At 34.4% G+C, this 57,671-nt stretch carries 50 protein-coding genes, 1 tRNA gene, 5 pseudogenes, 1 CRISPR repeat array, 1 riboswitch and 1 other annotated feature (2 of these 59 only partly in view); of the genes and pseudogenes, 45 read left to right on the top strand and 11 right to left on the bottom strand.

The features are described 5' to 3' along the window. The 3 genes from THEXY_RS12085 to cphA form a co-directional block, all read left to right on the top strand. Positions 1-252, top strand: partial view of a diacylglycerol/lipid kinase family protein gene (locus THEXY_RS12085; protein ID WP_013789115.1) — the 3' end only. The gene continues 621 nt to the left of window position 1, outside the view; 252 of the gene's 873 nt are visible here — the last part of the coding sequence; its start codon lies beyond the left edge, outside the window; its stop codon occupies positions 250-252. 85 nt (positions 253-337) lie between these two features. Next, positions 338-1,159 (top strand): cyanophycinase, encoded by an 822-nt coding sequence (locus THEXY_RS12080; RefSeq protein WP_013789114.1) that lies wholly within the window; start codon positions 338-340, stop codon positions 1,157-1,159. Beyond that, positions 1,159-3,786, top strand: coding sequence for a cyanophycin synthetase (gene cphA, locus THEXY_RS12075; RefSeq protein ID WP_013789113.1), 2,628 nt, complete (start codon positions 1,159-1,161; stop codon positions 3,784-3,786). The genes THEXY_RS12080 and cphA overlap by 1 nt, the downstream gene beginning before the upstream one ends. 1 nt (position 3,787) lies before the next feature. On the opposite strand, the gene yyaC is transcribed toward cphA, so the two are convergent. Then, complete coding sequence (gene yyaC / locus THEXY_RS12070; RefSeq protein WP_013789112.1) at positions 3,788-4,342, bottom strand: spore protease YyaC; 555 nt, start codon at positions 4,340-4,342, stop codon at positions 3,788-3,790. Positions 4,343-4,479: 137 nt separating this feature from the next. Here yyaC and THEXY_RS12065 point away from each other — a divergent pair, with 137 nt between their 5' ends. From THEXY_RS12065 to THEXY_RS11980, 18 genes are all read left to right on the top strand, one after another. Further along, complete coding sequence (locus THEXY_RS12065; protein ID WP_013789111.1) at positions 4,480-5,013, top strand: CvpA family protein; 534 nt, start codon at positions 4,480-4,482, stop codon at positions 5,011-5,013. Positions 5,014-5,030: 17 nt separating this feature from the next. Continuing rightward, positions 5,031-5,909 (top strand): mechanosensitive ion channel family protein, encoded by an 879-nt coding sequence (locus THEXY_RS12060; protein ID WP_013789110.1) that lies wholly within the window; start codon positions 5,031-5,033, stop codon positions 5,907-5,909. Next, a complete protein-coding gene (locus tag THEXY_RS12055) occupies positions 5,893-6,099 on the top strand; it encodes a DUF951 domain-containing protein (protein WP_013789109.1) in 207 nt (68 codons plus the stop codon). Before THEXY_RS12060 ends, THEXY_RS12055 begins: the two co-directional genes overlap by 17 nt. A gap of 65 nt (positions 6,100-6,164) precedes the next feature. Beyond that, positions 6,165-6,452 (top strand): 30S ribosomal protein S6, encoded by a 288-nt coding sequence (rpsF, locus tag THEXY_RS12050; RefSeq protein ID WP_013789108.1) that lies wholly within the window; start codon positions 6,165-6,167, stop codon positions 6,450-6,452. A 21-nt stretch (positions 6,453-6,473) separates the two neighbouring features. Next, entirely contained in the window at positions 6,474-6,920 is a 447-nt protein-coding gene (locus THEXY_RS12045) for a single-stranded DNA-binding protein (RefSeq protein WP_013789107.1), read from the top strand. A 12-nt stretch (positions 6,921-6,932) separates the two neighbouring features. Continuing rightward, positions 6,933-7,199, top strand: a complete 267-nt coding sequence (gene rpsR, locus THEXY_RS12040) for a 30S ribosomal protein S18 (protein ID WP_013789106.1) — start codon at positions 6,933-6,935, stop codon at positions 7,197-7,199. Between the two features lie 61 nt (positions 7,200-7,260). Next, positions 7,261-7,557 carry a MazG-like family protein gene (locus tag THEXY_RS12035; protein WP_013789105.1) on the top strand — a complete coding sequence of 99 codons (297 nt, stop codon included), beginning with the start codon at positions 7,261-7,263 and terminating at the stop codon, positions 7,555-7,557. A 21-nt stretch (positions 7,558-7,578) separates the two neighbouring features. Then, positions 7,579-8,478, top strand: a complete 900-nt coding sequence (locus tag THEXY_RS12030; protein ID WP_013789104.1) for a DUF2232 domain-containing protein — start codon at positions 7,579-7,581, stop codon at positions 8,476-8,478. A gap of 36 nt (positions 8,479-8,514) precedes the next feature. Continuing rightward, positions 8,515-10,482 carry a DHH family phosphoesterase gene (locus THEXY_RS12025; RefSeq protein WP_013789103.1) on the top strand — a complete coding sequence of 656 codons (1,968 nt, stop codon included), beginning with the start codon at positions 8,515-8,517 and terminating at the stop codon, positions 10,480-10,482. Further along, entirely contained in the window at positions 10,482-10,925 is a 444-nt protein-coding gene (rplI, locus tag THEXY_RS12020; protein ID WP_013789102.1) for a 50S ribosomal protein L9, read from the top strand. The genes THEXY_RS12025 and rplI overlap by 1 nt, the downstream gene beginning before the upstream one ends. A gap of 70 nt (positions 10,926-10,995) precedes the next feature. Next, positions 10,996-12,324 (top strand): replicative DNA helicase, encoded by a 1,329-nt coding sequence (gene dnaB / locus THEXY_RS12015; RefSeq protein WP_013789101.1) that lies wholly within the window; start codon positions 10,996-10,998, stop codon positions 12,322-12,324. Between the two features lie 16 nt (positions 12,325-12,340). Then, positions 12,341-13,018 (top strand): Crp/Fnr family transcriptional regulator, encoded by a 678-nt coding sequence (locus THEXY_RS12010; protein WP_013789100.1) that lies wholly within the window; start codon positions 12,341-12,343, stop codon positions 13,016-13,018. A gap of 47 nt (positions 13,019-13,065) precedes the next feature. Continuing rightward, positions 13,066-13,228: riboswitch (M-box (ykoK) riboswitch) on the top strand. A 169-nt stretch (positions 13,229-13,397) separates the two neighbouring features. After that, positions 13,398-14,648 (top strand): magnesium transporter, encoded by a 1,251-nt coding sequence (locus THEXY_RS12005; protein WP_013789099.1) that lies wholly within the window; start codon positions 13,398-13,400, stop codon positions 14,646-14,648. A gap of 6 nt (positions 14,649-14,654) precedes the next feature. Further along, on the top strand, positions 14,655-15,890 hold the full coding sequence (locus THEXY_RS12000) for an Nramp family divalent metal transporter (protein ID WP_013789098.1): 1,236 nt from the start codon (positions 14,655-14,657) through the stop codon (positions 15,888-15,890). A gap of 125 nt (positions 15,891-16,015) precedes the next feature. Next, entirely contained in the window at positions 16,016-16,690 is a 675-nt protein-coding gene (locus tag THEXY_RS11995; protein ID WP_013789097.1) for a response regulator transcription factor, read from the top strand. Next, complete coding sequence (locus THEXY_RS11990) at positions 16,690-18,060, top strand: sensor histidine kinase (protein ID WP_013789096.1); 1,371 nt, start codon at positions 16,690-16,692, stop codon at positions 18,058-18,060. The genes THEXY_RS11995 and THEXY_RS11990 overlap by 1 nt, the downstream gene beginning before the upstream one ends. Positions 18,061-18,135: 75 nt before the next feature. After that, positions 18,136-18,306 carry a XapX domain-containing protein gene (locus tag THEXY_RS11985; RefSeq protein WP_013789095.1) on the top strand — a complete coding sequence of 57 codons (171 nt, stop codon included), beginning with the start codon at positions 18,136-18,138 and terminating at the stop codon, positions 18,304-18,306. A gap of 52 nt (positions 18,307-18,358) precedes the next feature. Beyond that, a complete protein-coding gene (locus THEXY_RS11980; RefSeq protein WP_013789094.1) occupies positions 18,359-19,603 on the top strand; it encodes a methyl-accepting chemotaxis protein in 1,245 nt (414 codons plus the stop codon). Here THEXY_RS11980 and THEXY_RS11975 read toward each other — a convergent pair. After that, a complete protein-coding gene (locus THEXY_RS11975) occupies positions 19,590-20,006 on the bottom strand; it encodes a threonine/serine exporter family protein (protein ID WP_013789093.1) in 417 nt (138 codons plus the stop codon). The two genes, THEXY_RS11980 and THEXY_RS11975, sit on opposite strands and share 14 nt — an antisense overlap. Then, positions 20,003-20,770, bottom strand: coding sequence for a threonine/serine exporter family protein (locus tag THEXY_RS11970; RefSeq protein WP_013789092.1), 768 nt, complete (start codon positions 20,768-20,770; stop codon positions 20,003-20,005). Before THEXY_RS11970 ends, THEXY_RS11975 begins: the two co-directional genes overlap by 4 nt. Positions 20,771-21,043: 273 nt before the next feature. Between THEXY_RS11970 and THEXY_RS11965 the strand changes: the two genes are divergently transcribed. The 3 genes from THEXY_RS11965 (at position 21,044) to THEXY_RS11955 (ending at position 23,891) form a co-directional block, all read left to right on the top strand. After that, the gene (locus tag THEXY_RS11965) at positions 21,044-22,426 is read left to right on the top strand and encodes an NAD(P)/FAD-dependent oxidoreductase (RefSeq protein WP_013789091.1); all 1,383 of its coding nucleotides are present in this window, start codon (positions 21,044-21,046) and stop codon (positions 22,424-22,426) included. 16 nt (positions 22,427-22,442) lie between these two features. Then, entirely contained in the window at positions 22,443-23,729 is a 1,287-nt protein-coding gene (locus THEXY_RS11960; protein ID WP_013789090.1) for an adenylosuccinate synthase, read from the top strand. Between the two features lie 86 nt (positions 23,730-23,815). After that, a tRNA-Thr gene (locus tag THEXY_RS11955) sits at positions 23,816-23,891 on the top strand. A 279-nt stretch (positions 23,892-24,170) separates the two neighbouring features. On the opposite strand, the pseudogene THEXY_RS12595 reads toward THEXY_RS11955, so the two are convergent. Next, positions 24,171-24,387: pseudogene (locus tag THEXY_RS12595) on the bottom strand (ISLre2-like element ISTxy1 family transposase); the annotation flags it as partial. A 144-nt stretch (positions 24,388-24,531) separates the two neighbouring features. On the opposite strand from THEXY_RS12595, the gene THEXY_RS12875 reads away from it, so the two are divergent. Together THEXY_RS12875 and THEXY_RS12870 are read left to right on the top strand one after the other, a co-directional pair. Continuing rightward, positions 24,532-24,726, top strand: coding sequence for an ATP-binding protein (locus THEXY_RS12875; protein WP_049781470.1), 195 nt, complete (start codon positions 24,532-24,534; stop codon positions 24,724-24,726). Next, positions 24,683-24,937, top strand: coding sequence for an ATP-binding protein (locus tag THEXY_RS12870; RefSeq protein WP_349265812.1), 255 nt, complete (start codon positions 24,683-24,685; stop codon positions 24,935-24,937). Before THEXY_RS12875 ends, THEXY_RS12870 begins: the two co-directional genes overlap by 44 nt. 44 nt (positions 24,938-24,981) lie before the next feature. Here THEXY_RS12870 and THEXY_RS11945 read toward each other — a convergent pair whose 3' ends face one another. Then, positions 24,982-26,355: an IS4 family transposase gene (locus THEXY_RS11945; RefSeq protein WP_013787204.1), complete on the bottom strand. Its 1,374-nt coding sequence runs from the start codon at positions 26,353-26,355 to the stop codon at positions 24,982-24,984. Between the two features lie 503 nt (positions 26,356-26,858). On the opposite strand from THEXY_RS11945, the pseudogene THEXY_RS11940 reads away from it, so the two are divergent. The 3 genes and pseudogenes from THEXY_RS11940 (at position 26,859) to THEXY_RS11930 (ending at position 30,609) form a co-directional block, all read left to right on the top strand. Next, positions 26,859-28,132: pseudogene (locus THEXY_RS11940) on the top strand (IS110 family RNA-guided transposase). Positions 28,133-28,649: 517 nt separating this feature from the next. Beyond that, positions 28,650-29,786: pseudogene (locus tag THEXY_RS11935) on the top strand (DDE-type integrase/transposase/recombinase); the annotation flags it as partial. Positions 29,787-29,805: 19 nt separating this feature from the next. Beyond that, the gene (locus THEXY_RS11930) at positions 29,806-30,609 is read left to right on the top strand and encodes an ExeA family protein (protein ID WP_013789088.1); all 804 of its coding nucleotides are present in this window, start codon (positions 29,806-29,808) and stop codon (positions 30,607-30,609) included. 982 nt (positions 30,610-31,591) lie between these two features. On the opposite strand, the pseudogene THEXY_RS12470 reads toward THEXY_RS11930, so the two are convergent. Beyond that, a pseudogene (locus THEXY_RS12470) lies at positions 31,592-32,525 on the bottom strand (integrase core domain-containing protein). 280 nt (positions 32,526-32,805) lie between these two features. Continuing rightward, on the bottom strand, positions 32,806-33,945 hold the full coding sequence (locus THEXY_RS11920; protein WP_041592150.1) for an ATP-binding cassette domain-containing protein: 1,140 nt from the start codon (positions 33,943-33,945) through the stop codon (positions 32,806-32,808). A 756-nt stretch (positions 33,946-34,701) separates the two neighbouring features. On the opposite strand from THEXY_RS11920, the gene tnpA reads away from it, so the two are divergent. Then, positions 34,702-35,142 carry an IS200/IS605 family transposase gene (gene tnpA / locus THEXY_RS11915; RefSeq protein ID WP_013786953.1) on the top strand — a complete coding sequence of 147 codons (441 nt, stop codon included), beginning with the start codon at positions 34,702-34,704 and terminating at the stop codon, positions 35,140-35,142. A gap of 99 nt (positions 35,143-35,241) precedes the next feature. On the opposite strand, the gene THEXY_RS11910 is transcribed toward tnpA, so the two are convergent. The 3 genes and pseudogenes from THEXY_RS11910 to THEXY_RS11900 form a co-directional block, all read right to left on the bottom strand. Beyond that, entirely contained in the window at positions 35,242-35,883 is a 642-nt protein-coding gene (locus THEXY_RS11910) for a PQQ-binding-like beta-propeller repeat protein (RefSeq protein WP_013789084.1), read from the bottom strand. Between the two features lie 316 nt (positions 35,884-36,199). After that, entirely contained in the window at positions 36,200-37,021 is an 822-nt protein-coding gene (locus THEXY_RS11905) for a C39 family peptidase (protein WP_013789083.1), read from the bottom strand. A gap of 528 nt (positions 37,022-37,549) precedes the next feature. Continuing rightward, positions 37,550-38,772 (bottom strand): annotated as a pseudogene (locus tag THEXY_RS11900) (IS110 family RNA-guided transposase). A 143-nt stretch (positions 38,773-38,915) separates the two neighbouring features. Between THEXY_RS11900 and THEXY_RS11895 the strand changes: the two are divergent. The 7 genes from THEXY_RS11895 (at position 38,916) to THEXY_RS11875 (ending at position 41,975) form a co-directional block, all read left to right on the top strand. After that, positions 38,916-39,254 carry a UPF0236 family transposase-like protein gene (locus tag THEXY_RS11895; RefSeq protein ID WP_013789082.1) on the top strand — a complete coding sequence of 113 codons (339 nt, stop codon included), beginning with the start codon at positions 38,916-38,918 and terminating at the stop codon, positions 39,252-39,254. 68 nt (positions 39,255-39,322) lie between these two features. Then, positions 39,323-39,610 carry a transposase gene (locus tag THEXY_RS11890; protein ID WP_013789081.1) on the top strand — a complete coding sequence of 96 codons (288 nt, stop codon included), beginning with the start codon at positions 39,323-39,325 and terminating at the stop codon, positions 39,608-39,610. After that, complete coding sequence (locus tag THEXY_RS13075) at positions 39,607-40,107, top strand: IS3 family transposase (RefSeq protein WP_230197602.1); 501 nt, start codon at positions 39,607-39,609, stop codon at positions 40,105-40,107. The genes THEXY_RS11890 and THEXY_RS13075 overlap by 4 nt, the downstream gene beginning before the upstream one ends. Continuing rightward, complete coding sequence (locus tag THEXY_RS13070; protein WP_432416179.1) at positions 40,038-40,298, top strand: DDE-type integrase/transposase/recombinase; 261 nt, start codon at positions 40,038-40,040, stop codon at positions 40,296-40,298. The genes THEXY_RS13075 and THEXY_RS13070 overlap by 70 nt, the downstream gene beginning before the upstream one ends. Then, positions 40,225-40,506, top strand: coding sequence for an integrase core domain-containing protein (locus THEXY_RS13065; RefSeq protein WP_432416172.1), 282 nt, complete (start codon positions 40,225-40,227; stop codon positions 40,504-40,506). Before THEXY_RS13070 ends, THEXY_RS13065 begins: the two co-directional genes overlap by 74 nt. Positions 40,507-41,013: 507 nt before the next feature. Next, entirely contained in the window at positions 41,014-41,229 is a 216-nt protein-coding gene (locus THEXY_RS11880; protein WP_013789080.1) for a YgaP family membrane protein, read from the top strand. A 74-nt stretch (positions 41,230-41,303) separates the two neighbouring features. Continuing rightward, positions 41,304-41,975 carry a hypothetical protein gene (locus THEXY_RS11875; protein ID WP_013789079.1) on the top strand — a complete coding sequence of 224 codons (672 nt, stop codon included), beginning with the start codon at positions 41,304-41,306 and terminating at the stop codon, positions 41,973-41,975. A gap of 63 nt (positions 41,976-42,038) precedes the next feature. Here THEXY_RS11875 and THEXY_RS11870 read toward each other — a convergent pair whose 3' ends face one another. Then, positions 42,039-43,091 (bottom strand): DUF1646 family protein, encoded by a 1,053-nt coding sequence (locus THEXY_RS11870; protein ID WP_013789078.1) that lies wholly within the window; start codon positions 43,089-43,091, stop codon positions 42,039-42,041. Positions 43,092-43,160: 69 nt separating this feature from the next. Beyond that, positions 43,161-43,213 (bottom strand) — a sequence feature (sodium ion sensor (DUF1646 type); this cis-regulatory element may regulate processes involved in with the transportation of sodium ions). A gap of 205 nt (positions 43,214-43,418) precedes the next feature. On the opposite strand from THEXY_RS11870, the gene cas8a1 reads away from it, so the two are divergent. Genes cas8a1 through cas6 form a run of 8 tightly spaced genes read left to right on the top strand, consistent with a single transcriptional unit; the run spans position 43,419 to position 51,220 of the window. Next, entirely contained in the window at positions 43,419-44,798 is a 1,380-nt protein-coding gene (cas8a1, locus tag THEXY_RS11865) for a type I-B CRISPR-associated protein Cas8b1/Cst1 (RefSeq protein WP_013789077.1), read from the top strand. An 18-nt stretch (positions 44,799-44,816) separates the two neighbouring features. Beyond that, entirely contained in the window at positions 44,817-45,833 is a 1,017-nt protein-coding gene (gene cas7i / locus THEXY_RS11860) for a type I-B CRISPR-associated protein Cas7/Cst2/DevR (RefSeq protein ID WP_013789076.1), read from the top strand. 6 nt (positions 45,834-45,839) lie between these two features. Then, a complete protein-coding gene (gene cas5b, locus THEXY_RS11855) occupies positions 45,840-46,487 on the top strand; it encodes a type I-B CRISPR-associated protein Cas5b (RefSeq protein WP_013789075.1) in 648 nt (215 codons plus the stop codon). Continuing rightward, positions 46,459-48,675, top strand: a complete 2,217-nt coding sequence (locus tag THEXY_RS11850) for a CRISPR-associated helicase/endonuclease Cas3 (RefSeq protein WP_013789074.1) — start codon at positions 46,459-46,461, stop codon at positions 48,673-48,675. The genes cas5b and THEXY_RS11850 overlap by 29 nt, the downstream gene beginning before the upstream one ends. Before the next feature lie 18 nt (positions 48,676-48,693). Continuing rightward, complete coding sequence (cas4, locus tag THEXY_RS11845; RefSeq protein ID WP_013789073.1) at positions 48,694-49,185, top strand: CRISPR-associated protein Cas4; 492 nt, start codon at positions 48,694-48,696, stop codon at positions 49,183-49,185. 11 nt (positions 49,186-49,196) lie between these two features. Further along, on the top strand, positions 49,197-50,189 hold the full coding sequence (gene cas1b, locus THEXY_RS11840; protein ID WP_013789072.1) for a type I-B CRISPR-associated endonuclease Cas1b: 993 nt from the start codon (positions 49,197-49,199) through the stop codon (positions 50,187-50,189). Position 50,190: 1 nt separating this feature from the next. Further along, positions 50,191-50,454: a CRISPR-associated endonuclease Cas2 gene (cas2, locus tag THEXY_RS11835; RefSeq protein WP_013789071.1), complete on the top strand. Its 264-nt coding sequence runs from the start codon at positions 50,191-50,193 to the stop codon at positions 50,452-50,454. A 10-nt stretch (positions 50,455-50,464) separates the two neighbouring features. Then, positions 50,465-51,220 carry a CRISPR-associated endoribonuclease Cas6 gene (gene cas6 / locus THEXY_RS11830; protein WP_013789070.1) on the top strand — a complete coding sequence of 252 codons (756 nt, stop codon included), beginning with the start codon at positions 50,465-50,467 and terminating at the stop codon, positions 51,218-51,220. 238 nt (positions 51,221-51,458) lie between these two features. After that, positions 51,459-57,671: a CRISPR direct-repeat array (repeat unit 30 nt; unit sequence GATTTAATCTAACCATAGTGGAATTGAAAC); it runs 3,019 nt beyond the window's last position.

The raw sequence follows: 57,671 nt of genomic DNA, 5'->3' as shown, positions 1-57,671 counted from the left end.
GCTAATCCGGATGATGGATATTTAGACGTGATAATTGTAAATGAGATTAGCAAGTTTAAGCTGCTTTTCTTGCTTCCTATGGCTATCTTTGGAAAGCACACATCATTGAAATGCGTTGAGACTTATAAAGCAGAGAAAATACATATAGACGCTGAAAAAGAGTTGGCGCTTTGCGTTGACGGGGAAGTCATTTTATCAAATACTATAGTCCTTAACGTGAAAAGGAATTCTGTAAAAATTTGTACGAATTAAATAAAAAAGTATATTGTCAAAAAACTTCAGCCATACTATATATGGTTGAAGTTTTTTATTTTTTTACTTCTGTGGAGGCGTATAGATGGATGAAATAAAAACAGGAAAACTAATCATAATTGGTGGCGCGGAGGACAAAAAAGATAAATGTGTAATCTTAAGAGAAGTCATAAAGTTATCAGGTGGTGAAAATGGCAGGATTGTGGTGATGACTACGGCAACAGAAAAGCCGCAAGATGTAGGTAAAAATTATGTAGAAATTTTTAAAAGGTTAGGAGCTGGGATTGTAGAAACTGTAAATATAGATTCAAGAGATGATGCAAAAGATGAGATTGCTTTAGAAAAGCTTAAAAAAAGCACATGCATTTTCTTTACAGGTGGAGATCAATTAAGGATTACAAGTATACTTGGCGGAAGCGGTGTAGATAAACTATTGAATGAACTTAATAAGCGAAAAGGGACGGTTATAGTTGGCACAAGTGCTGGTGCTTCTGCTATGTCAGGGACAATGATAATAGGTGGAGATGACGAAGAAGCTCCGAGAAAATGTACCATAAACATGGCTTCTGGGTTGGGACTTTTGAATAATGTCATAATAGATCAACATTTTGCTCAAAGAGGCAGGATTGGAAGATTGCTTACGGCCATAGCTGAAAATCCCAACAATCTTGGAGTAGGAATAGATGAGGATACTGCCATTGTAGTCGATGGTGACAAGTTTAAAGTCATCGGCTCAAATGCAGTAACTGTTGTAGATGGAAGGACTCTAAAAAACACAAATGTATCAGAGTCAAGCCCTGATGAAATATTATCATTAACACATGTTACACTGCATATACTCCCGTCTGGATATGGTTTTGATATCATGTTGAGGGAGCCTTTTAAATATAATGAGGAGGATAAATAATGAATATAAAGGACATAAAGGTGTATCGAGGCAGAAACATATACTGTCATAGACCTGTTGTAAAGATGGTTGTAGATACAGGTGATCATGATATACCTACGAAAGACATACCTGGATTTAATGAGAGGCTTTTAAAGACAATTCCAGGTTTAAGTAAACACTGCTGCTCATACGGCTATGAAGGCGGATTTATAAAAAGGCTTGAGGAAGGAACATATCTTCCCCATGTGACCGAGCACATAATACTGGAGATACAAAATATGTTGGGCTATGATGTGAAATTTGGGAAAGCGCGACTTATTGATGGGCACATGTACAATGTCATTTTCGAGTACGAACTGGAAGAGTGTGCATTAAGATCTGCAAAGTTAGCAGTAAAAATGGTAAATAAATTTATAAACAGTGAGGATTTTGATTTTCAGCAGGAGTTGGAGCAGATTAGAAAAGTCGTCGTAGAAGTGGAATTAGGGCCCAGCACGATGGCTATAAAAAAAGCTGCTGAAGAAGCATCAATACCTGTGACGCGAGTAGGAAATGGCAGCATATTGAGGCTTGGGTATGGCCGCTATCAAAAGATGATAGAAGGTACCATAACGCAAAATACCAGTTGCATTGCCGTAGACATAGCATGCGATAAAATTCTTACGAAAAAAATAATCAAAGAATATGGATTGCCAGTTCCTGAAGGAGATGTGGCGTACAATGAAAATGATGCTATTGCCATAGCTGAGGAAATTGGATATCCAGTTGTAGTTAAGCCTTACAACGGCAATCAAGGAAAAGGCGTCTTTTTAAACCTTTCTAACAAGGAGGAACTTATTGTTGCTTACAGAAATGCTAAAAATATAAGCGATATTGTCATAGTGGAAAAGCACATCAAAGGTAAAAATTATAGAGTTTTAGTCGTAGGCGACAGAGTGGTGGCAGTGGCTGAGAGAATACCTGCAAGAGTATTAGGGGATGGCGTACATACGATAAGAGAGCTGGTGGAGATAGAAAATGAAAATCCTTTAAGAGGTATTGGACACGAAAAACCTCTTACGAAGATAAATATAGACAACATTTCTCAATTCGTCTTAAAAAAGCAGGGTTACAACATAGATGATATTCCCCAAAAAGGCGTGTACGTTTATTTTAGAGAAAGTGCTAATTTAAGCACCGGTGGAACGGCAGTAGACAGGACAAAAGAAATACATCCAGATAATATTGAAATAGCTGTAAGAGCAGCTAAAGCCATAGGACTCGATATTGCAGGAATTGATATCACTATGGAAAATATATCGCTGCCTTTAAATAGGGAGAATGGTGCAATAATTGAAGTCAATGCAGCGCCTGGAATAAGGATGCACCACTATCCGTCACAAGGGAAACCAAGAGATGTAGCTAAGGCAATAATAGATATGCTTTATCCTAAGGGAAGCAAAGCTACAATACCAATCATATCAGTGACGGGGACAAATGGAAAGACTACCACTGTGAGGATGATATCACATATACTTAAGATATACGGTTATACGGTAGGCATGACTTCAACTGACGGTATCTACGTAGATGATGTGTGCATATACAAAGGCGACAATTCAGGGCCGAAAAGCGCTAGAACATGCCTTGCAGACAAAAATATCGATGCAGCAGTTTTGGAAACTGCCAGAGGTGGCATAGTGAGAGAAGGCTTAGGATATGATTTAGCTGATATTGGCATAATCACTAATATATCAGAAGATCACCTTGGGATAGATGGCATTGAAACATTAGAAGATCTGGCTTTTGTAAAATCACTGGTTGTTGAGGCAGTAAAAAAGGATGGCTATTCTGTACTAAATGCAGATGATCCTATGACACCATACATAGCGAAAAGAGCAAAGGGAAAGATCATATATTTTTCGATGCACGAAAACAACCTGACGATAAAAAGGCATCTTGAGAATGGTGGAATATCTGTATATTTAAAGGACGATACTATAGTCATAGCAAATGGCGAAATCATACCTATTGTGAAGGTCGATGAGATTCCAGCTACGCTAAACGGCAAAGTCTTGTACAATGTGGAAAATGCCATGGCATCAATTTCTGCATGCTATGGAATAAAGATTCCAGTCAATGTAATATCGAGAGGAATTAGGTCTTTTTACTGCGATGAAAACCACAATCCAGGCAGATTTAACATATTCAACATAGGAAGTTTTAGAGTATTGGTAGATTATGGCCATAACATCGATGGAATAAAGAAAGTTATAGAATCCGCTCGCAAATTAAATCCAAATCGTTTAATCGGCGTCATAGGTGTGCCTGGTGACAGAAGCGATTCAAGCACACTGAAGGTGGGAGAGATATGTGGGGAAGGATTTGACAAAGTCTACATAAAAGAAGACTTGGATTTAAGAGGGAGAAAACCAGGTGAAGTGGCAAAACTTCTTGAGATAGGCGTCTTAAAAGGTGGGCTTTCTAAAGAAGATGTAAAGGTGATCTTGAAAGAAGTGGATGCACTAAAAGCAGCCATGTATGAAGCAATGCCAGGCGATCTGATAGTCATATTCTATGAAAAGTACACACCGATAATCGATGCGATAAACAATTTTATAAGATTAAGCCAATTTAATATCAATGAAAGCAAAGAAAGGGCGTGATTTACGCCCTTTCTTTGAGGTCTATGATGTTCATTATAGATTGTGTTATGCCGTACGTTATTATATCTGCCATTTTCATAACGATATTAAGCCGCGTATTCTGCAGAACCATAAATTCCATAAAACCTGATATATTTACTATTCCGGTCACGTACATGTTTCCGATAGGAGGCAAATCCTTAGAAACACCGGCGCCAGGTTTTATCGATCCTTCACCTATTGATATGCACCCTACATGGTTTAAAGAGCCAAGACATGCATCTACAGCGACTATAAAAGGATTCTTATGTACTTTGTTTATTTTATTTAAAGTTTCATTTAAGTTTTTAGCGTGGACAGGTTCATTTAATGTGCCGTATATGCCTATTTTATCAGAGAAATAGTTTTTTAATTTGTATCCCACGATAGGTCCGAGGCTATCTCCTGTGGATCTATCTGTGCCGATACATACTATGACAAATTCGTCCTTAAAATTAAACAATTTATTAAAATATCTTGAAAATTCAAGGCTAAAATCGCTGTAACAAGTTTTGTCATTTATGTTTATCAGTTTCATTGTAGCCCATCTCCTTTAAGCAATCTCATATTTATTTTTCACAATTTTTACCTTGTTAATACACTGATGACATTTTAGGTTGAAAACAAATGTAGATATGTGTATTATAATAGTAGTTGCATTTTAAGGTGGTTTATATGAATATTGTTGATGTGGCAATACTTTTGATAATAGCTTATTTTATATATACTGGCTTCATCAAGGGATTTATCATGACTCTATATGGGATGGCCAGCATTGTGTTATCGTGGATTTTGACTAAAAGATTTTATCCAGTTGTAGAACAATTGATATTGAGAAATAATAAATTGGTAAGTCTTATAGTGAAGATTACAGGATACGGTGATGCGGTTTTAAGCGGTGCATCGATGAAGATGATTGTTATATTGATTAGTTTTGTATTTACGTTTTTGATGTCTTTGCTGTTTTTAAAAACCGTTGCAGTAATTATCAATAAGTTGATGGATTATCCTGTCATAAGGACTTTCAACAGAGTTGGTGGCGGAATTTTAGGCGCTATAGAAGGATTTGCATTTCTATTTTTGCTGTTTGGATTGTTAAGTGTAGTAAATAGCATGCTGCCATTAAGTTATTGGACTTACATAGAAAAGTCTCAATTTGCAAAGCTGTTTTTGACAGATAAGGACTTTGTTAAACTGCTTTTGCTTTAAATGAAAGGATGTTTAAATTGGAGTACATAAGTAGATTTTACGATCAAATATTGAAGCTTTACGATATAAAAATTTTTGGAAATGCTTTTGACATAATAAAAGTCATCATAATAGCTTATATTGCCAAAAAGTTAGGGTATCTTTTAATAGATCGATTTTACATAATGCAAGAGAAGTCGAAGCTTCAATTTTCTGAGCGAAAAGTAAAGACTCTTTCTTCTCTTACCAAAAATATTTTAAAGTACGTCATATATTTTGTAGCTGTTTATTCTATTCTTGAGATATTAGGGCTTAAAATGGGTTCGATATTGGCTGTTGCTGGTATAGGCAGCCTTGCTGTAGGATTTGGAGCACAAAGCCTTGTGAAAGACGTCATTAATGGTTTTTTCATAATATTTGAAGACCAATTTGGTGTAGGGGACTACATAACAATAAACAATTTCTCTGGTACTGTGGAGGAGATCGGGCTTAGAGTCACAAAAATAAGGGATTTCTCGGGTGATTTAAACATCATACCAAATGGAGAGATAACATCTGTGACAAACCATTCAAAAGGTGCTATGAGAGCTCTTGTGGCTGTATCCGTATCTTATGAAGAAGATGTAGATAGGGTCATAGAAGCTCTTAATGAGATATGCGAAGAAATGAAAAGGGATAGAACCGACCTTTTAGATGGTCCAAAAGTTCTTGGAATAACAAACTTTAAAGATTCCACAGTGGAAATAACTGTAATAGCAATGGCAAAGCCAATGCAGCAGTGGGCTGTTGAAAGGGATCTAAGGTACAGGATTAAGAAGCTTTTTAAAGACTACAACATTGATTTGCCATATCCTCACATGAATGTGTCAATCGAAGACAAAAATAAAAAGGGTGATGTCAGTGCCGAAAGAGATTAATGTAGGTGATATTGTAAAAATGAAGAAAGTTCATCCTTGTGGCAACGATGAGTGGGAAGTGCTTAGGGTTGGGATGGACATAAGGATAAAGTGTTTAAAGTGCGGAAGGATGGTTTTAATGCCCAGGCCCAAATTTGAAAAAGGAATGAAAAAAGTGATAAAAACTGTTGAAAAACCAAATGAACAATGATAAAATAACAATATGGATTGCCGCCTTGCCCAATAGGGCCGTAAAGTCCATAAGGAGGTGAAAGAATGAGAGCGTATGAAACAATATTCATAATTTCTCCAGATGTAAATGACGAGGCAAGACCTGCTTTAATTGAGAAATTTAAAAATCTCATAACAGAAAAAGGTGGAGAAATTACTAAAGTTGATGAGTGGGGCAGAAAAAAGCTTGCATATGAAATCGATAAGAAAACTGAAGGATATTATGTATTGATGAACTTTACAAGCAATGTAGATGTCCCACATGAACTTGAAAGAGTATACAAGATTACAGACGGTATATTGAGATACTTAATCGTAAAAGTTGATAAATAATGAACGATAGGTGGGTTAATGATGTTGAATAAGGTTATATTGATAGGCCGTTTGACTAAAGATCCTGTCCTTAAGTATGCTTCTGCAAACATGGTTCCTGTGACCACATTTACACTTGCTGTCAATAGGAATTACACGCAGCAGAACGGAGACAGGCTGGCTGATTTTATACCCATCGTTACATGGAGAAAGCTGGCAGAAGTTTGTGGAAATAATCTTAAAAAGGGAAGATTGGTGGCTGTGTCCGGCAGCATTCAAACTCGCACATGGGATGATAATAGCGGCAATCGCCACTGGGTTACGGAAGTTGTGGCAGACGAAGTCAAATTTTTGGACTCAAATAAATCCAGCGGTAGCGATCTTATGCCAGATCTAAGTAAGGATATTCATAATTTTGATATCGACTTAGATGGCGGCGATTTTGATGGGTTCAGTCCGGTAGAGTCAGAAGATGATCTTCCATTCTAAGGAGGGTAGATGATGTCAAACAACAACAGCAATTCTAAGGAAAATTCCGCTCAAAAGAGGAAAAATAGAAAAGCTAAGAAAAAAGTATGCGCTTTTTGCGCTGACAGGATAGATTATATAGATTACAAGGAAGTTGGAAAGCTTCGCAAATATATAACTGAAAGAGGCAAGATACTTCCGAGAAGAATAACAGGAAACTGTGCTATACATCAAAGACAGCTTACAGTTGCTATAAAAAGAGCGAGACAGATTGCACTACTACCATATACAGCCGAATAATGATATAATATAGAGAGGGTCAAACCCTCTCTTGTTTTTCATGTGTTTAAGGTGGGATATTATGGAGAATAATTTTGATATAATGAGAAATATTAAGAGTTTGGAAAATTTAAAAGTTGAGCTTTTATCGAAAACTGCATCAGTTTTTAAAAATTTTAATAATGACGAATTACCTCAGGAATTGATAGATGATATATGTCATGTGATAATAATAGGGTATCTTCTCGGCAATAAATTGGGGTATGATTTTAAAGAAATTGATGATGAAATTTTGAAGAGGATAAGGTCTATTTCGGCAGAAATAGAAGAAGATGTGCAAAATTACAGAGAACTTGCAGAGCACATTAAGAAAAGGTAAGACTTTCATGGAGGATAAAAAATGAGCAGCAAAAACATCGTAAATGGAGCTTTAATGGTGGCTGTAGCGGTTATAATGGTTTTGATTGGGTCATATGTACCGCCGCTTTTTTTCATACTGTTTTTTGTGTCAGTACCTGTAAGCGTGGTTGTAATAAGAAACAATAGTTTGCTGTATGGCATCTTAACTACAGTCTTAATTTTTATTGCTACATTTTTGTTTACAGACATAATCACAGCTTCAATTGTGGCGGCTTTAAGCGCTATAGGGATTGCAATGGGATATTTCATTAAAAATGGCAGTACTCCTCAGGATGTGGTGATTGAAACTGGTGCAATATCTTTGGTAGGCTTTGTAGGAGCATTGTATGTCCTTAAATTATTTAGAATAAATGTAATAAAAAGCATTTTATATGACTACCAGCAGATTGGAAATCAGATATTGGACATCTACAAAAACTCACCTGATGCAGCTTACATAAGAAACATGATAAGTTATACATTAGAGTCTTTAAAAGAGCTTATGCCATCTATCTTTGTCATAATGATTGTCCTTATCGTCTTAGCCAACTACATGCTTCTTTCAAGGATAATGGCAAGGGAAGGCAAAGTAAAGAAATTACCTCCGTTTATGTTTTGGAGGATGCCTTACATGACGGGATGGATTTTTATAGGTGCTCTTTTGTATCAGTATTTTGTAAATTCAAGTGTTGTTGCATCTAATCTACTGTTGCTTCTATCTATAGGATTTACCGTAAGCGGTCTTTCATATGTAAAATACTTTATGACAAAGAGATTTAATGTAAGCTCCTTAATAAGCGATGTGATATTAGTGGCACTATTTATGTTCCCGATTACTTTTTCGCTGATGACGCTACTGGGGGTCATAGATACAAGCATGAACTTGCGAAGATTTACGTGATAAGGTTTTTGTATCCTGATTTAAGGGGATGTATCCATGTTTGATAATAAGAATTACAAGTTAATATCTTCTGTAAGTTTATTAAACATCATTTTATCAATGGTGCTTACTCTTATATTCTTGTACTATAATGTCTACATCAGCATTGTATCAATGGTTCTTTTAGCGTACATTTTGTACCAGGAATATAGAGGGGCAAAAAAGAAGCGGACGGAATTTGATAAGTATATTGAAAGGCTTTTTTTTAGCGTCGATAAGGCATCAGGAAATGTACTGCCGCTTTTGCCTATACCTGTAGCATTGATGAGGGAAGATGGGAACATTGTCTGGTACAATTCTTGCTTTGCCCAGACTTTTGAGGATAAAAAGGATATAAACAATGTTTTTTTAAAATACGCGAAGGCAAAAAAGGATGAAAAGTACCACTTCAGGATTGACAATAAATACTACTACATGATAAGCATAATCTCTAAAACCAGAAAAAGAAAATCTAAAGACAGTGAAAATTACTACAATGTCTTCATCTTTGACGAGACTGATTACATGGAAATATCGAAAAGACTTGTAAGATCTCAACCTGTCTTAGGTTACATACTTGTAGATAATTACGAAGAAGCTTTGCAGTCTGCAGATGATTTAAATAAGCCTGTTGTAACTGCAGAAATAGAAAGGCGATTAAACATCTGGATTCAATCCATGAATGCCTATATAATAAAGTACGCCAATGACAGGTATATCTTTGTGACGCAAGAGGCGGATTTGAAAAATCTCGAAGAAAATAGATTTGAGATACTTGACTTTATAAGAGATATAAATGTGGGAAATAAAATACCCATTACACTAAGCATAGGTGTTGGTGCGGATTCGTCGGAATTTGCAAAATTAAACGAGTACGCAGTTTCTGCCATTGATTTGGCATTAGGCAGAGGAGGCGATCAGGCTGTAATCAAAAAAGGCGAAAAAATCCTCATATACGGAGGAAAGACACAGGCTGTAGAAAAGAGGACGAAGGTAAAGGCGAGGGTTGTGGCACATGCCATAAGAGAGCTTATTGAAGATTCATCAAATGTTTTGCTTATGGGGCACAATTTTATGGATTTTGACTCATTAGGTGCTGCAATAGGCATGTACAGGTGTGCTGTTTCTTTTGGAAAAGATGCAAAGATAATTTTAGACAAGTCAAATCCAGCGATAGAAACCCTTTTAGAGAAGATAGAGAAAGATGAAGAGTACGCAAATCCCTTTATCGATATAGGCAATGCCAAGAATATGGTTAATCCAAAGACGCTTCTTATCGTCGTTGATGCTCATAGACCCAGCTACCTCACGTACCCTGAATTGATAAATATGGTGGACAGGATAGTAGTCATCGATCACCATAGGAGAGGAAAAGAATTTATCGATAAGGCATTGCTTATTTACCTTGAGCCATACGCATCATCGACATGTGAACTTGTGACTGAGATATCACAGTATATAAAGGACAAGATTGATTTAAAACCGATAGAAGCGGAAGCCCTCTTAGCAGGAATTACGGTGGATACAAAAAATTTCACATTTAGGACAGGCGTAAGGACATTTGAGGCCGCATCTTATCTTAGGAGAAAGGGTGCCGATACTATATCTGTAAAGATGCTGTTTCAAAATGACTTAAAATCGTATATAATAAAATCTACGATAGTAAAAAATGCTGAGATAACAGAAGAAGGAATAGCGATTGCAGTGAGCCCTGATGAGACGGACAATGTCATTGCTGCACAAGCTGCAGATGAACTTCTCAATATAAAAGGTGTTCAGGCATCTTTTGTAGTATTTAAAAGGCATGACGATGTGGCCATAAGCGGAAGATCGATAGGGGATATAAACGTTCAGGTAATACTTGAAAAATTAGGCGGCGGCGGTCATTTAACTGTGGCAGGGGCTCAGGTCAAAAAGCCTCTTAAAAATGTTGTAGATGATTTAAAGAAAGCCATAGATGAATATTTTAAGGAAGGTGAGTCGTGATGAAAGTGATTTTGCAAAAGGATGTAAAGGGCATAGGCAAAGCAGGTGACGTAGTAAATGTAAGCGATGGTTACGGTAGAAACTATCTTTTGCCTCGTGGACTTGCTATAGATGCCACGAAGTCAAACATAAATGTTCTCAACGAAAAGAAAAAAGCGGAGGAGAAAAAAAGGCAGAAAGAGGTAGAAGCTGCACAAGAGATGGCTAAAAGGCTTTCGCAAGAGTCTATCGTGCTTAAAGTTAAAACAGGCGAAAACGGCAAATTGTTTGGTTCTATAACATCAAAAGACATACAAGACGAGCTTAATAAAAAAGGATACGATATTGACAAGAAGAAGATAAATCTTGCGGATTCTATAAAGACAATCGGCACTTATAATGTAGACATCAAAATATACCCCGGCATACAAGCGAAGGTAAAAGTAGATGTTGTAGGACAATAATTGTTCCAGTTTATTCAAGACTTGGTGGGGAAAATACACAAGGTTTTGGATGCTTTAAGGGGGGAATGAGATGGAGTGGAATAAAATCCCTCCTCAAAATATAGAGGCAGAACAGGCTGTCTTAGGTGCAATGCTTTTGTCCAGAGATGCCATAATCGATGCATCAGAGATAGTAAAAGCAGATGATTTTTACAAAGAGTCAAATAAAAAGCTTTTTACCATAATGATGGATATGTTTGAAAAGAACATACCTGTCGATTTGGTTACGGTGGTTGATGAGCTGAGAAGGCAAAATATGCTGGAGGCTGTAGGCGGGCTTGACTACATAACAAATTTGTCATCCAGCATAGTAACTACTGCAAACGTGTCGTATTACGCAAAGATGATTAGAGAGAAAGCGACTTTGAGGCGTCTCATCCAAGCATCATCAGAGATAATGGAGTTAAGCTATGAGGGTGGAGATCTTCACGATGTGTTGGATACGGCTGAGCAGAAAATATTCGACATAGCACAAGGCAGAAATACCGAAAATTTTTATCCTATTAAAGATGTGTTGATGGACACATTTTACAACATAGAAAATCTTTATAAAAATAAAGGACATCTTACCGGGGTACCATCTGGCTTTCCTGATTTAGACTTAAAGACGTCTGGTTTTCAGCCGTCTGATTTTATACTTCTTGCTGCAAGGCCATCTATGGGCAAAACGTCGTTTGCATTAAATATTGCGGAAAATGCTGCATTGGCACTTAAAAAACCCGTCGCCATATTCAGTCTTGAGATGTCTAAAGAGCAGCTTGTAAGTAGGCTAATATGCTCTACGGCAAACATAGACAGTCAAAAGCTTAGGACGGGAAATTTAGATGACGACGACTGGCCAAGGCTTGCTGCTGCAATGGCTCCTCTTTCCACAGCCCCAATATACATTGATGATACACCGGGTATATCAGTCATGGACATAAGGGCAAAGTGTCGAAGACTGAAGCTGGAGAAGGGCTTGTCTTTAGTGTTAATAGATTATTTGCAGCTTATGCAAGGAAGGGGAAACTCGGAAAGCCGTCAGCAGGAGGTTTCTGAAATATCAAGGTCATTAAAAGGCCTTGCAAGGGAACTGCAAGTTCCTATAATAACACTTTCGCAGTTATCTCGCGCACCTGAAGCCAGATCCGATCACAGGCCAATTTTAAGCGATTTAAGAGAGTCAGGTGCAATTGAGCAGGACGCTGATATAGTCATGTTTCTTTACAGAGATGATTATTACAACAAGGATTCTGAAAAGAAAAACATCGCAGAGCTTATCATAGCAAAGCACAGAAACGGTCCTACAGGTACCATAGAGCTTCTGTGGATGGGCCAGTACACGAAATTTGTAAGCATAGATAAATACAGGACAGAGTAGTCAAGAGGGTATTTTTATGGGTGATTACGATTATTTAAGAAAGATACCGTACTTCAATGTCTTAAGTGAGAAATCTCTATTTGAGATCAGTAAAATAGCTTTGGTGAAGGAGTACAAAAAAAACACCGTCATTTTTTACGAAGGTGATGAAGGTGACGCCATTTATTTTGTAAAAAAAGGCAAAGTCAAGATATCTAAAATATCACAACAGGGAAAAGAACATATAATAAGAATAATGGAGGATGGAGATATTTTTGCTGAATCCCTTCTGTTTATAGGTGGTAAGTATCCAGCCACTGCAGAGGCCATAGAGGATTCAAAGATTATTGTGCTTAAAAATAAAGACATAGAAAATTTGATATTGAGCAACAATGAAGTAGCCTTAGGCATAATAAAACTCATGGCAAAAAGACTCCAAAATGTGGCGGTCATAATAGAGAACTTAGCGCTTAAAGATTCTCTCGGCAGGACGGTTTCTATTCTTTTGACGTTTGCCCGAGAAAAAGGCATACAAGGCAAAGATGGGATAGCAATAGAATTAAACCTAAATAGACAAGATCTTGCTAACATGGTAGGCACGTCTCGAGAAAATATGACAAGAATCTTAAGCCAGTTAGACAAAGAAGGTGTCATAAAGCTTGAAAGACATGCTATAGTAATAAAAGATGTAAATGCATTAAAAAATTTGTCATAAATTTGTTGTAGTTATATTCAATGTGTGTTATAATTTATATGCAATTGAATAAAGTTCGTTAAGTGAGGCTCCTATGCGGATACATGCTGATGCCCGGAAACATCGAGAGATGCCAATGGGTCAACAGATTCTACCGTTACAAGGTTTAATCTAATTCAGCCGGTACTACCTATGCCGCATAGTGCTAAAACCCAACGAGTGTGTTGAGATTAGAGCCTTTTACGTTTTGTAAAAGGCTTAAATTTTTTAAAGGCAGGTGGTAATGATGGACTCTGGCCCTTATAGTCATAAGCGAATAAAATTTAATAATTCAAAAAAGAATATGAGGGAGGAGTCTATCTTACCTTAAAACTCCTCCCTTAGAAAAGGAGGTAGTGAAATGCCAATTTTAAGCCTTTATTTAAGCAGGATTTTAGGCAATAAGATATTGCTTAAAAACGGTGAGATCTTAGGTAAGCTTAAGGATATTGGAGTTTCAACGGCGTTGACGCATCCGATTGCAATATCCATGTTGGTAAAGACGAAGTCTGGCGTCAAAGAGTACAAGTGGGAAAACATAAAGATAACGAAAAAATTTGGGCAGTACGAACTTATGTGCACTAATCCAGTAGAGGCACATAACCTTAAAGATATTTTGTACTTGTCGAAAAATGTCTTAGATAAGCAGATTATCGACGTAAATGGAAGAAAAGTAGTAAGAGTCAATGACATAAGGTTGGCGCTTTTAGATAAAGGCTTGTTTGCGATTGCTGTCGATATAGGCATTGAAGGCATATTGAGACGACTTGGCTTTGCAAAGCCTTTAAAGAAGATTTTAAAGAGATTTGGTAAAACAATATCCAGTAAATTTATACTTTGGGAAGATATAGAGACGATTACTCGCTCAAGAGAAAACATAATGTTGTCAAAGACGTATCATAAATTGGCAACACTTCACCCTTCTGACCTTGCGGACATCATAGAAGATCTGGATTTAAAGGCCGGTATAGATATATTTTCCAGTTTAGAGCATGGAAGAGCTGCAGATGTGCTGGAAGAAATGGAGACAGATACTCAAAGAAGCATATTAAACGAGCTGCCTGTTTCTAAAGCTGCGGACATCTTGGAAGAAATGCCTGCAGATGAAGTTGCAGACATACTTGACGATCTGAATGAAGAAAAAGTGGAAGAGCTCTTAAATGAGATGGAGAACAATGCGTCGTTGGAAGTCAGGGAGCTGATGGAGTACCCTGAGTACGCTGTTGGTAGCTTGATGACGACTGACTTTGTGGCATTTGAAAATACGCTTTCCGTTGAGGAGGCAATACGGGAGCTTAGGCTTTTAAAACCAGACGAAGATATCATTTATTACATCTATATAGTTGATGAGTCAAACAGGCTTTTAGGTGCGGTTACACTTAGAGATTTGGTGATTTCAGAGCCTAACACCCCATTAAATGAAATTATGAATAAAGACATCATCTATGCTCGTGATATGGATTCAATAAAATCCCTCATAAAGACAGTGACGAAGTACAATTTGGTAGCGATTCCTGTTGTAGATGAAGATATGAAGCTATTAGGCACTGTCCTTATAAATGATATAATATACGAACTTATGAGAAGTGGAAAGACATTTGCAAGGAGGTAGTGGGAAGTGACAAAGAGGAAAACTTTTTTGACTAATTTATTGATATTTTTGTCAATTTTGGGGCCTGGTATAATCACAGGAAGTGTCGACAATGATGCAGGTGGCATAACCACGTATTCTGTGGCAGGTGCTACCTATGGATATAAACTGCTTTGGACATTGATACCGTCATTTATCGTCTTAATCGTCATTCAGGAGATGAACGCCAGGATGGGCGTCGTGACAGGAAAAGGGTTGGCAGATCTTATAAGGGAAAACTTCGGCGTAAGAGTGACGTTCTTCATCTTTCTCGGACTGCTTATTGCAGATATTGGAAATACTGCTACGGAGTTTGCCGGTGTGGCAGGCAGCATGGAAATCTTCGGCATAAGCAAGTATATAATGGTACCATTGGCTGCTTTAGCGGTATGGCTTTTGATCGTTAAAGGTAATTATACTGTAGCGGAAAAAGTGTTTTTGATATTTAGCGTTTTTTTGTTGTCATACGTCATATCAGCCCTTCTGTCACATCCAGATTGGAAGGCTGTAGGTGAGTCCCTTATAAAACCCACCATGTCATTTAAAACAGATTATTTAAGTATGGTAATAGGAATTGTAGGTACTACGATAGCTCCTTGGATGCAATTTTACATGCAATCATCTGTTATAGAAAAGGGCATAAAGATAGATGATTATAAGTACACAATCTGGGACGTTGTGATAGGTTGTATCGCAACAGTTGTCGTAGCTTTTTTCATAATAGTTGCCTGTGCATCGACTCTCAATGTGAATGGCATAAAAATAAATGAGGCAAAGGATGCAGCCATGGCTTTAAAGCCGCTGGCTGGTGAGCTGGCATCAGGCGTATTCGCATTTGGGCTTTTTATAGCATCTATCTTTTCCGCCGCTATACTTCCAGTGGCCACGGCATTTTACATCTGTGAAGCATTTGGCTTTGAAGCAGGCATAGACAAAAGGCTTGATGAAGCGCCAGAATTTTATACGCTTTTTACAGCCATAATTATAATAGCCGTTGCGATTATATTGATTCCACATGCGCCGCTTATTACAATCACTATATGGACGCAGGTTTTAAATGGAATCTTGTTGCCAGTGGTTTTGATTTCCATGATGCTGCTTGTAAACAATAAAGAGATAATGGGGAAATACGTAAATAGCCCAGTGAAAAATTTAATAGGATGGACTACCACAATAGTATTGATATCATTGACTGCCATCCTCATGGTTTTTTCATTTATTTAAAATATAAGATAAGCAAAGAAGGCGGGAAACCGCCTTTTATTTTTTGCCACAATATGATTAAAATATATAGTATACGATATTGTTTTTGATATTTTATGATGTTAAATTAGATGTGAGGTGGTAATATGCCAGAACTTATATATATAGTAGACGATGATAAAAATATAAGAGATCTCATGGTTAAGTACGTCGAAAAGGAAGGATATACTGTAAAATCATTTGAAAATGCTGAAGCGGTTTTAGATAACTTTGAAAAAGACAAGCCTGACATGCTTATATTGGATATAATGATGCCAGGCATGGATGGATATGAGCTTTGCAGACAGATAAGGAAAAAAAGCGACGTGCCGATAATAATCGTTTCAGCGAGAGATGAAGATTTGGACAAAATATTGGGATTGGAATTAGGCTCAGATGATTACATTGCAAAGCCATTTTCACCGCGAGAGCTTATAGCGAGGATGAAATCTGTATTTAGAAGGGTTAAAATGCCTAAGAGAAACGATGAGATAAGGATAAAGGATATCGTCATTGTGCCTGATGAGAGGAAAGTAATATACAATGGCGAAGAAATAGGATTTACTTCTATGGAATTTGAGCTTATACAATTTTTGGCCCAAAATGCCAATAAAGCTTTCACAAGAGAACAGCTTTTAGAGAAAGTATGGAAGTACGACTCTTTCACTGAGACGAGGGCTGTTGACGACATGGTGAAACGGATAAGGAAAAAACTGCAAAGTTATGGGTGTGAATTTAACATATCGACTATTTGGGGATATGGGTATAAGGTGGAATCGTGATGTCTATCAGGTTTAAACTTATAATTTCATATATGATGCTGGTATTCATCTCTTTCTCTATAATAGGTGTATTTTTTAATCTGATGATAAGGGATTTTTTGATAAATGAAGCCAGGCAAAACCTCATAAGGCAAGGAACTGTCATTCAGCGGCTTTACAATGGAAGGATAAGCACTCCAGAGGCGCTGCAATCCATAAGGTACATGCCTAAGTTTTGGGTGGGAGGAAGGATTTTGGATGGCGACCTTATAGTTGTCGATTTAAACGGCGATATTGTGTATTCATCAAGGCAAAATCCCTTCGGCGGAGGGAATAGGATAGAATACGCAATACTTGACAAAATAACAAAAGAAGGCTCCTACAACAGCATAAAGATTGGAAACACAGATGTGGTAGCTGCAGTTTTTCCAATAATAAGCAACTTAAACGGAAAAGTCATCGGCTCTATCGTCATGTACACGCTTGTAAAAGGCATAAAGATAGCATCCCTTCAGATAGTAGGTGTCTTGCTAAAGGGTATTTTGCTTTCTGGCATTGTATCATTGATAATAGGCTACTTTCTTTCAAAGTCAATCTCTGCCCCTATTGCAAAGCTTACAGAAGTGGTAGAGAAAATAAAGGATAAGAAGTTTGGAGAGAAGGTAAACATAAAGTCAGATGGGGAGATAAAACTTTTGGCAGATGCCTTTAATGAAATGTCTGTGGAGCTTAGGAATTATTACACATCTCAGAGGCGGTTTTTGCAAAATGCTTCACATGAGCTAAAGACTCCACTTATGTCTATACAAGGTTATGCAGAAGGCATAAAAGATGGTGTCATAGAAAAAGACGATATACCAAAATCACTTGATATAATCATAGATGAAAGCAAAAGGCTGAGAGATATAGTAAACGACTTGATGTACCTTACAAAAATCGAAACAAATCAAGAAGGCATAAAAAAGCACAAAGAGTATTTAAAGGACATTTTTGAAGAATGTATAGAAAAGATAATGCCTCAGCTAAACAAGAAAAACATAAAAATAAGTTTAAGTGGCGACGATGTAAATGTAAAATGCGACAGAACAAAGCTTATGCAGGCTTTTATGAATATATTAAGCAATGGCGTAAGGTATGCAAAGACGTCTATTGATATAGAAATAAAGAAGATAAAGGATTATGTGGAGGTAAAGATAAAAAACGACGGAAGGAAGTTTACTGAAGAAGAGCTAAAAAACATGTTTGAGAGATTTTATAAAGGTGATGAAGGTGAGACAGGCTTAGGACTGGCTATAACTAAAGCTATAATCGAATGGCATGAAGGCACCATAGAAGCATTCAATACAGATGGTGGCGTATGCTTTTTAATAAAACTAATGTTGTGTAGGTAAATAATTTTTGTGGTATAATATAAAAGCTCTAAAGTTTGTAAGAGTAATGTCGATAATGAGAAGTGAGGTGTTAAATTGAAAGCGTCGATTTTAGCATTATTTACGGGTTTTTTGGTAGGCGTGGTTTTCTCATTTTTAAAGCTGCCATTGCCTGCGCCAAACGTTCTTCCAGGTATTGCAGGAATTGTAGGCATATACTTAGGCGGTCAGCTATTTGTCTATCTGATGAGGTTTTTAGGTAGATAGCCTAAAAAGCTCTTCAAAGTAGGGGAAATAATATAAGTTAGGGGGTATATGAATGAGAAGTGTATTTTGGAGACTGATGCTTTCTTTTATAGTTGTAGATCTTATTCCTCTTGCAGGAACATATCACTACGTATTGAATGACAAAGGTGCCGGTGTGTTTATTTTTGTAGCTGCAGCATCGCTTTTATTATCAATATTATTTTCAATATACATATCTTTTACGATTACGAAGCCTATAGCAAGACTTAAAGAGGGGTTTAAAAAGCTTTCAGACGGCAATTTCAATGCCAATGTTGCAAAAGGCCGCAATGATGAGATTGGCTCTTTGATAGAAAGCTACAATCAGATGGTGGATAAGGTTAAAGGCATAATCAAAAATGTCACTGAATTTGCAAAGAGTGCAGAAGCTACAGTAAGCAAGTTTACAGAGTCAATAGAGGAAGCAAACAATACATTTACTCAGATAGCCAAAGCAGTAGAAGAAATAGCACAAGGTTCTTCTGAACAGGCGAAAGATGCTTCAAATGCAGCAGAAATGGCTCAAAAGATGGGTCAAAACATAGACGAATCTGCAAATTACTTTAAAGCTGTTGAAGAGTCTACAAACAATGCCAATAGAATAAGTCAAAACGGCATAGAGACCATAAAGTCACTTAAGGACAAGACGGCAGAGACGAAAAACTCCATCGATAGTGTCGTGACAGAAATAAATGAATTGCAGTCTAACTCAAGGCAGATAGAGAAGATCATAGAAGTAATTACAGGTATATCCGATCAGACAAACTTGCTGGCTTTGAATGCAGCCATTGAGGCCGCAAGAGCTGGTGAAGCAGGCAAAGGATTTGCAGTTGTTGCTGAAGAAGTGAGAAACTTAGCTGAACAGTCAAGAGAAGCTGCGGCTGAGATAGCAAAGATAATAAGCACTATAAAACAAAAGACAGATGCTACAGTGCAGCAAGCAAGCGCTGTTAAAGAAATAGCAGATGAGCAATCAGATCAAGTTGAAACTACAGCACAAGCGTTTAACGAAATAAAGTCCTCTATCGATACAATAACGAAAAATACGCGAGTCTTGAATGATGCTGTAGTAGGTCTTACTGAGTACAAAAATGAAATAATATCTTCTATTGAAAACATATCTGCGGTTTCAGAGGAAACTGCTGCATCGACAGAAGAAGTATCAGCATCAACAGAGGAGCAGTCTAAGTTCATACAAGACATAAAGGATAATCTTGAGGGCTTATTATCCACTGTAAGAGAGCTTGATAAGGAGCTTTCAAAGATTACCGTCTCATAATCCTGGAAAATGAGATCACAAACATAAGTCCGGCGGCTATTGCCAAAGCGATGCCGATGGTTTGCAGGCCTAAATCAAAGGCCTGTTTATTATTGCCCTGGATTATGGCAAGGACAGTCTTGTAGGAATACGCACCAGGAACAAGAGGTATTATGCCTGGAATGACAAATATGGTGGTGGGGTACTTCTTCTTTTGAGCGAATATTTCCCCCATTATGCCTATAAAAAGCGATGCTATAAATGTAGCGGCGATGATGGAAGGATATATCTTCATGACAAGTAGGTAACCTGCCCATCCCACTGCACCTGAAAGTCCCGATACTACGATGGCATCAAGTGGCACATTGAATAAAAATGCAAATCCTGCTGTTGCTAAAAATCCAAAGAAAATCTGCTGTATCATAATTTGCCTCCAATCACGTACCAAATATTTAGAACGAATCCTACTCCAGCAGCTATACTTATGGCAGACATTCCGGCTTCAACGCCTCTTGACACGGCTGAAACCAAGTCACCCCATATAGCATCTCTGACTGCATTCGTTATGGCTACCCCCGGAAGCAATGTGACGATTGACCCTATTATTATGCCATTTAAAGTGCCTATTGCAAAGTGAGAAAATGCTAAACCTAATAATGCGGCAAAAGCACCGCCTATGATGTTTATTATGAATGTAGAAAGGCGCAGCCCTTCAAAATACGTTACAATACACTGAAGCATTGTAGCTGTTATGAACGTAGGAATGAAATCCCTTATGGTGCTGCCTAAAAGCATGCCAGATGATGCTGCAGCAACGCCTGCAAAGAAAACTCTCAATAAATAGCTGTATTTGCCTTTTGACCTAATTTTTATAAGTTCATCTGTGTATTTTGAAAAGTCGAGTGTATCTAAACTTTCTTTGCTAAATCTTCTGGACAAATCGTTGACAAGAGCGACTTTGTTTAAGTCGCTATCCCTCTGTTTGACTCTTGTTATCGTTGTTTCTATTTTTCCGTTGTTTTCAATAGAAGCAAAGATTCCTGTAGGGGTTACAAATGTCTCTACTCTCTCAACTTTATTATTAAGCATCCTTTCTATGGTGTCTTCACTTCTATACGTTTCACCGCCGTTTTCAAGTATTGTTTTTCCGGCTATTACAGCGAATTTTAGGAGATCTTCATGGTTCAATTGTCCACATTCCTTTCATATCTGAAATCACAAGACTATTATATATTATTTTAAGCTATAAAAAAATGATGAATTTGGCTTTATTCTATTAACGGGGAAAAGTTTCTGAGATTTTATCAATATTTTGCCGAAAAATCAAAATAAAAACCGGCAAAAAACGAACATTATAAAAAAAATAATGATTATAATTCGTAAATTTAGTTGATTAAAATTAGAATATCTGATAATATACTAAAGGGGATGTTGTTATACTATCAAAAAGGAGTGTTCAAAATGAAATCATATGATGTAATAATAGTAGGAGGCGGTCCGGCAGGACTTTTTACATCCCTGGAATTGGTGAAAGAAAATAGTGGACTTAGTATATTGCTTTTAGAAAAAGGCAGGAACATAAGAGGTAGACTTTGTCCCATAAGCCAGTATGGCTCGAAGTGTGCAAACTGCAAACCATGTTCTATAACTTGTGGTATAGGTGGTGCAGGTGCATTTAGCGATGGAAAGCTGACTTTGACATCTGATTATGGTGGAGTATTGGATGAATATATACCAAAAGGTGAGTTAAATGAGCTTATAAAGTATGTGGATGATATTTACGTAAACTTTGGAGGCACGAAAGAAGTACATGGCACTGATAAAGCTAAAATAAGGGAGATAGAAAAAAGAGCTGCTGCGGCAGACTTAAAGTTAATCCCTGCTGTCATAAAGCATTTAGGGACTGAAAAGTGCTACGACATAATAAAAAATATAGAAGATTACTTGATGGATAAAATAGAGATAAAGATTAAAAAGATGGTCAAAGAAATATTGACAGACGGTGGCAAGGCGTGTGGCGTCGTCACAGAGGATGGCGAAAAGTACTACTCAAAGTATGTGGTAGTAGTGCCTGGAAGGGAAGGAGCAGACTGGTTTAAAAAGGAATCTGAGAGATTGTCGTTGGAGACTAAAAACAATGCAGTTGATGTTGGTGTGAGAGTAGAGATTCCTGCTGTTGTGATGGAGGATATAACCGATGTCGTTTATGAGTCAAAGTTTATATACTACTCCAAATCATTTGATGACAGGGTTAGGACGTTTTGCATGAATCCATATGGGAAAGTAGTAGTAGAAAACAACGATGGCCTAAAAACCGTAAATGGACACAGCTATAAAGACATAAAGACAGACAATACAAACTTTGCCATATTGGTAAGCAAAGAATTTACGGAGCCTTTTAAAGAACCTATAGCTTACGGAAAGTACATCGCATCCCTTGCTAATATGCTAGGAGATGGTGTAATCGTGCAAAGACTTGGAGATCTTTTGTCGGGGAGAAGGTCAACTCCGGAAAGGCTTAAAAGAGGGCTTGTAGAACCTACTCTTAAAGATGCTACACCTGGAGATCTAAGTCTCGTATTGCCTTATAGATTCCTCCAGTCTATAGTGGAAATGCTTAAGGCTCTCGACAAAGTGTCGCCAGGGATATATTCGAAACATACGCTTTTATACGGTGTGGAAGTTAAGTTTTATTCTTCAAGGGTGAAACTTACAAATAAATTTGAGACTCAGATAGAAAATTTGTTTGCTGCCGGTGACGGTGCAGGCATAACAAGAGGACTTGCACAAGCATCTGTGTCAGGTATCGTTGTGGCGAGGGAAATTTTAAATAGAGTAAAGTAGAGAAAGGGGCAAAATAATGTCAACGCTTGTAATAGTAGGCTCACAGTGGGGAGACGAAGGAAAAGGAAAAATAACAGATTATCTTGCTGAAAAGGCTGATGTGGTCGTAAGGTATCAAGGTGGAAACAATGCAGGGCACACAGTTTTAAAGGATGGTGTTGAGTATAAACTTCACTTAATACCTTCTGGCATTTTGTACCCTGACAAGATCTGCATTATAGGAAATGGCGTCGTTTTAAATCCTGGTTCTTTGATTTCTGAGATGAATGAGCTGAAAAATCAAGGAGTAGATGTAAAAAACCTCAAAATCAGTGATAGAGCACATATAGTCCTTCCGTACCACATTAAACTTGATGAATTAGAAGAAACTTCAAAAGGCGAGAACGACATTGGCACAACAAAAAGAGGAATTGGACCATGTTACATGGATAAATCGGAGAGAATAGGGATAAGAGCTTGTGATCTTGTAGATCAAGAAGTGTTTAGGGAAAAATTGATGATGAATCTCAGAAAGAAAAATGATATATTTACAAGGATATACGGTGCATCTGAAATGAGCTTCGAAGAAATATACGAAGAATACATTGAATACGCAAAGATACTTAAACCGTACATTGTAGATACGACTTCACTATTGTATGATTTAATAAAAGAAGGCAAAAAAGTATTATTTGAAGGTGCACAAGGAACGCTTCTTGATATAGATTTAGGAACATATCCTTATGTGACAGCATCACACCCCATATCTGGTGGAGTAACAGTTGGAGCAGGAGTTGGCCCAACAATGATAGATGATGTAGTTGGTGTTGTTAAAGCATATACGACGAGGGTTGGAAAAGGACCATTTCCAACAGAGCTTTTGGATGAAGAAGGTGAACTTCTAAGAGAAAAAGGACACGAATATGGTACAACGACAGGAAGACCGAGAAGATGTGGATGGCTTGATATTGTCATAGTAAATTATGCCATAAAGCTGTCTGGCATAAGGTCATTTGCTCTTACTAAGCTTGACACTCTCACTGGATTTGAAAAGATAAAGATATGCGTAGGATATAAGTTAAATGGAAGGATAATAAACACATTTCCAGCCAGCCTGAAAGATTTAGCTATTTGTGAGCCTGTATACGAAGAATTGGATGGATGGACTGAAGACATCACAAATGTAGAAAGATTTGAGGACTTGCCTCAAAACGCAAAGAAATATGTAGAAAGAATAGAAGAATTGACAGGGATAAATGCTTCTATAATATCTGTAGGACCCGGAAGGGAGAAGACGATAATAAGAGAGGAACTGATGAAATAACCATCAGTTCCGCATAAAAATTTTAAAAAAGGTGTTGACACAGTCAATCTTACCTGGTATAATACATAAATGTCAGGGCGATAAATGCTGGCGTAGCTCAATCGGCAGAGCAGCTGACTTGTAATCAGCAGGTTGAAGGTTCGATTCCTTTCGCCAGCTCCATATTTTAGGATTTCTAAATAAAAAAAGTGCTTGAAAAGTGCTTAAAAAATAAAAAGTGTAAAAGTGCTAATGTGAAAATGAAGGGGTATCAGTTAAATGGCGGATACCTTATTTTATTTCGATTTTTTATAAATATGCAAGAATTATATCCGTACTTTCGCAGCAAAAAAGGATAAAAATGCCTATAATCCTTCTAAATGAAAGCTTTCGGGCTTTATGTTTTTGTTTTGCTTTATACACTGTTTGTTTTTGTAGTTATATTGGCTTTAAGTTTTCATGTTGCTGTTTTAATATGACATCCTTGAGCTTACTTTTATCTTTATATATGCTTTGATCAAGTTTATGAAGTACATCGGCACAAATCTCTTTTCCTAATTCATTTAGAATTTTTTTAGTTCTTCTTCAAATTCCAAATAGGTATATTTTCCATCAAGTGATTCAAATTTTTTTCTATAACAAGCAGGAATTTTCGAAGTGTATGTTGAATTATTACCATAAGACCTCACTGTCCTATTTGTTTTCTAACTTATTCTTTTGGGAGGATGGTGAGGTCTTATTTCTACATTTTACCGCTATTTTCCTGCTTTTTCGTCTAAGAAAATTTCACACTAAAACGAGAGGGAGGGAGAAGGGAGTCATTATGATAGGAAACATTGGCACAGGTAAAACTCATATTTCAATAGGCTTAGAGCTAACGGCTTGTAAACAGGGAGATAACGTAAAGTTCTATACCGTTGCCAATCTTATCACAGAACTTACAGAAACACAAGAGTACAAAAAGCTTTTAAAACTTGAAAGACAGTTTGAAAAAGTGGGACCTATTGATTCTACATGAACTTTCATATCTATATTTTAATAGAAACCAAGCTGATTTATTATTCAGAATAATTTCGAATCGTAGTGAAAAAGAAAGTGTAATTGTATCTACAAACCTTGAATTTTCAAGATGGACAGAAATGTTTGAGAATACTACTCAGATGGTCACTTTGCAAATGTTGATTTTATTAACTAAAACTTCGCACATAAATAATTACTCTGTTCCTTGAAAACTTAATGCTTTGCCAGAAAAAAGTAATAGTAATTTACACAATTATGCACACTTCGGAAGTCTTTCCTTAAGTTCTTTGGGAATCGCAGCCATAAAAGCATCAAGTAATTGGTCCAGCTGTTCTGAAGATAACGATAGTTTATCTGTTATTGTATCTATGAATACTTGCATAAGTAGATGAAAAGCCTGAATCAGCGTAATATCGGACATTTCATCCTGTATGTAGTAAAATATCTCTCCCATTGTTCGTAAATCTGATGATCGACGGTTCTCTAGTGCAAGCATCATGTATCTGGTAAATACGATTGCTGTATGTGCTGTCATCGCATCGTAAGATAATGAATTGCATTCCTTGCTGAGCTTCAAGTATGATTTACACACTTTGAAAAAGACTTCTATATCCCAGCGCTTCCCGTATATACGAATGATTTCGTCCTCGTTAAGGTTCATATCCGTGGTAATAAGTGCCAGATAGTCTTTTCGATTATTCCTGTTTCTGACAAATACAATTCGAGCAGGAATAGATTTTCCGTCTTTTTCAATGGAAACTTCCACGGATAACAGGTATCTAGACCTGCCTCTTCTTTTTCTGTTCTGCTTGTATATTTCTGTTAACGGCTGCATTATTCCATTATATAGGTAATGCATCTTTGATGTTTTCTTTGCCATTGCAATAACATCATAGCCTATTTCTTTAATAGCAATCAAAGAAGAGGGAGAACAGAACCAAGTGTCAAACAATACATAAGATGCTGGAATCATTGCTTTTTTAGCGGTCTTTATTAATTCCAGAGCTACGGCTGTTGCTTTAGTTTGGGATAGATTCCTTCTTAAATACCCGGCGGAACGCTTGTCCACAGGTATAGCTTCATTGATACGATTCTTTTGATTCTCAGTAGATAAAAGACATCCATTGACTGGGATAAAAGTATTTCCATCTGACCATCCGAGTGTAAGTAGGCGAAAGCCATATTTGTATGTTTTTTTAGCATGGTCATATACTTTTGCTAGTAGTTCTACTTTTTTAGAGCTAGAGCGTTCGAATAAAGAGTCATCAACAATAAGAACATTTACGCGTTTGTCACTTGTTAACCCAGTAATTGTCTCATTTATAATCTGTGCACTAAGCCAAGTGGTAAACCGAATCCAATTAATATGAATAGAGTTTAAGAATCTGTAAACCGTGTCTTTCTTAAAACCAACCTGATTTGTACCCATTAGCATATTCATATACATAGATCTATTGGTAAAGATCATACAGAATAAGTACTCGAAAATAGAAATAACGGGAATACCCTTGCTTTTGTAAGCATTCGATAACCTTAAAGCAGCCGAAATTCTATATTTTTTGAAGAAACTTTTAATCGAAGTAGAAACCTTATTATCAATTTGGTAATTTTGTGTTATACTATTCATAGCATGAGCCTCCAATTGGTTTATTTTTTGATAATTCAATTATACCAAAAATGGAGGTCTCATGCTATTTTATAGCCAAATAATATTGAATTATCAAGGTACAGAGCTACTTTTATAAGTGCGAAGTTTGAGTTATTAATTATATGTAGATAAAAGCAAATATTATTTTTAAAACTCACATATCAACCATAGGAAAAGTCCATTAGTAATGATTCAAAAATTCATTAGCATTTAGCTCAAATTTCTATTGACATTCACAATATAAGCGAAATTTCACTTTTATAAGGCATTATGAGGTTTTGCAAATACCTAAAATACATCTCTTTGTTTATTGCTGAGGATTTTTGCTATTTTATGAAATTAATTAATGATATTTTTAATAATAATGGAGCATTCCTGTAATAAAAAAATATAAGATTTGAAATAAAAAGTACCTCCTGATAAAATACAAGATGTCGATTGTTCATGAACACGACTCTCAAAATAACAAGGAGGTACCTAATATGAAGTATAACCAAAATTTAAAGATATTGCAAATAACAGAAAAGACATTAATTGTAGGTGTAGACATTGCTAAAGAGACACATCACGCTAGAGCTTTTGATTTTAGAGGAATAGAATACGGTAAGCGTATTGAATTTAGCAATGACATTGATGGAATGGAAAAATTCTTTAAATGGGCTGTAGAAATTATGAATAAAAGCAACAAAGAGCATTTGATGGTTGGTATGGAACCAACGGGACATTATTGGCTTTGCTTTGCACAGTTTCTTAGAGATAAGAACCATAAGGTGGTATTGGTAAATCCATTCCACGTAAAAAGAAGTAAAGAATTTGATGACAACTCGCCAACTAAAAATGACAGGAAAGACCCTAAGACAATTGCAATGCTAGTTAAAGATGGAAGATATGTTGAACCTAATATACCTGATGGTATATACAGCGAGCTTAGAATTGCAGTAGACATAAGGGAAATGCTTACAAAGGACTTAAACAAGATAAAAAACCGGGTTGCAAGATGGCTTGATATATATTTCCCTGAGTTTAATAAAGTTTTTGCAGATTGGGAAGGGAAATAACATTAAAGGAATTTCCAACGCCTGTAAAGATAATAGGTATTAGAGCTGAGGAAATACTTGCAGCTTGGAAGAAAGAAGTTAATCGTGCTGTAGGTATAAAGAGGGCTTTAAAGCTTATAGAAGCTGCGAGTCAAAGTGTTGGTAAAAGAGATGGCATTGAAATGGCAGAGATAGAGATAAAAATTATACTTGAACAGTACGAAATGATAGTAAAGCAGATTAAAGAAATAGAAAGCAAAATAGAAGAGCTTTTTATGCAAGTACCTGATGCTAGTGAAATGCTAGGTATAAGAGGTGTAGGAGTAATAACAGCAGCAACATTTATTGCTGAAGTTGGCGATATAACAAGATATGAGCATCCAAAGCAAATCCAGAAGTTTGCGGGTTACAATCTGGTTGAGAATAGTTCAGGGCAGCATAAAGGGCAAACCACCATAAGCAAAAGAGGAAGAAGGAGACTAAGAAGTGCTTTATACAAAATGATGATGCCCATACTTGCAAACAACAAAGAATTTCAGGAATTACACAAATACTACACCACAAGAAAAGAAAACCCGCTAAAAAAGAAACAGTCCATAATAGTTTTATGCTGCAAGTTAATCAGAGTATTTTTTGCCATACTGAAAAAAGGAGTAAAATACGACGGAAATAAGATGTTAAGAGACATAAAAAGACCAGAGATTAGGAATGCTGCATAAATTGCACCGCCGTGGTGATGATACACCGCAGTCACTCGTCAGTCAAGGGCAAGGACCACGTCTCAGCTTTGCTGCGTTTCACTTCACAAAGCTAACCCTTGACAGCCTCGCTCCTGCGATGGTTTGAATAATTAAGCGGTGCCAAAAATAAGACAAATAAAGTTAAAAACTCAATTTAAAAATTCGAAGATTGACAAAGAGAGCCGGAATTGTCAGGTTGGTAATTTCACCATAAGGGCATAAGACCCAGCAATGGAGCATAACTGACATCCACCTCATGTAAGGCAGAACGAAGGAATTAAGGACAAAGATCCTGTGAGACATGGGAGGGTATGCCACATGAGCTTAAGTGGAAACCATAGGCCAAAATATGGAAAAACAATAGAAGCTTATTTAGGTTACCTACCACATGTAAAATTCATGAATAAATAGCATTGATATACATGAGGGCTTCTTTGAAGATTGTGAGAATCTGAGAATGAGTGAGATATTGAAAGAAAATCAAAGATTATAGAGGGAGGTAATTACTTCTAAAGTTTATGATGTGCCTTCATTAGGCAAAAGAGAATTTTCTCCTAATACAATTAAGACGTGGCTTTACTGCTACAGAAAATATGGATTTGAAGGTCTATACCCTAAAAGTAGATGTGACAAAGGTGCTTCAAGAGTTTTAACTGATGATGTTAAAACCTATATTAAAAATCTAAAACTCGATAATCCAAGAAGATCAGCTAAGTCAATCTATCATGAACTTTTAGCTAAAAAGTTTATCGAGCTTGATAAGGTATCTTTATCCACAATTCAAAGATATCTTCGCAAAAGTAAAATATCTACATCAGCATTAAACATAAAAGACAGGAGAGCCTTTGAAATGGAGCATCCTAATGACTGCTGGCAATCTGATATATCTATGGGTCCATACTTAATTATAAACGATAAGAAAATCAAGACGTACCTTATTGCTTTTCTGGATGATTCATCAAGGTTAATAACACATGCAGAATTTTATGATACAGATAATGTAATATCACTTATTGATGCATTTAAAAAAGCTGTTTCAAAAAGAGGTGTTCCTAAAAAACTATTTGTTGATAACGGCAAGGTATTCCAAAGCGAACAATTGCATTTAATATGTGCCTCATTAGGAACGTCTTTATGTTATGCTGAACCGTATTCGCCAGAATCGAAAGGAAAAATTGAAAGGTTTTTCAGAACATTAAAAGACCAATGGATGTATGGATTTGATTGGCAGAAAATATCTTCTATAGACGAATTGAATGATAACTTGAATAAATATATTGAAGGAATATATCATCAAACAGTACATTCATCAACAAATATGAAGCCCATAGAGAAATTTATTAAATATACTGACACGATGAAATTCATAAATTCTAAGGAAGAGCTTGATAACATATTTCTGTATAGAGTCAAAAGACATGTAATTAAAGATGCCACAATATCAATAGAAAAAATTAAATTTGAAGTACCAATGCAATATATCGGTGATTATGTAAATATACGATATTATCCAAAATCACTTGATAAAGCATATATTTTCAGCGAAGACGGCAAACTCTTACAAACAATACATCCCGTAAACAAAATTGATAATTCTAAGATAAGAAGAAAAGAAATAGACTTTTCTCTGTAAATAGAAAGAAGGAAAAATGATGTTTAATGTATATTATGGATTAACATTTAATCCATTTTCTAAAGACTGTGATGTAAAATATCACTACAAATCACAAGATTATATACAAGCAATGAGCAGATTAGAATTTTTAAAAGATAAAAAGGGATTTGGGTTAATAACAGGAGATCCTGGATCTGGTAAGTCATATACACTAAAAAGCTTTGTAAATTCTTTAAATCCTAATATGTACAAGGTTGTATACATACCGATATCAATACTTACAGTTATGGATTTTTACAGGTATTTATCCGACGGCTTAGGATTAATGCCAAAGCATAGAAAATGTGATATGTTTCGCCAGATACAGGATGTAATATTAAGTTATCATTCAAAGAACATAACTCCTGTTATCATTGTTGATGAGGCCCAGTTCATAAGCAACTCGATCCTTGACGATTTACGCATTATATTTAATTTTGACATGGATACAAAAAATTATGCATTGCTTATATTATCAGGACAGACACAATTAATTATACAGTTGAATAGACAAGCACATGAAGCATTAAGGCAGCGAATAGTCTTAAACTATTCATTTAAAGGTTTAAACAAAGATGAAACAAAAGAATATATAACAACCAGATTAAAATGTGCAGGCTGCAATGAAACAATATTTACTGATGACGCAATTGAATTAATATATTCAAGTACAAATGGATATTTAAGAAAAATTAATTTACTTGTAGAAATGTCAATGATTTTAGGAGCTAAAGAAAGTCAAAAAACTATAAATGGTGAGCTAGTATTTAGAGCTCAGAGCGATATAAATATTACAGAATAATTGTATATATGAGTGTATCTTCTTCTCCGGAGGGGATAGGGAAATGCAGGGGTGCAACCTGAGCACTTCGGAGAGGGTTGGTGCCATAAAATAACTTTCTCCCGGTTCAATCCGGGGGAGAAGATACATTCAAAATGGCATTTACCCAAAAAGCGTAAAACCCAAAAATAAATATACTTACAGCTATATGTATATGATTCTAGAATAATATGATCTTGTAGATTGTATAATGTGAATTTTTAAGTAAAAACAATGTTTAGTGATTGTTTAATCTTTATACTTTTTTATGATAAATCAGCTTATTTAATCTCAATTTTTCAGGATGGGATATCTTGCTGTTTAACAGTATGTATTATTTGATGACTTTATTTCCTGCTATAATTAAGATATAACCACGAGTGATTTCGGAAACTAATTTCCAACGTTATACTATGGCATAAATTAAAAACATAAATTAAAAATTAGATTCTAAATAAATTTTAGGACAGATAACAAAACTTCAGATTTATTTCCCAATACGAAGAAACACACAGCCCATTAAAATCAAAACACTAGCTACACATAAGATAATAATCATAGGTATTTTAGGTATTTTATAAATAGTAAAATTCACAAAAATGCTAATAGCATATATAGCCAAACCACATTTAATTAATACATCTGACACTTTCATTGCAATTCCACCCTTCATTTCATTTTTGGATAACTCGTTATAATGCCCCCATCTGTCAAGACAATTTTTTTAAAAACCTAAGTTAGATTTTTGCACATCCTTTATTTTGATAATTTTATATAAAATGTAAGTTAGATACATGAACTGAAGTTATTTAAGTGTTTAACCTTATTACGATGAGTGCATACCATGTTAGACAGCTATGTCAAGCATCAACATTTTGGTGTTTCACAATGTTGTCTACTACTGATGCATCAAGGCATGGAATGAGAAGCTCACCACAGGGAACATGTGATAAATGTGGCAGACTTAACCAGCTTGCACAAGAATATTAGATTTGCTATAGTAATATTCAGCAGGCGTTCTATTGCCTAACGACTGGTGTGGTTTCTTGTTATTGTAACATTCAATATATTCTTGTGTTATTTTTCTTAGCTGATGCCCAGTTTCACAGTCTTCCAGGTAAAGCTTCTCCCACTTATAGCTTCTGAAAAATCGTTCTATACAGCGATTGTCCAATGCTTTGCCTTTACTATCCATAGATATTTTTATGCTATTTTCTTTCAGTAAGTTTATGTAGTCTTCACATGTAAACTGTGAACCTTGGTCACTGTTTATGATTTCTGGTGCTCCATGCTGCTTTATTTACTAAGATTTGGTCCAGGGCAGAATCCGTGTATGCCAATTTCTCGCATATAACGGCGAGTCCTTTTACAGTTGATAAGAATTCCATAATCTCTCCTTAGTATAGTTGTCATTCTGCGATAGCCATATTCGGGATGGGCTGTATAGACTTCATCAATGATACGCTTAATCATGTATTCTTCATCGCTTGTTGGCACAGGTTTGTAATAAAGACTTGTACGATTAATACCCAAGAACTCAGCCTGCCTGCTAATACTAAGCTTTTTATCACCCATATCAATCATCTTCATGCGTTCTTCACGAGATTTAGAATTGACCAGATTTTTTTAAGCCAGACATTCTCATAAGAGAGCTGCCCTATTTGTTTTAATAATTCCTCCTTCTCCTTTTCATATATTTTTTTGACCTTTTCTAACTCGTCGGTTTCTTTGGCAAATACCTTTGCTGCATTATTGACAAATTCTGCTTTCCAGCGGCTAATCATATTCGGATGTATTTCATATTCAGCAGCTATTTCATTAAGCGTTTTTTCTTCTCGTAATACCTCTAATACAATTCTTGCTTTTTGTTCTGGTGTAAAATTTCTTCTCTTATTCATAACTATATTCTAACTTATTTTTGACTTTTTGTCTGTCTAGTTTTCTGGTATCATTATAGTAAAGCAATTTTAACAAAAGAGGTGAACTTACTTGTTATATTCGACAAGTATGTTTATTTTCCTTCAAGGAATTAATAAAATTTCAACCAGCAACAAGACTTGAAATGATTTTGTCGCAGCTTGATTTTTTATACTATTAAGTAGAGATTAAGTAGAGGAAAATACGATTAAAATTTGGCGTAACTTTCATTTGACAAATACATAGAAAAATACGGCACATTTATTTAGCATCCAGATCATACACCTTATTAAATGCCTCAATGCCAACTTTTTTATGTGTTGCACAAATTACAATGCTATCTTCAAAGTACTCATTCAGTATTTTGGTGAAGAGCGTGTCAGTTTGTTTATCTAAAGATGCCGTTATTTCATCAAATAAAACAATTGGTGCCTTATTAACAATAGCTCTTGCTATCAATATTTTCTGCTTTTCTCCTCCCGAAAACTTCGCTCCGAAATCTCCCGGCGTTTTGTTTAATAAATCCTCCTCATTAGTTACCAAAGAATTCAAATTTAATTTCTTAACTAATTTTTTTACTTCTTCTATAGGATAACTTTCCTTTGGATAAATCATATTTTCATAGATTGAACGGTCAAAGAGATTAGCAGACTGAGAATAATAACGTATTTCGTTAAAATCTAGATTACTTTTCTTATTCCAGATTATTTCACCTTGGTAATCAGTCAAAAGACCTGCTATTAATTTAAGTAATGTTGATTTTCCAGAACCATTCTTCCCTATAATTGCAATCTTATCTTTATTGTTGATGCTTATATTAATATTTTTAATAACAGGTTTATTATTATAAGAAAAAGACAGATTTACCAATTGAATGCAAGGTGCTTTATCATCTGATATTTCTTTAAAATTACGTAAACTTGTTTTGTCAGTTTTTCCATACTCCAGCATTTCTAAAGCGACTTTGATTCTATCCTTGTATTCAAGTAGCGACAAGAATGCCTTTCCAAAGCTACTTAGATTAAAAGCTGAGTAAATTAGTATTAAAAGAAACGATATATCAGCTACAAAATTTCTTTTGAAATATGCTTCTATAATTAACAGCATAAGAGTTATCACTGTCAAAATGACCTGTTGTAATAGATGCGAATTATCAATTTTCTTTTGAAGATTATAATATGATGCTTTTTCATCATCAAGCAATTTATCATAAATCGAATTTTCTAGACCAAAAGATTTATTTGTAATAATAGTATCAATATTTTTATAATAATCTATTGTATATGCGTTAATTTTTGAACTTGACTTTAATACTTCTTTTATGCCCTTTTTATTCTCTTTTGACAGTAAACATGACACAAGAAAAAATATTAAATAAGATACAGCATACGAAGCAGACAAAATTGTGCTTGTAACTATATAATATAATTGTGTAAATAATGATCATTACAATAGATTTTATGATAACTTGTATGATTTCATACTGTATATTACGTACTGAGCGCGATACTTCTGATATCAAATTTTGTATATTTCCAACTTCTTTATTAATAAAATACAAATAATTCTTTTCTTTATTTCGTTCCCAAATTAATTGTTTCGTATATTTTCTAATGCATTGTAGGAAATAATTATTTGGATAGTTCATCATCGACGTTGACATAAAGGTTACAAATGTCAACAATAAATATATATAATTTAGTTTATATTTACCTTCAACTGTGGATTCATATATCCGTGGCAAAAAATAAGGCTGTAAGGAAAATAGTGAATAGTACAATAACATGACCATGCAATAAAGCAGTATCTTAATAATTCCAATTTTTTTAAACAAATCTTTTATATATATATTTAGTACATTCATTTTTTTATCATATGACACTTGCCATCATATCCTTTCTGTAATTTTCCGTATTTTAGAAAGACACTGCAGATTATTGATTTTGCCAATTGAGTGACCAATTTACTATTTATTCCTTTAAATTTAACTCTATGTCCTGATTTAACTCATATTTCTTGAGTTCTTCCAAGTTCTTCGCAGGACTGCTTAATGTCTGTATAATGGGGTTAAATCCCTCAGCTTAAGCTGAAACCTTTAGGTCAACGAATAAAAATAAATAATCACTTCTAGTAAAAAATAAACTAGAGGTGATAAATATGCAAAATTATAGAAAGTCGTCACATGCTACATATGATCTAAAATATCATATAGTATGGATAACAAAATATAGAAAACCGGTATTGGTTGGGAAAATAGCTGAAAGGACAAGAGAACTAATAAGAATGGTATGCAAAAATAATGAAGTAGAAATATTATCAGGACATGTATCAAAAGATCATATACATATACTAGTGTCGGCACCACCACATTTGTCAGTAAGTAAGCTAGTGCAATATATAAAAGGATATAGTTCGAGAAAGCTGCTAATGGAGAATAAGGAGCTTAACAAACAATTTTGGGGACAACATTTATGGGCACGAGGATATTTTGCAGCAAGTAGTGGCAATGTAACAGATGAAGTGATAATAGAGTATATACAAAATCAAGACATAGAAGAAAATCAAAAGAATGATAATTTTACTTTAGGCGAGTTTTAAGCTGCTTAAGCGGCATATCCAACCCACCTGCTTTAGCAGGTGGTGGTTGAGTTTAAATATATATTCTCCACAAGTTGCGAATATATCATCATCTACCAGTCAAAACCCCGAAGTATCTGAGCTTATGACATGACTTGTTCCCAGATCAGTTTCAAATAAAATGTCACCATTTATATTTATACCCCATATATATAACCTTGATGATTGCGAATTCTCATCAAATTTAGTTCCGATGCTAATAATATGGTCATTCTTTAAAGAAATAGTGCCAAAGAAAAATGCTCCGTCAAGCTTAATGGTATTCAATATTTTCCCATTATAATTAACTTGGTTAATAACTCCACCCGAAGCAAACCATAATGAATCATTTGAAATATTTAGGGATGTCCTAACTCTAGCATTACATTTGACTTCCCAAACAAACTCACCTGTAAACTTATCAAATGCCGCAATTCCGCAAAAACCTTTTAGTATAATTACAAGGTTTCTCCAAACCAATGATGTTCCATACCCACCATTAATTACGCTATTTTCCCAAATCTTCTCTCCAGTAAAAACGTTGTATTTAATTATCCCGTATACTCTCTTAACTTCTGAATAGTATACAACATAGCCAACATTAGGTTCATCAGAATCAAAAAATGGAACTTTTACTAATCCGGGAATCTTCATATTCCAGTCATTTTCAACATCTATATTAATATTTGTATTTTTATTGCAAACTAAATAAGAGCGAAACATTCTAATATACTTCCTTTCAATTTAATATTATATTGTACTTAAATATGGACAAAACACGAATTAATTTAGAGTCATGTTTTCATTATAGGCACCAATACATATTAGATATTAATAAAAAAGGATGGAATTATATCGGCAATAGTTGGATACAGAGCTCCAACTGACCGAAAAAAAATCCATTCCTTATATATAAGGGTATACAAAAATACGTGAAATATCAGTAATTTTTTACAATATCAAATAAAATGCGTCATAAGACTTGCCGGTCTAAAATGCGTCAAAACTAACATATATTTGCTTTATATTCTTATATGAATTAATTAAATGTAAATGCAAAACTTTTTTTGTTTACATGCAAATTCTTCTGGATACCTTGCTTATTGAACATTATTTCTTCAAAATACATATTCTCAGTGAAAGAAAACTCTATCTTATCCTTATAATGATAAGGACGTTCGCCTTCAATTGTAGCTGTAATATGAAAATCAATATTAACATTCCCGGATATATTTTTCCCAATCGGTGTAATTATTTCTGCCAATTCGCCAACATTCCACCTGCCCTTTAAATGATGCTCATACTTTTTTTCCAATCCCTCATATTCATACTTGACGATAATATCGAAAGAAGTAAACGCATTCTGTTTCTCGTCAATAATGTAACCTTTGGGAATGTAATATCCAATCATCAACTTTACACTTGTATTGCCATTTTCATCAACAATTTTTTCGACTTCTTTTGTCGGTGGTGACAATCTGGTTGCCTTATCCAATGAACAGTTAACGGTCCATACATTAAATATTTCATCATAAGGGAGTCTTTCAAGTCCGCCATATTCACCTCCCCATGCCTTCTGCCAAGGATCTACAATATCAAACATTTCTTCTTCATCATCATAACCAACAATCATGACTGCATGTGATTCTCTATCTAGTTTATAACCCTGCTCATAGTTTACGCAAGGATAATCAGCAGCAGAATGCAACCTGATCAATACCGGAATTCCTTCAGCTATTGATTGCTTTACACTTTCAATTGTTCTAAGTGACCACGGTTCGTATCCGATGACCGGTGCCAATCCACTGGCTTTAAATTTTTCATCGCTAGTAGAAAAATTCAACACATTAATATTATTCATCTAAATCCCTCCCTCTATAATCTTTGATTTTCTTTTAATATCTCACTCATTCTCAGATTCTCACAATCTTCAAAGAAGCCCTCATGTATATCAATGCTATTTATTCATGAATTTTACATGTGGTAGGTAACCTAAATAAGCTTCTATTGTTTTTCCATATTTTGGCCTATGGTTTCCACTTAAGCTCATGTGGCATACCCTCCCATGTCTCACAGGATCTTTGTCCTTAATTCCTTCGTTCTGCCTTACATGAGGTGGATGTCAGTTATGCTCCATTGCTGGGTCTTATGCCCTTATGGTGAAATTACCAACCTGACAATTCCGGCTCTCTTTGTCAATCTTCGAATTTTTAAATTGAGTTTTTAACTTTATTTGTCTTATTTTTGGCACCGCTTAATTATTCAAACCATCGCAGGAGCGAGGCTGTCAAGGGTTAGCTTTGTGAAGTGAAACGCAGCAAAGCTGAGACGTGGTCCTTGCCCTTGACTGACGAGTGACTGCGGTGTATCATCACCACGGCGGTGCAATTTATGCAGCATTCCTAATCTCTGGTCTTTTTATGTCTCTTAACATCTTATTTCCGTCGTATTTTACTCCTTTTTTCAGTATGGCAAAAAATACTCTGATCAACTTGCAGCATAAAACTATTATGGACTGTTTCTTTTTTAGCGGGTTTTCTTTTCTTGTGGTGTAGTATTTGTGTAATTCCTGAAATTCTTTGTTGTTTGCAAGTATGGGCATCATCATTTTGTATAAAGCACTTCTTAGTCTCCTTCTTCCTCTTTTGCTTATGGTGGTTTGCCCTTTATGCTGCCCTGAACTATTCTCAACCAGATTGTAACCAGCAAACTTCTGGATTTGCTTTGGATGCTCATATCTTGTTATATCGCCAACTTCAGCAATAAATGTTGCTGCTGTTATTACTCCTACACCTCTTATACCTAGCATTTCACTAGCATCAGGTACTTGCATAAAAAGCTCTTCTATTTTGCTTTCTATTTCTTTAATCTGCTTTACTATCATTTCGTACTGTTCAAGTATAATTTTTATCTCTATCTCTGCCATTTCAATGCCATCTCTTTTACCAACACTTTGACTCGCAGCTTCTATAAGCTTTAAAGCCCTCTTTATACCTACAGCACGATTAACTTCTTTCTTCCAAGCTGCAAGTATTTCCTCAGCTCTAATACCTATTATCTTTACAGGCGTTGGAAATTCCTTTAATGTTATTTCCCTTCCCAATCTGCAAAAACTTTATTAAACTCAGGGAAATATATATCAAGCCATCTTGCAACCCGGTTTTTTATCTTGTTTAAGTCCTTTGTAAGCATTTCCCTTATGTCTACTGCAATTCTAAGCTCGCTGTATATACCATCAGGTATATTAGGTTCAACATATCTTCCATCTTTAACTAGCATTGCAATTGTCTTAGGGTCTTTCCTGTCATTTTTAGTTGGCGAGTTGTCATCAAATTCTTTACTTCTTTTTACGTGGAATGGATTTACCAATACCACCTTATGGTTCTTATCTCTAAGAAACTGTGCAAAGCAAAGCCAATAATGTCCCGTTGGTTCCATACCAACCATCAAATGCTCTTTGTTGCTTTTATTCATAATTTCTACAGCCCATTTAAAGAATTTTTCCATTCCATCAATGTCATTGCTAAATTCAATACGCTTACCGTATTCTATTCCTCTAAAATCAAAAGCTCTAGCGTGATGTGTCTCTTTAGCAATGTCTACACCTACAATTAATGTCTTTTCTTAGTGTATAATTTTAGTAGGCGGTAAAAAATAGAAAAAGGAAGGCATCCAAAAGATACCTTCCACTTACATGAATCATCCGCTATAATGTTTAAATAGAAAAAACAAAAAAGCGTTATAGAGGTGATTACATGTTCAAATTAAGTTTAAACGAAAATGAAATAAATTTCAAGGATTTAGAAGTAAAAATTTACAAATTAGTCTGCGAAGAAGCTTGCAAAATAATAGCTCAAATCCTTATGGAAATAGATGATATGTTACTAGAAAAAAGGGACAAAAAAGAATATAGGTGTAAAGGTAAAAAGCATACAAACATAAAGACAATTATGGGCACTGTTGAATTTGATAAAAGAATTTATGAACATATAAATAGTGAAGGAAAAAAAGAATATGTTTATCTTTTAGATGAGTATTTAAAAATGGATACAATAGGGCATATATCAAAAAAATTGATGGTAGAATATAAATAGTACAAGTTGAATTGAGAAAGTTCCGCACAAGTATTACAATAAATATAGAAAGAATGGGGGAACTTCTCATGGCAAAACAACATGATCAACAATTTAAGGAGGAAGCTGTCGAGTATTACTTTGACCATAAGGATTTAGGACTTCGAGGGTGTGCAGAAAACCTTGGCGTAGGTTATAGCACTCTTAGCAAGTGGGTTAGGATTTATAGCACCAATAACGGAACAATCCCAACTCGTGGTTCTGGCAACTATGCTTCTGACGTAGAAAAAGAAAATGCTAGGCTACAGAGAGAATTACGCGATGCAAAGGATGCACTTGATGTACTAAAAAAAGCCATCAGCATTCTGGGAAAATGACAGAGGCGATTTATCTTGAAGTCTATCGCAAGTGTGAAGCTTCCAAAGGGAAACGCCGCGTTTCTGTCAGCGGAATGCTGCGCTATTTAGGCGTTTCCAGGTCCGGTTATAACTCTTGGTTAAAGCGCAAACCATCAAAACAGCAGCTAAGGAAAGAATCTGTCCAGGACAAAATTCGTGAAATCCATGCAAAGTCTCATGATATTTACGGAGCTCCAAAAATTACAAAGGAACTACATAAAGCTGGGGAGGTCATCTCAGAAAGAACTGTAGGTAAATATATGAAGGAAATAGGCTTAAAAGCAAGGTATATCAAGCCTTATACAGTTACAACACGTAACTCAAACTTCAGTAGTTCTCTTGAGAACATTTTACAGCAACAGTTCAATCCGGACTCTCCCAATGCAGTCTGGTGTACTGATATAACATATATCTGGACTGTAGATGGATTTGTATACCTGACCAGTATCATGGATTATATTCACGGAAAATTATAGCGTGGACACTTTCCAAAACACTAGAGGTATCATGTGTTTTAGATACCATAAATAAAGCAAAGGCAACTAGAAAGTTAACTAACCCACTAGTTATCCACAGTGATCGTGGAAGTCAGTATGTATCGAAGGAATACCAGAAAGCTGCATCAAAAAACACTCAGTTACTCGAAGAAGGGGTGTCCTTGGGATAACGCCTGCATAGAGTCCTTTCATTCACTAATTAAACGTGAATGGCTAAATCTATATAAAATCAGAGATTATGATCATGCTAGAAAGCTAGTGTTTGAATATATTGAGACCTTTTATAACACTGTGCGAACTCATAGCCACTGCGACTATAAATCGCCAGATCAGTATGAAGCACAATACTTGAAGAAGGCAATAAAACTAATTGGGTAAGTAATAAATATGCATAAAGATATTCTCTGCTTGAAATTCATAATTTAATACGTACGAAAATACTAAGGAATAACTTGCTCATTTTAATTTGTACTTTTTCTTGACATAGTACCAGAGAAAAATTAGCAGAGATAAAAGAAGAAATAAAATTATCAGCAGCGGATGTAAACAAAAAGCAGAAAAAAGCAAAGACATATCACATGCAAAGAGGCGGTATGCCGTTTGAAGGTTGTGCAATGACAAATAGTCGAAAAGCAATAAGAGAAATACTCAGATACAAATGTTTAAGTGAATTAAAAGTCATATAAAAGGTGTAATATGAAGATAAAAATGGAGTAAAAATAGTTGCATGAAAATTCACAACATATTAAACATTATGCGGATAAAATTTAAAGAAAAAAATTTGCCAACAACTACTTGACACAAACAAGTGCAAGCAATTTATTTGTTTTTTTCTAATATTTGGATTATAATTATAATTAGATAAGGGAAAAAGGAGGTGTTAGCATGAAATCCAATGTAGGCAGTGTTGACAAAATAGTCAGATATGTAATCGGAATAATTCTTTTACTCTTGTTATTTATCTTAAAAGGCAATGCCAGATACTGGGGACTCCTTGGACTAATACCTATACTTACGGCTGCGTTTGGTTTTTGCCCGCTGTACAGAATTTTTGGCATAAGCACAGCAAAGAAAGAAGACAAGTCAGAGAAGAAAAACTAATATGCTGTATAGAATTGAGAGTGAGCGCAATACTCACCCTCAATTTTTTATAAATTTACCAAAAAGGTGATACAATGGATAAAATCCGTTTAGAACGATTTGATTCTTATGGATATGCTCGCTATATATGCACATCATGTTATCACTGCGAAAGCAAAATGGGTATAAGTTATTGCAGCATTAAGATGAGAGGATGCTGTTCGTATTTTCCGAAGTTTGAGCTTGTTGATATTCATAGAATGGTAAAATCAACTGAAGGCCTTAATGTGCTAAACAGGATAATTGATAATCCAGGAACAGTAGTGTATAGTTATTACATTCACGCAAAAGGGTATTTTGACAAGGAAGGATATGAAAAGTATATAAAGACAAACGATGATGATATTGGAATAAAAGACAAGACGATATTTTTTAGAGCTTGTCCTTTTGTGAAAAGCGGTTTTGGCTGCACACTTCCACCAGTTTACCGCAATTATGTTTGTAATTTTTTCATCTGTGACGAAGTTATGAGCAAGGTGACCGATGATATAGTTAAAGGACAATATATAAGAGAAAGGGAAAGATTTGTAAAATGGGCTGAATGGGAGAATAGATCACTTGAAGCAATTTTATCTGAGCGCCATATAAATTTGAGAAACAACTTTGAGGAATGTATAAAGGTTTTGCAAGATGTGCCTCTTACAATTTTCGAATTTGCACAATTAAAAGAGCTTAGTGTATTTGACACAGACGAAAAAGAAGCGTGATAAACGATAAGAAAAAGGTATGCTTGACTTTAGCATACCTTTTTTGGTGAATATTAGAAGCAGCTAAATGAAAACAAATATATAGCAAACAACTAAAACTGCCATAGATATGGGAATCCCTATTTTGGCCCACTCTTTGCTTTTTATTTCCAGCTTTCCTGCAGATATAATATTTGGTATATTTCCGGGTATCAACATGCCCCCGCTTATTAAAAGTCCCATCAGAATAGCGCGGATGTGCTCGGGATCCATTGCAGGGCTTATTTCCGCTGCTGCTAATGTGGCATTGTCTAATACTGCTGAAATCATATTTACCCAGTATAAAAGTCGAACGTTCATGTGCATTACATAGTTGTCAACCAACGGCTTAAATCCGGCACTTAAAAGTTCTAAAGCTAATAAAAATATGAAGATTTTTATTGAGCGGATGACGATAAACTTAATATTTTCTATTTGTCTAATTTCCATTTCTTCTTCTTTAAAATATTCTTCCTCTTGCTTTGGTTTCGCATTATCTGCAAATCTATTTACGTAAAAGGCGCCTAAAATACCCATTACAAAAATTGCAGGTACGATGTAAATGCCAATCGTTCTTAGAAGGTAGAAGAAGTCTTTTTTTAAAGCAGAGATTACCAATGTGGATAAAGGCTCTCCTACAGGTGTCAATGCTGCCCCTAAGCCAATCGAAAGGCATGCGATTACAGTGATGACGACTTTGTCTTTGTGATGTATTGGCAAGATGTGAACTATTTCAACTAAAACTAATGAAGCAACAATCGCAGTTATAATACTTGATGTAAGTCCTAATACGACTATTAACATAAAAACAAAAATTTTAAGCGATATGTGATTTAAAATTGATTTTACAAATTCTTTGATTTTGATTTTAAAAATTTCAAATAAAAGTCCGCTGATAAAAACGGCAGCCGTTATAATGTACAAAAGATGGTTTTTTAATATATGTGATAAAAGATCAAGTGACATTGCACCTGATACGGTAACTGCGATGATGCCCATGACAAATAGAAAATATTCAATATTATCTTCTATTGCCTTTACAAAAAAAGGCACTGTTAGTATTATTAATAGTATTGCAAACAAAATAGCGTTAATCATGTAAATCACCTTTCTTTATTTTTATACATGTAACAAAAATAAAAAGGCAGAAAACTCATCATGACGATGAGCTTCCCACCCTAGAAGCCAAAAATCTTGAAGCAAGAAAATCTTGCTCAACCGAAAAAAACAATTATTAAACTAAACTGAATTGTATCACAAAAATTGTTTTAAATCAATACTAAGCGATGTTCCTTTTAGTTTTATACTTTCGACTTTTTATATCAAAATTATAAATTTTACTTGGAAATTTTGGAGGATTTTTGATGGTTTTGTAGAATATATAAGGTAAAAGTGTAAGAGTATGTATTAGAAGGGGGTGGATTGATGAACAATATATTTACATATACGGGGAATCCTTTTGTGGATGCTGGTATAACCGCCATGTTGGTATGGCTTGACAAGGGAAAACCGGAAGAGATAGAGGATTATGAGGTAAGAAGTTTATTTGCAGAGTTAACAGATTTATATGTTCAAAAAAGTTGGAACAAGATAATGTATTCTATTTTCCCAAATAGTAAATTGACAAATCCAAGTGTTAAAGACAAAAAAGGCGAATATGATAAGCTTCTTAATGAGTTATTATCTGAAGTTTTGGTCTTAGGGAATAGTGGAAATTGTATTGCTTGTGGAAAAAGAGATTCAAAGAGGCATTTTACAAAAACTCAAGTGCCTTTAACAGGGACGAGCGATTTTATGAATTTCTTTTCTTACGGTAAGGGTGGAGCTGATTATTGTTCTGCTTGTGCTTTAGCTATTCAATTTTCTCCGCTTATCTTTTATAAATGTGGCAATTTAGTATGTGTTCAATCGAATAATAAAGAAGCAGAGAGAATTTATGCTAAGAAATGCAAATCATTTATTGATATTCAAAAAGCTACAAAGAATTACACTGGATGTAATGACGAAGGATACACAAATCCTGTAAATGCTTTATTTCATTTGGTTACAGACATTATACTAACCTATGATAGAAGAGAGTGGTATAAGGAAAATACCAATATAAGACTATATTATTTTACTAATTTTAATCAACCACCACTTGATAACTTATCAATATATGATATGCCGGATGAGATATTTAAATTTTTGGCTTATGCTCTTCAGCATGAAGAGAAAGATAATTGGAAGAAAGTCATAAAGAGAGGATACTTTACAACAAAAAAGGTTAATTTAGATGAGGAAGATGAGTATAAAAATTTACACAATGATGTTTATGAAAGGCTTTTAAGAGGACAGTCAATTTTAAGGTATTTTGTGGATGTTAATGAGAGGAAAACTTTAATAAAGTGGGGCTTTCTTGAATATTACATGAAGGAAGTGAGAAAAATGGAAGCTAAAAGATTAGACACAATAAAAAAAGTTGCTGATGATATTGCTAATGTCATAAAAATTAGAGGGAATATTAAAAGACTTATCCAACTTGAGAATGCAAAGAATTATGGTGAATTCAGAAATGTTTTGCGGTTAATAATTAAAGAACGTATAAGTGCTGGATTTGAGAAGCCTTTATTTTCCATTGATGAATACGAAAAGTATCTTTTCCCTGAGGGAAATTTATCTTGGAGAGAAACGCAAGATCTCATAATTTTTAGGCTTTATGAACAACTACATGATTGGTTAATTAATAATGATAAGGAAATAAAAGAGGATTTAGTTGAAGAAGATGAGACTATAAGCAAAGATGAAGATATTGAAATGATTTAAATGAGGAGGAATTGGTTTATGAATAATGTAAATGGCTTTATGCTAATAGATGCTCCGGCTTCAGCATTGAATAATGCGGGACCAGATATTGGAGCCAAGACAGAAAATACAATCGCTGTAAAGAAAATAAGAAGAGGTAAAGGTGAATATGTATACGTTTCGGGACAAGCTTTTAGATTTTGGATGAGAAGTTCATTAGAAAATGTTTTTGGTTGGGAATTATCGCCTATTGAAAGGGAAGCAAAAATAGCCTTTACAGCAGCCGATCCTTTCAAATACCCGGATGATGATGTGTTTGGATATATGCGGGCAATAGGGAAAAAATCAGGTATAACTTTGACAAGAATATCACCTTTTAAGTGTTCGCCATTGATTTCTGTTACACCTGTTAATATTGTGAATGATTTTGGCGTCATGGCTAGACATGAGGGCGATCCTGTTCCGTATGAACATGAGTTTTATTCAACTGTATTAAAAGGAATTTTTTCTCTTGATTTAGACTCTGTAGGCAGATTTAGCAGTGAAAATAAAACTGGTTATATGAATATAACAGAGGCTTATAAAAAAGAGTGGGAAGAATATAATTGTTTTGTTGAAGAGCATGGAAAGATTGTGACGTTACCACTGGAAGTAAGGGCTAAAAGAGCAAGCGATTTAATAGGAGTGCTGCCTTATATATTTGGTGGAGCTAAGCAAACTTCACATCTGACAGATGTTTCTCCAAAATTTTTAGTTTTGGCTATCCTAAATTGCGGAAATAACATATTCATGAATATTGCCGTTGATGACAAAGGAGAAGCTGCCATAAATGTAAAAGCTTTAAAAGAGGTTATCGTGGATTATAGGGAAAATATTATTTCTGATGTTTATATTGGGAAAAGAGAAGGATTTATGGATGAGTACAATGAAGATTTGAAACGAATGGTTAATGAACTGAATGATACGTTATTAAAAAATATTAAAGTACATCTTTTAACAGTAAATGAGGCGGTGTCAAAATTTCAGCAAGTGGTTAGTGGTTTTTATAAGAGGTGATGCAACATGAAAGTTTTGAGAGTGCATCTTGTAGGTTGGACTGCGTCATTTAGATATCCAATTTTTATAACAGGGTATCAGCCTACTTTGCCAGTACCTCCTGTATCTACTATATATGGACTTATTTCTGCAGCAAAAGGAGAATACGTAACACCTTTAAATACAAAAGTAGGTTATGTGATGAGAAGCGAAGCAAAAGGAGTTGATTTAGAAACCATATACATGCTTTCAAGCGACAATAGTGCAAAATCTAATGTTTATAAAAGAGAATTTTTGTTGAATCCAGATTTGTATGTGTATCTGACCGATTTAAGCTTTAAAGAAATTTTTAAAAAGCCCGAGTATCCACTTCTTTTGGGGAGAAGTTCTGATTTGATGATGGTGGAGGAAGTTAAAGAAGTAGATTTAATGCAAAAACATGGTAATAAAAAGGTTGGAGGTACAGTGGTACCTTTTGAAGAGGAAGGCATCTGGGGTCCTCTTCAAGCATTGCCTATGTATTTTTCAAATACTATTCCAAGGGAAGCGATTGGCATTAAACCGTATTATATTTTAAAAGATTTCATCGAATATAATGGAGATAATTTTTGGTACGATGATGAATTAGATTGGGGAGTATATTTACATGGGCAAGAAAATATTAGCCAAAAGTAGCAAATATGGAGAAGAAACACTTATTCAACATACACAAAATGCACTTCAAGTTTTCGAAAGTCTAAAAAATGCCTACCCAGAAGTTGTTGAGATTTGCAATGAAGAAAAATTTTACGAGTACTTATTTACAGCAATATTTTTACACGATTTTGGGAAGGCGGCAGAAGGATTTCAAAGGATGCTAAAAGAAGGAAAGCCATGGGGTTACAGGCATGAGATAATATCAGCAGGCTTTATCTCATGCCTTTCTTATCCTGATGATGTGCGAAAAGATATAGCTCTTGCGATTATCACACATCATAGAGATTTATACGAACTGCAGGAAAGCTATTCTACTCTGACGATATCAGGAAAGGATAATTATGTAAAAAGGTTGAAAGAATTAGATGGTAACATAAAGTATTTGCAATATATGATAGGCGAGGTGCCAGAGTGGAGCAAAGAATATTTGGGATATGAAATTAGATTAAAACAGGTAGAATCTATTGAAGAAATACAGGATGTTTTTTACTTTGCTGTTAGAGAGTACTTAAATGATTATGAAGATAAAAAAGTCGTGAAAAATAAAAGAAAGTTATTTTTAAGAGGATTTTTGACTGCTTGTGACCATTTATCATCAGCTTCTCAGGAAGAAATAATAAAAGCAATTTCAGATATGGAAGTGTTGTTTAAATTTGACAAATATAAAGATACTCAATTAAAAGCTATGAATACAAAAGGATCTGCTGTTTTAATTGCACCAACTGGGTATGGAAAGACTGAAGCTTCTCTATTGTGGAGCAATTACAATCAAAACAAATCAAAGGGGAAAAGGGTATTTTATGTATTGCCTTATACTGCAAGTATTAATGCTATGTACAATCGGCTAAAAAATTCTTTTGGAGATGAAAGTGTGGCTTTGCTTCATGGGAAGGCTTTTTATTTTCTATATAAAGAGTTTGCGAAATCAGGAGAAGATTATTTTGATGCTGTAAATAAGGCTAAAACAAAATATGATTTATCTAAAAAAATTTTTAAACCATATAAAGTATTGACTCCATTTCAAATATTAAAATACTTTTTTAGCGTTACTGGATTTGAACAGCATATAGGAGAAATGGCTGGCGGACTTTTTATTGTGGATGAAGTACATAGTTATGATCCACATACGACCGCTTTAATACTGGAAAGCTTAAAATACTTGAAAGAAGAGTATAAAGCGGAAATTTTTATTATGTCAGCTACTTTGCCGGAATTTTTGAAGAAACTTTTCATGAAAGAATTAAATATAGAAAGCCTAATTGAGCCGAATAAAGAAGAAATTAAAGCAATTGCAAGACACAAAGTTTCTGTTATTGGAGGAGATGTTTTTTTCAATATAAGCAGAATAATTAAAGACATAAAAGAAGATAAAAAAGTTCTTATTGTTTGCAATACAGTTGATCGTGCACAAAAGATTTATAATGAATTAAAGAAATACACTAATAAAAGTGTTCTCCTTCATTCACGATTTGTTTTAAAGGATAGAGAAAGGATAGAAAATAGTTTAAACAAAGTTCAATTGTTAGTGGGTACCCAAGCAATTGAAGTTTCTCTTGATATAGATTTTGATATTTTATATACTGAACCTGCTCCTATTGATGCACTAATTCAAAGGTTTGGCAGAGTAAACAGAAAAGGGATAAAGAATGCATCGCCAGTTTACATTTTTTCCAAAGGATCTGAAGAAGATAAATTTGTTTACAAAAATCAAAAGGTTGTAAATACAACATTAGAGCTTTTAAGTAATTGTAATATACTAAGTGAAGATTTAATACAAAATTTGGTTAATGAGACTTATAAAAATGGTTATGATGATAAAGATTATAAAGAATTTTTAAAAGCAAGAGAAAGCTTTAAAAGCGTTATAAGTCAGTTATATCCTTTTATTGAAAATAAACATTTAAAAGAAGAATTTTATGAGATGTTTGACAATAGAGAGGTTGTTCCGTATATATTTAAAGAAGAATACATTGATAAAGTCAAAAACAAAGAATACTTTGAGGCGGCTGGGTATATGGTTGGAATTTCTCAACGTAGATATATATCTTTAAAAAAACAGGGCCTTATTGAAAATAATGGTTATGATGTGGATTTTGTATATTGCGAATATGATAAAGATTTAGGGCTTCTCATTGGCAATACTTATGATAATATATTTACACCATGAAATTGATAAGGTGATATTATGGATTTAGTCACAGGTACAGAGATAAATTATTATTTTGTTTGTAAACACAAATTATGGCTTTTCACACATGGAATAAACATGGAACATAATTCAGATTATGTTGACATAGGGAATGCAATTCACGAGAAAAGTTTTCAAAGAGAAGACAAAGAAATTTTGCTGGATGAACGGATAAAAATCGATTTTATTAAAAATCAGATGGAAATACATGAAACCAAAAAGAGTAAGGCTATGGAAGAAGCTACTAAATACCAAGTTTTATACTATATTTATTATTTAAAGACAAAAGGAATGGAAAATGTTAAGGGTGTCATACATTATATGGATAACCATTCAAAAGAAGAAATTAATCTTAGTGAAGAAGATGAAAATGAAATAAAAAAGATAATTGGAGAAATCAATAAAATAAAATCTGCAGATAAACCGCCGGCGATAGTAAAAAGTAGGGTTTGCACAAAGTGCAGCTATTATGAATTGTGTTTTAGTTAGAAGGTGATTTTATGAAAAAAAGCATATATATAAATACAAGTGGACGACTTAGCAGGAAAGACAATACCATTTTCTTTGAAAGTGAAACATTTGGGAAAAAGTTTATACCTGTAAATAATGTAGAAGAAATATTTTTATTTGGAGAAATAGATTTTAATACAAAAGCAATCAATTTTTTAGCACAAAACAACATAACAGTGCACGTATTTAATTATTACGGCTATTATTCCGGAAGTTTTTATCCAAGAGAACATTTGCCCTCAGGCTTTTTATTGGTTAAGCAAGTGGAAAAATACAAAGATGATGTGGAGAGACTTAATATCGCAAAGGAAATTATAAATGGCGCCAGTCATAATATATTAAAAAACATTAAGTATTACGCCAATAGAAAAGAGGGATTAGACGAATTTGTAGAGAGGATTGAAAACGAGAGAAAAAACCTAAAGGATATAAAGACAATAAATGAGCTAATGGGTGTGGAAGGCAGGATTAGAAATATATATTATTCTGCTTTTGAAACAATAATTGATGGAAAATTTGTATTTAAGAATAGAACGATGAATCCTCCGGATAATCCTATAAATGCATTGATTTCCTTTGGAAATTCGATGATGTATTCTATTGTTCTTACAGAGATTTACAATACACAGCTAAATCCCACTATAAGCTATTTACATGAACCTGGCGAAAGGAGATTTTCTCTAAGTCTTGATATAAGCGAAATATTTAAGCCCATTATTATAGACAGGATTATTTTTAGCTTGATAAATCAAAAAATGATAAGAGAAGAGCATTTTGATCAGGATCTAGAGCTGTGTTATTTGAATGAGAAAGGTAGAGTTATATTTCAAAGAGAGTTTGAAGAAAAATTGGGGACTATTATTAAACATCCTGGCTTAAATAGAAGCGTAAGCTATAGAAGACTGATAAGACTTGAATGTTATAAAATTATTAAGCATTTATTAGACGAAGAAAAATATGAATCATTAAAAATGTGGTGGTAAAGTGTATGTACTTATAGTTTATGATGTTGATGAAAAAAAGGTTGCAAAAGTAAATAAATATTTGAAAACTTATCTAAATTGGGTGCAAAATTCAGTATTTGAAGGTGAATTAACAGAAGCCCAATTAAATAGAATTATGTTATGGTTTAAAGGACATTTGGATTTAGAAAGCGACTCGGTTTTGATATATACAGCAAGTTCTCAAAAGTGGCTATCAAAAAGAATCATAGGAATAGAGAAAAATTCTACTGATAATATTTTGTGAGGTGGTACGATTGAGGATAAAAATAACATTATTACCAGAGGAAGATAAAAGCTTAAATATAAATTATAATTATTTTTTATCTGGATGGGTATATAACACTTTAAAAAAAGCGAATAGAGAATTTGCGGAACACCTTCACGAAAAAGGATATAAATATGGGAAAAAGGTTTTTAAATTATTTACTTTTTCTCAATTGCGCAGTAAAAAGCTCAAAATAATCGATGATGAGATAATGTTTTTGGACGAAACATACCTATACATAACCTCTCCCAAAAAAGAGTTTATGTTAAATTTTGTGACAGAAGTATTAAACAATGAGTTTTTAAAATTACAAGATTACCAATTTAGGATTAAGAGTGTGGAGATGTTAAAAGAACCGGAATTCAGTAATAGAGAAGATAAATTTATATGTTTATCTCCAATAGTTATGTCTACCGCTATTGAAATTGATGGAAAGAGGAAAAGTATAAATCTACCTTTACATGATTCTCAATTTATTGAAAATATAAAAAATAATTTGATTGAGAAATACTATGTTTTATATAACACGCTTCCAGATAATTTAAATATAAATATAGATTTTGATGTAAATTATTATATGAAAAATCCTAATGGGAAGAGAATAAAATTCAAAAATGTTTATGTTAAAGGATATATGGTACCTTTTAAGATGTCAGGTAATCCCGATTTAATAAAAGTAGCATACGAATGTGGATTAGGGGAAAAGAACAGTGCTGGATTTGGAATGATACAAAAAATAAAATGAATAATTATAAAAGAGCAATCTTTGTCGACCTTTCTCGATGTAAAAAACATAGGAGGTCGACAAAGAAATTGATAATGTAAAAGATTATTGTTTTTTGTTACTAAAGGGAGAGACGATGAAAATTGAATTTTTATACAATGTCAATAAACGGACTGGAATTTTAAAAAGTATTGAAAAATAACTCATGTTGTGTTAAATTGAATTTAAGCGGGAAAGTATTTTCATGCAATTTTCGTGGGATTTAATCTAACCATAGTGGAATTGAAACTTAGCATAAGTAGAATCAATAACAGATGCATAAACTGATTTAATCTAACCATAGTGGAATTGAAACAAACTCAGTGACAGTAAAAACTGTAAAAGGTAATATCCGATTTAATCTAACCATAGTGGAATTGAAACGTATACAAGGTAACACTCAAAACAAATCACTCTCCTAGATTTAATCTAACCATAGTGGAATTGAAACTTTAAAATATATGCTCTAGGAATATTAATAACAGTAGATTTAATCTAACCATAGTGGAATTGAAACTGTACTTTTTGACTATTTCTTTTAGACTTTCTGAAAGATTTAATCTAACCATAGTGGAATTGAAACGAAGAAGGCGAAGAAGAAGGTTTTATACTTGTAGGAGGATTTAATCTAACCATAGTGGAATTGAAACGTCCTTGTCAGTAAAAATAACAACATCTGCTTTTTGGATTTAATCTAACCATAGTGGAATTGAAACATATTAGGAACAATAAGAGCAGGTGAGCCAATGTGATTTAATCTAACCATAGTGGAATTGAAACTGCTTCTGGTACGCTGCCCTCTGTAAAGTATTGAAGGGATTTAATCTAACCATAGTGGAATTGAAACTAGCTTGTCCTCTTGTTTTCTCTCACCTTACAGTTCGATTTAATCTAACCATAGTGGAATTGAAACATTTATTTACGCTGAAATATTCTGTCAAGTTCATATCGATTTAATCTAACCATAGTGGAATTGAAACGCGTATTCAATACCCTGATTTCTGAGAAGCAAATTTGATTTAATCTAACCATAGTGGAATTGAAACCGTAATTTCTGGAATAAGAAGTATATTTAACGGTAGATTTAATCTAACCATAGTGGAATTGAAACTTTACAAAGATATTTACAAAGATTGTAGGAATACAGATTTAATCTAACCATAGTGGAATTGAAACACAGTATTACACAAAGTTTTCAATGCGATGGACAAACAGATTTAATCTAACCATAGTGGAATTGAAACATAGACGATGATTGGTTCGATGAACTTGCCAGAGAGGATTTAATCTAACCATAGTGGAATTGAAACTCTTCTTCGCCTTCTTCTGGTATCCATTTATAGTCTGATTTAATCTAACCATAGTGGAATTGAAACTGGAGCAAACAAAAAAGCCAATACATACAAACTTTTGATTTAATCTAACCATAGTGGAATTGAAACAGTAAAACAGGCGGTAGCAAAAGGACTTTTGACAGCAGATTTAATCTAACCATAGTGGAATTGAAACAAAGGCGATGAAAAAATTGACATTGAAAGTGGCGTTAGATTTAATCTAACCATAGTGGAATTGAAACAACAAACATTTTCTAACAACAACTTTGTCGTTTAAGATTTAATCTAACCATAGTGGAATTGAAACCATATCTGGCGTTACTTTAAATCTCTTTATGTCTCTGATTTAATCTAACCATAGTGGAATTGAAACTTATTATCATAATAGGCTTCTTTTGTTTCAGTTATTGATTTAATCTAACCATAGTGGAATTGAAACTTAATCCTCTTCATCTTCGATTTCCTCCTCTTCAAGATTTAATCTAACCATAGTGGAATTGAAACATAATTTCTTGTGTTGCTAAATATGAATCTGGCCCTGATTTAATCTAACCATAGTGGAATTGAAACTTGTGATATGGGATAATATGACGACAAGCTATGTAGGATTTAATCTAACCATAGTGGAATTGAAACGACAAAATATATAAATTTAGTGACATAGTTGATTATGGATTTAATCTAACCATAGTGGAATTGAAACTAGCAAATGATAGCATGATAACCTAACAAATATTTATCGATTTAATCTAACCATAGTGGAATTGAAACTTTATAAAGCCATTTATCATATCTTTGCCCCATTGGATTTAATCTAACCATAGTGGAATTGAAACAATTGATTTAATTGTTGCTGTAATGTTTTTACAGCAGATTTAATCTAACCATAGTGGAATTGAAACTTCTTCTTCTGAATAACCACCTTTTTCTCTTTCACCGATTTAATCTAACCATAGTGGAATTGAAACTACGCAATCGGAATTTTAGTTATATTTTTAGGCTTTGATTTAATCTAACCATAGTGGAATTGAAACAAATTTTCGACTTACAAATATCGTCAAAAACAAGAAGATTTAATCTAACCATAGTGGAATTGAAACAAAATGCTAAAGTAAATAATGCAGCAAAAGAAAGCACGATTTAATCTAACCATAGTGGAATTGAAACATCGCTAAGAAAAATGACCTGACAATGGACAAACAAGATTTAATCTAACCATAGTGGAATTGAAACGAGTCTCGACAAATTCTAATATCTGGGAAAGGAAATGGATTTAATCTAACCATAGTGGAATTGAAACTTATATGATCTTCAGGACGTGGCGATTTCAAAATTCGATTTAATCTAACCATAGTGGAATTGAAACGGGAGCAAAGGCAAAATATCACAAATACAAAAAGGCGATTTAATCTAACCATAGTGGAATTGAAACGAAGACGAAAGGATAGATGTATTAAAAGATAGCTATGATTTAATCTAACCATAGTGGAATTGAAACGATTCTGCTTTGTTTCTCAAATACGCTTTTGAATATTCGATTTAATCTAACCATAGTGGAATTGAAACTCGATGTAACCAATACAGCCTTACAGTCATGCGGGTGATTTAATCTAACCATAGTGGAATTGAAACCCTAACAATCATATATATAACTGTTCCTATTACTGCTGATTTAATCTAACCATAGTGGAATTGAAACAACCTTCACTCGTAATTCTGTTGCCTACAAATCAGGGATTTAATCTAACCATAGTGGAATTGAAACGAAGAAATCGGCGAAAGAGTATTTATTCAGTCATCTGATTTAATCTAACCATAGTGGAATTGAAACTTTTTACATTCTTCTTCTATTTTCTTTTTTAATTCGATTTAATCTAACCATAGTGGAATTGAAACGTTGTAGCTTGGAAAAAACTCGCAGAAATTTGCAGTGGATTTAATCTAACCATAGTGGAATTGAAACTCATTTTCTGCATACGATACTACTATACGTATCGCGATTTAATCTAACCATAGTGGAATTGAAACGATGATTTGTTAACTTTTTCTGTAAATCCAAGTTCGATTTAATCTAACCATAGTGGAATTGAAACGTGAATGGTCTTGCCTACTGCTATTGGCTGGTGCATTAGATTTAATCTAACCATAGTGGAATTGAAACTAAGGTGGCAATGGTGATAAATAATTACCTTCCTGGATTTAATCTAACCATAGTGGAATTGAAACAAGTTAAGCGAATATAGTCTCGTTGATAACCCAGCAGATTTAATCTAACCATAGTGGAATTGAAACTTGTCCAAGGCCCATCAGCCTTAGCTATAACTTGTAGATTTAATCTAACCATAGTGGAATTGAAACCTTTACCGCTTCAAGCTTTCGCTTTTCGCTTTAGTAGATTTAATCTAACCATAGTGGAATTGAAACGAAGAAAACAGTTGGTATTCCACATGCGAAGATGCAGATTTAATCTAACCATAGTGGAATTGAAACTCTATATCGCTGCACAATTGCTGCTATATCTGATGGGATTTAATCTAACCATAGTGGAATTGAAACCCGCTTGATGACAACAGCTTAATACAGAAAATGATAGATTTAATCTAACCATAGTGGAATTGAAACGTGTATAAAGGTCTCCCTTCTATTCTTGTTTTGTAAGATTTAATCTAACCATAGTGGAATTGAAACCATCGATATATTTGCTCATAAACCCAACTCCTTTAAGATTTAATCTAACCATAGTGGAATTGAAACTTGCTGCGCTTTGCATTACTTTGCCTTTACATTACTAAGATTTAATCTAACCATAGTGGAATTGAAACTTTGGCATAACTTCCTCCAATAGAGAAGGCGCTTAAGATTTAATCTAACCATAGTGGAATTGAAACGCACCTACTAACATAGACAAAACAGTCATAACACCTGATTTAATCTAACCATAGTGGAATTGAAACGCGTTTTTTAAAAATCCTTTTATGTGGTAGTTGTAAGATTTAATCTAACCATAGTGGAATTGAAACCAATTTGTATATTGCCATTTGTTTGAGCGTTATTAGATTTAATCTAACCATAGTGGAATTGAAACAAAGGAGCACCGGCAGCACACTGGAAAGCAATCACGATTTAATCTAACCATAGTGGAATTGAAACACGACTTTTTTGCAAACTTCATTGTTTACGCCTCTCGATTTAATCTAACCATAGTGGAATTGAAACGAAGAAGAAACAACTGTAGCATCAAAAGAAGATTTAGATTTAATCTAACCATAGTGGAATTGAAACTAAGATTCACTTGACAAATCAATACCATAATATTTTTGATTTAATCTAACCATAGTGGAATTGAAACTATGTTATATCTTCTGGAACTGATTATCTTCTTGAGATTTAATCTAACCATAGTGGAATTGAAACGGATTTGCAAATTTACGAGCAACAACAAAAAGCATAGATTTAATCTAACCATAGTGGAATTGAAACCTGCCTCCCGGGAATGTTTTTAATCATCTCTTTTTCGGATTTAATCTAACCATAGTGGAATTGAAACGTACCAAACCTCGATACATCTAATGCCACTTCATAAGGATTTAATCTAACCATAGTGGAATTGAAACTCGGAACCCTGCTCTATCAATATTCTGTCTATTAAAGATTTAATCTAACCATAGTGGAATTGAAACCAATTTGAGCCATTATTTTATTTAAAGCTGCTTTTAGATTTAATCTAACCATAGTGGAATTGAAACATTCAATATGGCTCTGTAATCTGACTTGTACTTTTTAGATTTAATCTAACCATAGTGGAATTGAAACTTGTGATCCTTTTGCAATGATCTGTATTTTTAAGCAGATTTAATCTAACCATAGTGGAATTGAAACTGCCATCTTTAAGCAGGAATTCATTATTTGCGAAATCGATTTAATCTAACCATAGTGGAATTGAAACATTTTTTATATTCTTTTTTTAACTCCTCCAATGTTTGATTTAATCTAACCATAGTGGAATTGAAACTATGAGTGTGTAAACATGATAGAGAACTGGAGAAAGATTTAATCTAACCATAGTGGAATTGAAACATTTAAAAGATACTACCTTGCCTAAAATTCTTATATGATTTAATCTAACCATAGTGGAATTGAAACTGATAAAAAGTACCTGCATGCGGTAAAAGATGAAATAGGATTTAATCTAACCATAGTGGAATTGAAACTAATCTGTAAGCAGTTTAAGCATATTGCCAAGAGCGATTTAATCTAACCATAGTGGAATTGAAACATTTAAAAGATACTACCTTGCCTAAAATTCTTATATGATTTAATCTAACCATAGTGGAATTGAAACTGATAAAAAGTACCTGCATGCGGTAAAAGATGAAATAGGATTTAATCTAACCATAGTGGAATTGAAACTATCTCACCCCAAGTGCCATTTATTACTTGTTCTGGGATTTAATCTAACCATAGTGGAATTGAAACAAGCGTATCGCCTGATTTCACGACATAACTATTAGGGATTTAATCTAACCATAGTGGAATTGAAACTGCAAAATATACCAGGATAGTGGAGGTATAAGAAAAGATTTAATCTAACCATAGTGGAATTGAAACGATGTAACAGCAGATGAAATAAAGGCAAAAACAGATGATTTAATCTAACCATAGTGGAATTGAAACTAAGACCTTCGGCTTTTATAGCCGATGAAATTGGGGCGATTTAATCTAACCATAGTGGAATTGAAACGACTTAGCACCTCTTAACTTTGATGATCCAGTTGCTGATTTAATCTAACCATAGTGGAATTGAAACACAAAAAATGAACAAATTAAAAATGCTATAAATGAGATTTAATCTAACCATAGTGGAATTGAAACTTGGTATTTCGGCGGTACTACGAGAGAGTATAAAGAGATTTAATCTAACCATAGTGGAATTGAAACACGAATGCAGTCTGTGAAACATGCCAGGAATTGATTGATTTAATCTAACCATAGTGGAATTGAAACTGTTCTGTCTCTTTTACGCTGCCTCCCCCTCCTTCAGATTTAATCTAACCATAGTGGAATTGAAACGCTCATGTGAGAAACGCACTTGCAAGATT

The sequence above is a fragment of the Thermoanaerobacterium xylanolyticum LX-11 genome (genome assembly GCF_000189775.2).
GTDB lineage: Bacteria > Bacillota > Thermoanaerobacteria > Thermoanaerobacterales > Thermoanaerobacteraceae > Thermoanaerobacterium > Thermoanaerobacterium thermosulfurigenes.
The sequence above is the reverse complement of the archived record's forward strand: the minus strand, read 5'-3'. Positions and strand labels throughout refer to the sequence as shown.

Coding starts and splice junctions, on each gene's coding strand:
- THEXY_RS12080 (WP_013789114.1), top strand. CDS start 338: ATGGATGAAATAAAAACAGGAAAACTAATCATAATTGGTGGCGCGGAG.
- cphA (WP_013789113.1), top strand. CDS start 1,159: ATGAATATAAAGGACATAAAGGTGTATCGAGGCAGAAACATATACTGT.
- yyaC (WP_013789112.1), bottom strand. CDS start 4,342: ATGAAACTGATAAACATAAATGACAAAACTTGTTACAGCGATTTTAGC.
- THEXY_RS12065 (WP_013789111.1), top strand. CDS start 4,480: ATGAATATTGTTGATGTGGCAATACTTTTGATAATAGCTTATTTTATA.
- rpsF (WP_013789108.1), top strand. CDS start 6,165: ATGAGAGCGTATGAAACAATATTCATAATTTCTCCAGATGTAAATGAC.
- THEXY_RS12045 (WP_013789107.1), top strand. CDS start 6,474: ATGTTGAATAAGGTTATATTGATAGGCCGTTTGACTAAAGATCCTGTC.
- rpsR (WP_013789106.1), top strand. CDS start 6,933: ATGTCAAACAACAACAGCAATTCTAAGGAAAATTCCGCTCAAAAGAGG.
- THEXY_RS12035 (WP_013789105.1), top strand. CDS start 7,261: ATGGAGAATAATTTTGATATAATGAGAAATATTAAGAGTTTGGAAAAT.
- THEXY_RS12030 (WP_013789104.1), top strand. CDS start 7,579: ATGAGCAGCAAAAACATCGTAAATGGAGCTTTAATGGTGGCTGTAGCG.
- THEXY_RS12025 (WP_013789103.1), top strand. CDS start 8,515: ATGTTTGATAATAAGAATTACAAGTTAATATCTTCTGTAAGTTTATTA.
- rplI (WP_013789102.1), top strand. CDS start 10,482: ATGAAAGTGATTTTGCAAAAGGATGTAAAGGGCATAGGCAAAGCAGGT.
- dnaB (WP_013789101.1), top strand. CDS start 10,996: ATGGAGTGGAATAAAATCCCTCCTCAAAATATAGAGGCAGAACAGGCT.
- THEXY_RS12010 (WP_013789100.1), top strand. CDS start 12,341: ATGGGTGATTACGATTATTTAAGAAAGATACCGTACTTCAATGTCTTA.
- THEXY_RS12005 (WP_013789099.1), top strand. CDS start 13,398: ATGCCAATTTTAAGCCTTTATTTAAGCAGGATTTTAGGCAATAAGATA.
- THEXY_RS11995 (WP_013789097.1), top strand. CDS start 16,016: ATGCCAGAACTTATATATATAGTAGACGATGATAAAAATATAAGAGAT.
- THEXY_RS11990 (WP_013789096.1), top strand. CDS start 16,690: ATGTCTATCAGGTTTAAACTTATAATTTCATATATGATGCTGGTATTC.
- THEXY_RS11980 (WP_013789094.1), top strand. CDS start 18,359: ATGAGAAGTGTATTTTGGAGACTGATGCTTTCTTTTATAGTTGTAGAT.
- THEXY_RS11975 (WP_013789093.1), bottom strand. CDS start 20,006: ATGATACAGCAGATTTTCTTTGGATTTTTAGCAACAGCAGGATTTGCA.
- THEXY_RS11965 (WP_013789091.1), top strand. CDS start 21,044: ATGAAATCATATGATGTAATAATAGTAGGAGGCGGTCCGGCAGGACTT.
- THEXY_RS11960 (WP_013789090.1), top strand. CDS start 22,443: ATGTCAACGCTTGTAATAGTAGGCTCACAGTGGGGAGACGAAGGAAAA.
- THEXY_RS12875 (WP_049781470.1), top strand. CDS start 24,532: ATGATAGGAAACATTGGCACAGGTAAAACTCATATTTCAATAGGCTTA.
- THEXY_RS11945 (WP_013787204.1), bottom strand. CDS start 26,355: ATGAATAGTATAACACAAAATTACCAAATTGATAATAAGGTTTCTACT.
- THEXY_RS11930 (WP_013789088.1), top strand. CDS start 29,806: ATGTTTAATGTATATTATGGATTAACATTTAATCCATTTTCTAAAGAC.
- tnpA (WP_013786953.1), top strand. CDS start 34,702: ATGCAAAATTATAGAAAGTCGTCACATGCTACATATGATCTAAAATAT.
- THEXY_RS11910 (WP_013789084.1), bottom strand. CDS start 35,883: ATGTTTCGCTCTTATTTAGTTTGCAATAAAAATACAAATATTAATATA.
- THEXY_RS11905 (WP_013789083.1), bottom strand. CDS start 37,021: ATGAATAATATTAATGTGTTGAATTTTTCTACTAGCGATGAAAAATTT.
- THEXY_RS11895 (WP_013789082.1), top strand. CDS start 38,916: ATGTTCAAATTAAGTTTAAACGAAAATGAAATAAATTTCAAGGATTTA.
- THEXY_RS11890 (WP_013789081.1), top strand. CDS start 39,323: ATGGCAAAACAACATGATCAACAATTTAAGGAGGAAGCTGTCGAGTAT.
- THEXY_RS13075 (WP_230197602.1), top strand. CDS start 39,607: ATGACAGAGGCGATTTATCTTGAAGTCTATCGCAAGTGTGAAGCTTCC.
- THEXY_RS13065 (WP_432416172.1), top strand. CDS start 40,225: ATGTATCGAAGGAATACCAGAAAGCTGCATCAAAAAACACTCAGTTAC.
- THEXY_RS11880 (WP_013789080.1), top strand. CDS start 41,014: ATGAAATCCAATGTAGGCAGTGTTGACAAAATAGTCAGATATGTAATC.
- THEXY_RS11875 (WP_013789079.1), top strand. CDS start 41,304: ATGGATAAAATCCGTTTAGAACGATTTGATTCTTATGGATATGCTCGC.
- THEXY_RS11870 (WP_013789078.1), bottom strand. CDS start 43,091: ATGATTAACGCTATTTTGTTTGCAATACTATTAATAATACTAACAGTG.
- cas8a1 (WP_013789077.1), top strand. CDS start 43,419: ATGAACAATATATTTACATATACGGGGAATCCTTTTGTGGATGCTGGT.
- cas7i (WP_013789076.1), top strand. CDS start 44,817: ATGAATAATGTAAATGGCTTTATGCTAATAGATGCTCCGGCTTCAGCA.
- cas5b (WP_013789075.1), top strand. CDS start 45,840: ATGAAAGTTTTGAGAGTGCATCTTGTAGGTTGGACTGCGTCATTTAGA.
- THEXY_RS11850 (WP_013789074.1), top strand. CDS start 46,459: ATGGGCAAGAAAATATTAGCCAAAAGTAGCAAATATGGAGAAGAAACA.
- cas4 (WP_013789073.1), top strand. CDS start 48,694: ATGGATTTAGTCACAGGTACAGAGATAAATTATTATTTTGTTTGTAAA.
- cas1b (WP_013789072.1), top strand. CDS start 49,197: ATGAAAAAAAGCATATATATAAATACAAGTGGACGACTTAGCAGGAAA.